Source organism: Pseudomonas izuensis (assembly GCF_009861505.1).
Classification (GTDB): Bacteria; Pseudomonadota; Gammaproteobacteria; order Pseudomonadales; family Pseudomonadaceae; genus Aquipseudomonas; species Aquipseudomonas izuensis.
On the sequence record NZ_WTFT01000009.1, the window covers coordinates 1 to 56,067 of the forward strand.

A 56,067-nucleotide genomic window follows, 5' to 3' on the forward strand; every position below is an offset into this window, starting at 1 on the left:
GTGCTGGCGGTCATAACGCAGTCGCAAACAACGCCCGGCGCCGTTATCCAGGCGCTGGATGCGGCCGGAAAAATCGCGTTGCACCGTCAGCCGATTACCGTAGGCGTCGCTGATGGCGCTCAGACGCCCGCCCATAAAGTGTTGGAAACGCGGCGCCTCACCGGCCAGCGCCACAATCAGTTCGTCCGGTTGCTCCCCGAGGTAAATCGCCGCCCGCGCCAGGCTGTTGTGGATCGCCGGGCGCGCCTGGTTGGGCCGGGGAAACGGCGTGCGGCGGTTTTCCGGATCGACCCAGGTGACCGTGTCGCCGTCGAGCTCCAGGCGCTGGCTCAGTGAATGGCTCCAGCCGAAACCGAGGCCACTGTCGAGCTCCACGGCGCTGCTGCGATACAGGCGGGTGAAGGCGAACGGCAGCAGACCGTCGAGGGTGCCGTCGGTGAGGCTCAGCAGTTCTTCGCCGGTAACCAGCGACAGCGGACAGCCGTGGGTGGCGGTGTGGGCGGCGGGTTCGGCGCTGTCGCCGTTGGGGTTTTTCGCCGGTTTCGGAACGTCGTCGTGGTGTTCGTCTTTTTTCAGCACGGTGTTGCTGCGCGCATTCCAGCGCAGTTGCATCCGGCCTTTCTTCAACCCGGCTGCAACACCCCGGGCAGCGACTTTTTTGTAGCGGTCAACGTAAACAACGAAGGTATTGAGGATCGTGAACATCGCCTCAACCAGTCGTGCTACCGCACTGATCAACTGTGCGCCGCGACTGGCCAAACGCATCTTCAAGTAGGCAATTCCACCCCCGGCCGTGGCGAAGGTCAGGACGACCGCGATCAGGATGTCGATCAACAATTCCACCACCAACATGGACACGGCTTTGGCGGTCTCACCGGCAATCATGCTGGGTGGCAGCATGTCCAACCAGAGGCTGGCCGTGCGCAACAGTAGAGAAAGCGCCGCCTCGTCACTGGCCAACAGCTGGATCTTTGCCATCTCCTGCGGCGCTTTTTCCGCCAGCGCCCTCAGCTGATCGACGCCGCTGCCGAGCCGCCCCGCAAACTCACCGGGATCCCGGAGAATGTCCGACAGCAAGTGGATGCCGTCCCACACCCCCTCAATGGCCGCCCAACTGCCGGCCAACATCCCGTTGCCCACGGCTCCTGAAGTCGATTGCGACCACTGTGGCTTGAAGACGTCCCACTCACTGCGAAGCCAACGTTCCAGAGCCTGAGATAACTTGTTGTAGGAACTGAAAAGCTCATCCACCTGCTGCGGCGTAACCTCACCCTGCACCCGCACGCGATAGAACCTGCCCGCCTCTCCCCTGAATTGCCCCTTGCCGTTTTCATCCAGCATGACGGGCGTCGACTCGCCGCCCTTCACCGCAATCACATCGACCTGAATGTTCCCCAGCGGTACGTCATACACCGACTCGAACTTGCTCTCGATCTGCAGGATTCCACTTTGCGGGCACTGCGCGACCGTCGAAATAAAGTCGTCGTCACCGCTGCTGACAACCGTGCTGGCATCGCCCAGCTTGATTACCCGGTCCATGCCCATCAGCGAGGGCATGTCAGTGGCGTGGCTGACCCGGTCGGCGGCCTGGCTGAACCAGCGCGTGAGCTGTTGGCGGTAAAGGGTCAGTGTGTTCGGGAAATGCTCGAGTTCCTGCTCGAACCGGGCGATGTGATCCATCACCCCTCCGAAAAGCAGGAAGCCGCGTGAAAAACCGGGTCAAACATGAGCAATCTCTCGCACAGGAAATAGGGCGCGAGGGACTTTGCGGGGGATCAGCGGGGAAAGAAGTCAGGAAAGGAGGTGTTTCGTGTAGGGCGATTCGCTAAAACAAAACGTGGCTTAGGAATCTTCCCCTGCGCCACGTTCGTCTGTCAGATAAGTCGGTGTTATTTTGAGGAATCGCGGGAAGCCAATTCCTGGAGCTTGATCTGCGCCAGCGGATGCCCAGCCTTGGCGGCAATCCCCCAGAACCGCGCCGCTTCGGCGGGGTCCGATGCTTTGCTCGGGGTCCCGGCGAGGCTGATCACACCCACCTGATAGGCCGCCTTGCCATCACCGGCCAATGCCGCCAGGCGCAGCAGGCGAACACCCTCTTCGCGCGCGCCCAGACCGACGCCGCGAAAGGTCAGGATATGGCCATAAAAACTCTGGGCGCCGACATCGCCCAGGTTCGCCATGCGGGCGAACTGACCTTCGAGCCAGCGCCAGCCACGGGGGTTACGCACAAACCACGACCAGTGAAACAGCCTGCGCGCCAGCCAGTAATTGACCCGCGCCTTGAGTCGTAAAAACACTCAGGCCTCCGCCGACTCGGGGTACTCGTACTCGAACACCCGCACCACTTCCGAGGCATGCCAGGACGCGGCGGCAACGCCATCGGACGGCCCGGAGAAACGTCCGAGGCGCTCGACGCACTCAAAGAAACCGGTGCGTGGCAGGCGGCTGGCCCCCTGACTGATCACCAATGAACTGCGCAAGGGTTGCTCGGCCTTGGCGTCCAGCGCCGCCAGATGCTCAAGGGCGGCGGTCAGGGTTTGCATGGCGGGCGTGGGGAGCTGCAAACGCTCCAGCAACGCCCGATAGGTCAGGAGATGACGCTGACGGCGCGCCTGATCCAGCTCGCCCAGCAATCCGTCCCAATGTTGACGACTGATGCGTACGCTCACGATTCATCCCTCCACCCAGGCACCGTCAATTCCCAGGCCAGACTGCGGCGAATCGCAGCGTCGGGCTGACGCTCGCCACTTTCGATCATGGCCAGATAAGACGGGCTGATACCTACCGTGCGGGCGAGCGCCTCAATGGCGATGCCCTTCCCTTCGCGCAAACTGCGTAGCTGATCAAGACCTGGAAGAATCGGGTCCTGGGTTGTCGCAAGCGGCGCTGGGGCCGGGCGCGACGGAGCTTCATTGATGCCTGCTGCTTTAAGTAGAGCCTGATACTGAGCCCACGGCAGAACCGCGTATTCGGGTTCGCCTTCGCATGTAATTATCTGAATATCCATGACTACCCCGTAGGACAACAACACTTAGCGAGTCGGCACTTTTCCCTAGAAGTGTAATCCTAACAGCGGCCAAGGTCGCGGGGGGTATCTATCTGTGGATGAGACTTGATCGACTCAGTGTTTTTTCGAGCCCTGGAGTTGAAGTTGCTCCTTGGTATCGGGCAAGCGCTCGACCACAGCGAGCTTCTCCGGCACCTGACGTTTGCGCCAGGCACGGAAGGCGTTGAGCTCATCGTCGAGCACCTTCATCAACCACGCCAGCACCGCAATGTCATCGAGCATGCCGAACACCGGGATGAAGTCCGGGATCGCATCCACCGGGCTGAGGAAGTACATCAGCCCAGCCACGACCGATACCATCGCCTTGGGACTAACTGCGCGATACTCACCGCGCCAGTACGCCAGGCATAGTGCCTGCAACAGGCGAAGATCGTCCTTGAGCTTGCCCAGCCGATGGCCTTGGCTGGCACCTTTACTGGCCACTGCGAACAGCAAGGTCGGCAAGCGCCCACGTGCGAGCAGGCGTCCGGCCAGCGGCAGGAAACGAGCGAAGTTCCAGGGTGTTTTCATGATGACTCCCACGGAAATGTTATCCACACAAATTGTGGATAACCTTGTGAACAGAGCTACTTTTCACGGCTGAAAGCCCCATTACACAAGGGCTGAGCTTAGATCGGGCGTTTTTTGCCCATCAAAAAAAACCCATTATTTCATTGACTTGGCGATCTGACGCGGTTAGCGCCGGTCCTACACTGGCTATGACTCCAGCCTACATCATCGGTTCGCTTTGTTTACCCGTGCCGGACTCCAGATGCAACAACGCCCCGCATGAACGGGGCGTTGTTTTCAAGTCAGGCGCTGATTACTTGGCAGCGTCTTCTTTGGTTGGATCCTTGATTGCCAGCAGTTCCAGGTCGAACACCAGTACCGAGTTGGCCGGGATCGCCGGGCTTGGGCTTTGCGCGCCGTAAGCCAGGTCGCTAGGAATGTACAGTTTGTACTTCTCGCCAACGTGCATCAGTTGCAAGCCTTCGACCCAACCCGGGATCACGCCGCTGACCGGCAGATCGATCGGGCTGCCACGCTCGACGGAACTGTCGAACACGGTGCCATTGGTCAGCTTGCCGGTGTAGTGAACGGTCACTACGTCAGTCGGCTTTGGCTGAGGGCCATCAGCTTTCTTTTCCACTTCGTACTGCAGACCCGAAGCGGTCGTCACGACGCCAGCTTTCTTGGCGTTTTCTTCGAGGAATTTCTTGCCGGCGGCCGCCGACTCTTCACTCATCTTGGCCATGCGCTCTTCGGCACGCTTTTGCAGTGCGGCGAAGGCTTCAACCAGTTCTTCGTCCTTGAGTTTCTGTTCTTTCTTGCCAACGGCATCTTCGATGCCCTGGGCTACGGCTTTGGAGTCCAGGTCATCCATGCCTTCCTGAGCCAGGCTCTTGCCCATGTTCAGGCCAATCCCGTAGGAAGCTTTTTGCGCCGGGGTTTTCAGCTCTACGCTGGTCTGCGAGTCACAACCCGCGAGTACCAGGCTAACCAGGGCCACCGCCGCCGCCAACCGATGCTGTTTCATGCTATTTCCTTGTTCATGCGCCTAAAGGGCAATCGAGTAAAGCCGCGAGCTTATCAGGCGGCCACGACCAATGGCTACCGGCATGAGAGCCAGAGATTTCCGATAAGTTCAGGTGTTTAAACGCTTTTCGGAGTGTAGATGATGAAACTTCTGTCATCTCGCTCCCACAGAAACTAATTCTGCATCCCACGACACCTGGCGTAATGGCCACTTGCCGCCTATCTGGCACTCAGGCATAACGGAAGCATAAATCGACAAGGACGTTCATCTTGCGCCTCTTATTCCGTTTGCTGTGTGTGATGGCTGTCCTGCTGGGTGCAGGCCTGGCCGTGGTGTTGTACTACGTTGCCAACCCGAAACTGCCGCTGTGGTCCCCGGCGCAGCAGGTGCATTACCTGGAGCAATGGAGCGTTGCCGACCGCGATAGCTATTACTTCACGCCCCAGGGCACTCAGGTCAAAGGCTTGCGCTACGACTGGTTCACTGCGCTCGAACTGCCCTTTTCGCAACAACGCTTCGCCGCTCCCGAATACCTCGCGCGCTTCGGTTTCTTGATCGACCCCGGGCAGAAACCCACACCGAACAACCCCGGCAACCTGCCGGTGGGCTTTGCCCGCCACCAGAATTCCGATGGTACGCAAACGTTTCTGGATATTACCTGCGCCGCCTGCCATACCGGAGAACTGCGCTTCAAGGGACAGGCCGTGCGCATCGACGGCGGTTCGGCGCAGCATGTTTTGCCTTCCAGTGTTCCTACACTGCGAGGCGGGAGTTTCGGACAAGCACTGGTGGCGAGCCTGGCCTCGACTTACTACAACCCGTGGAAATTCGAACGTTTCGCTCGCGAGGTGCTGGGCCCGGACTACGAGGCCCGACACCAGCAACTGCGCAAGGAATTCAAAGGCTCCCTGGATACCTTCCTGAAAGTAGCCTGGAATGACACCCATCGCGGGCTCTACCCGACCGAAGAAGGCCCTGGGCGTACCGATGCGTTCGGGCGCATTGCCAACGCCAGCTTCGGCGATGCGATTTCCCCCGCCAACTACCGCGTGGCCAACGCCCCGGTCGACTATCCGCCGTTATGGGACATGTGGACCTTCGATTGGGTGCAATGGAATGGCTCGGCGAAGCAACCCATGGCGCGCAATATCGGCGAAGCCCTGGGTGTAGGCGCCACGCTGAACTTTTTTGACAGTAACAGGCAGCCGCTGATGGGCGCTGACCGTTACCCCTCCAGTGTTCGAGTGCACGATTTGCACCTGATCGAGCAAACCCTGCAACGACTGGAACCCCCCGCCTGGCCGGAAGCCCTGCTAGGAGCAATCGACAAGCCCCTGGCTGCCAAAGGTCGTGCCCTGTTCAGCGAGAACTGCGCCGGCTGCCACGTGCCACGGGTAACTCAAGGCGAAGGGCGATACGTACAACACCTGAAGATGCTGCCGGTGGAGTTCATCGGTACCGACCCAGGCGCCGCCAACAACATTGCCGACCACCGTTTCGACCTGACGGCGCTGCAATGGAATCAACAGGAACTGGAACAACTCGACGTCGAGCCCAAGCCCACCGAGCCGCTTGATCTGAGCCAGATGTCAGTGGCCAAGGGCCTGGCCTATGTCACGGCATTTGTCGGGAACCGGGCTTATCGCGACGCCGGTATCACCCCGGCCGAACGACCGCAGATGGACGGTTTCGGCCTGCCTATCGGAGTACGTGAATTACGCGCCTACAAGGCTCGACCATTGGCAGGTGTGTGGGCGACGGCACCGTTTCTGCATAACGGTTCGGTGCCAAGCATCTACCAGCTGCTCTCGCCGCAGGATGAACGCACAACCACGTTTTACAAAGGCACCTTCGAGTACGACCCAAAGCACCTGGGCTATCGCACCGAAGCCTTTACCAACGGCTTTCAGTTCGACACGCGCATCACCGGCAACCATAACAGCGGGCACGAATTTCGCTCCGGCAAGCTCGGCAATGGCGTGATTGGCCGCCTGCTACAGCCGCAGGAGCGCTGGGCACTGCTGGAGTATCTGAAAGTGCTGGGCGGCCCGCTGGAGTCGCAGCTGCCATGATCAAAAGGATTGCTGCATGTTGAAGACCCTCTGGTTGCGCCTGGGTGCCTTTCTGGGCAAGGCCTTGCTTTGGCTGTTGGGGCTTGGACTGCTCGGCTGGGTGCTGGCCGCGGCGTGGTTTGCCTGGCAACACCGCGGGCCGGTATCGGCGCAGGAAATGATCCCTGACGGCGAAGCGACAATGACTCAGGACATTATTCAGACCGCTGTGCGCATCGTCGACCAGCACCGCGAAAGCACACGCTATCTGCGTGATGCCCATGCCAAGGCCCACGGCTGCGTGCAGGCGGAAGTCCAGGTACTGCCGGAATTGGAAAGTGACTTGCGCCAAGGCGTGTTCAGCGAACCCGGAAAAACCTGGCAAGCGACCCTGCGCCTGTCCAACGGCAACGCCTACCCACAATTCGACAGCATCCCTGATGCCCGGGGCATGGCCATCAAGCTGCTCGAAGTGCCGGGCAAACAACTGCTGAGCGATCGCCAGCAACGAGGCGAACAGGACTTCGTGATGTTCAGTCATCCGAACTTCTTCGTCAGCGATGTCGCTGAGTATCGTCAGAATGTCGCGGCTCAGGCGGATGGCAAAACAATGATGGCGTTCTTTCCGGGCTGGGATCCGCGCGCCTGGCAGGTTCGTCATCTGCTCATTGCTCTGGCGACGCTCTCCCCCGCACCGCCGAGCCCGACCCAAACGACTTATTTTTCGGTTTCGCCCTACAAATTCGGTGAGGCCAATGCCAAGTTTCGCGTAATGCCCGACGCTGAAAGCTGCCCGGGCTACACCTTGCCGACACAAAATCAGAAGCTGCCGAACTTCCTGCGCAGCGCGCTGAACCAGCAGTTATCCACAGATCGAGTGCCGGCATGCTTCGTCTTGCAGATCCAGCGCCAGGACGCAAACAAATACATGCCGATCGAAGACACCAGCATTGAATGGCGTGAGAGCGATGCGCCGTTTCAAACCGTGGCGCGGATCACAGTGCCAGCACAGGATTTCGACACGCCGGCGCTGAACCTGCAATGCGACAATCTTTCGTTCAATCCATGGTTTGGCCTTGAGGCCCATCGCCCGATTGGTGGCATCAACCGACTGCGCAAAGCCGTCTACGAGGCCGTCAGCGACTACCGACACGCCCGCAATGCCGGGCTGTAGGAGCGAGCTTGCTCGCGATGGTCGTCAACGATAACGAGGGAAGTCTGACACCCCGTGGTGTTTTCGGGTTTTTCGCGAGCAAGCTCGCTCCTACAAAGGCAGAAAACCCAAACGCCAGACGACAAAAAGCCCGCATTAAGCGGGCTTTCTGTGTGGTGACCTGGCGTTCAGTGTTCCAGGTTACCGAATATGGCGCAGCGGACGGGACTCGAACCCGCGACCCCCGGCGTGACAGGCCGGTATTCTAACCGACTGAACTACCGCTGCGCGTAGCGTTGAAAGTGGTGGGTGATGACGGGATCGAACCGCCGACATTCTGCTTGTAAGGCAGACGCTCTCCCAGCTGAGCTAATCACCCTTTACCTTCGTTGCGGGGCGCATTATGCCACAGGTTTTTATAAAGTGTTGATTTAATTGATAAATTTTTCAAAAAAATCTAAAAACCAGTGAAACGACGCGCCCAGCAGATACAACCGACAAACTTCAGGCAGAAAAAAGCCCGCGTTAGCGGGCTTTTCCGTGGTGACCTGGCGTTCAGTGTTCCAGGTTACCGAATATGGCGCAGCGGACGGGACTCGAACCCGCGACCCCCGGCGTGACAGGCCGGTATTCTAACCGACTGAACTACCGCTGCGCGTAACACTTGAAACGAATGGTGGGTGATGACGGGATCGAACCGCCGACATTCTGCTTGTAAGGCAGACGCTCTCCCAGCTGAGCTAATCACCCTTCGCTTCGGTGTGGCGCGCATTCTACGGAGCGACCCCACCTCTGGCAAGCACTTTTTTAATTAATTTTTTCATGCCTTCCAAAGGCTTAGAGAAGGGTTGGCCTATGGCACACGGAGGACAATAATGCCCGCCTTTGTATATAAGGAGAGACTCACCCCATGTGGTTCAAAAACCTGCTTATCTATCGCCTGACCCAAGATCTGCCTGTTGATGCCGAGGCGTTGGAAACTGCACTGGCCACCAAACTGGCGCGCCCATGTGCAAGCCAGGAGTTGACCACCTACGGTTTCGTCGCACCGTTCGGCAAGGGCGAAGATGCGCCGCTGGTGCATGTCAGCGGTGACTTCCTGCTGATCAGCGCACGCAAGGAAGAACGCATCCTGCCGGGTAGCGTCGTGCGTGACGCGGTGAAGGAAAAGGTCGAAGAGATCGAAGCCGAGCAAATGCGCAAGGTCTATAAAAAGGAACGCGACCAGATCAAGGATGAAATCATCCAGGCTTTCCTGCCGCGCGCCTTTATCCGTCGCTCGTCGACCTTCGCCGCCATCGCGCCGAAACAGGGCCTGATCCTGGTCAACTCGGCCAGCCCTAAACGCGCCGAAGACCTGTTGTCCACCTTGCGTGAAGTGATCGGTACGCTGCCGGTGCGTCCACTGACCGTGAAGATGTCCCCGACCGCGACCATGACCGAGTGGGTCACCACCCAGAAAGCCGCGGACGATTTCTTCGTGCTGGACGAGTGCGAACTGCGCGACACCCACGAAGACGGTGGCATCGTGCGTTGCAAGCGGCAGGACCTGACCAGCGAAGAAATCCAGCTGCACTTGAGCACCGGCAAAGTGGTCACCCAACTGTCGCTGGCCTGGCAGGACAAGCTGTCCTTCGTCCTCGACGACAAGATGGTGGTCAAGCGCCTGAAGTTCGAAGACCTGCTGCAGGATCAGGCGGAACAGGACGGTGGTGATGAAGCCCTGGGCCAACTGGATGCCAGCTTCACCCTGATGATGCTGACGTTCGGCGACTTCCTGCCGGCATTGGTTGAAGCCTTGGGTGGGGAAGAGACTCCGCAGGGGATCTAAAGCCTTGTGATCTCTAATGTAGGAGCGAGCCTGCTCGCGATGGAGTGTCAGTCGCCCCTCTTTGCCTGACACTCCATCGCGAGCAGGCTCGCTCCTACAGAGGGTTTGTGGCGTTACATAAATTAAGGATCAGGCCATGCGCGCATTGGCTGCATTGAGTCGTTTTGTCGGCAACACCTTCGCCTACTGGGTACTGATATTCGCTGTGGTGGCGTTCCTGCAACCGGCATGGTTCATCGGCCTCAAGGGCGCCATCGTGCCGCTGCTCGGGGTGGTGATGTTTGGCATGGGCCTGACCCTCAAGCTCGAAGACTTCGCCGAAGTCGCCCGCCATCCATGGCGCGTGGCTCTGGGTGTAGTTGCACATTTCGTGATCATGCCCGGCGTGGCGTGGTTGCTCTGCCAGGCCTTCCATTTGCCACCGGAGATCGCCGTCGGGGTGATTCTGGTCGGCTGCTGCCCAAGCGGCACCTCATCGAACGTGATGACCTGGTTGGCACGCGGGGATCTGGCATTGTCGGTGGCCATCGCTGCCGTTACCACCCTCCTCGCCCCACTGCTGACGCCGGCGCTGATCTGGCTCCTGGCTTCGGCGTGGCTGCCGGTCTCGTTCATGGAATTGTTCTGGTCGATCCTGCAAGTGGTGTTGCTGCCGATCGTGCTGGGTGTCGTCGCCCAACGTCTGCTCGGTGATCGGGTTCGCCACGCCGTCGATGTATTGCCGTTGGTGTCAGTGGTGAGCATCGTGATCATTGTCACCGCCGTGGTTGCCGCCAGCCAGGCGAAGATTGCCGAGTCCGGCCTGCTGATCATGGCTGTGGTCATGTTGCACAACAGCTTCGGCTACCTGCTGGGTTACTTCACCGGGCGCTTGTTCAAGCTGCCACTGGCCCAACGAAAATCCCTGGCCCTGGAAGTCGGCATGCAAAACTCCGGGTTGGGTGCCGCGTTGGCCAGCGCGCACTTTTCGCCGCTGGCAGCGGTGCCCAGTGCGTTGTTCAGCGTCTGGCACAACATTTCCGGCGCCCTGCTCTCGACCTGGTTCCGTCGCATGAGCGAGAAACAGGACCGGGAAATCGCCGCTCAGCAAGCCATCGACTGATCCGAAACTTGATCCCCGGATTAATGCTGGGCACTATATTGCGCAACGCGGGGACGACCCCGCGGCTCGATCGAGTCATTAATCTGGGGACGACCCCGTCAATCGATGGAGGTCACTGATGTCCTGGATCATTCTGTTTTTCGCCGGCCTGTTCGAAGTCGGCTGGGCCGTCGGCCTGAAGTACACCGACGGTTTCAGCCGTCCGCTCCCCACCGCCCTCACCGTCGCGGCCATGGCTGTCAGCCTTGGCTTGCTGGGCCTTGCCATGAAGGAATTGCCGCTGGGCACGGCCTATGCCATCTGGACCGGTGTGGGTGCGGTGGGTACGGTGATTGCCGGCATCATTCTGTTTGGTGAGTCGATGGCATTGGTGCGGTTGGCCAGTGTGGCGTTGATCATTACCGGGTTGGTCGGGCTCAAGGTTAGCGCTTAGGCATCTACCGCCATCGCGGGCAAGCCTTGCTCCCACAGGTTTTGTGTTGTGCTCACAATATGTGTCACACCATCAATCCCTGTGGGAGCAAGGCTTGCCCGCGATGAGTCCTGCACAAACACCGATTACCTGACTGTCCCACGCAAATCCCCCACCAACGCCTGCAACCTGGCAGGCTCCGCCACCTCGACCGCCACCGCCGGTCCCGCCACCAACGTCACCCGCGACCACAACCGGCGAAACAGCCCCTTGCCCGGATCGCGACTGAAGAAACTCCCCCACAACCCCTGCAAGGCCAAGGGAATCACCGGCACCGGTGTTTCTTCGAGAATCCGCGTCAGCCCGCCTTTGAACTCATTGATTTCGCCATCGGCAGTCAATTTCCCCTCGGGAAAAATGCACACCAACTCGCCATCCTTCAGATACCGGGCAATGCGCGTGAAGGCTTTTTCGTAGATCTGGATATCTTCCTGACGTCCCGCAATCGGAATGGTCCCGGCCGTGCGAAAGATGAAGTTCAACACCGGCAGGTTGTAGATTTTGTAGTACATCACAAAGCGAATCGGCCGACGCACCGCACCGCCAATCAGCAAGGCATCGACGAACGACACGTGGTTGCACACCAGCAGCGCCGCGCCTTCACCGGGGATCAGGTCGAGGTTGCGATGCTCCACGCGGTACATGGAATGGCTGAGCAGCCAGATCATGAAACGCATGGTGAACTCGGGGACGATCTTGAAGATGTAGGCGTTGACGCCGATGTTCAGCAACGACACCACCAGGAACAGCTGCGGGATCGACAGCTTGACCATGCTCAGCAAAATGATCGAGACAATCGCCGACACCACCATGAACAACGCATTGAGAATATTGTTGGCGGCAATGACCCGTGCCCGCTCGTTCTCGGCGGTGCGAGACTGGATCAGCGCGTACAGCGGCACGATGTAGAAACCACCGAACACCCCCAGGCCAAGGATGTCGAGCAACACCAGCCAGGTGTGGCCGAACCCGAGAATCTCGATCCAGCCATGCCCTGCAACACTGTCCGGAATCCCCCCGGAATGCCACCACAGCAGCAATCCGAACACGGTCAGGCCGAACGAGCCGAACGGCACCAGGCCGATCTCGACTTTGCGCCCGGAGAGCTTCTCGCAGAGCATCGAACCCACGGCGATACCGACCGAGAACACCGTCAGAATCAGCGTCACCACGGTTTCATCACCGTGCATCCACTCCTTGGCATACGCCGGGATCTGTGTCAGATAAATCGCCCCGACGAACCAGAACCATGAGTTGCCGACAATCGAGCGCGACACCGCAGGAGTTTGTCCCAGGCCGAGTTTCAGCGTGGCCCAGGACTGGCTGAAAATGTTCCAGTTCAGGCGCATTTGCGGCGAAGCCGCCGCCGCCCGCGGAATACCACGGCTGGCCAGGTAGCCGAGCACGGCGATGCCGATGATCGCGGTGGAAACGACCGGTGCGTAATGACTGGACGACATCATGATCCCGGCACCGATGGTCCCGGCCAGGATCGCCAGGAAGGTGCCCATTTCCACCAGACCGTTGCCACCGACCAACTCATCTTCACGCAAGGCCTGGGGCAGGATCGAGTATTTCACCGGCCCGAACAGCGCCGAGTGGGTGCCCATGGCAAAGAGTGCCACCAACATCAGCGACAAGTGATCGAACATGAAACCGATCGCGCCGACCGCCATGATGGCGATTTCCCCAAGCTTGATCAGACGGATCAACGCGTCCTTGGCGAATTTTTCCCCGAACTGCCCGGCCAGTGCCGAGAACAGAAAGAACGGCAGGATGAACAGCAGCGCACACAGGTTGACCCAGATCGAACGGTCACCTTCGAGGGTGAGCTTGTACAAAATGGCGAGGATCAACGATTGCTTGAAGATGTTGTCGTTGAACGCCCCGAGGGATTGGGTCACGAAGAACGGCAGGAAGCGCCGGGTGCGCAGCAAGGTGAACTGTGAGGGGTGACTCATCTTCCATGTGTCCCTGATTTAGAGAAAGGCCTGAATACAATGCTTGGAATATCGCACGTCGATCCAGGCCACACATTACCGAAAATTTGCCGGTTATTTCTTTAATCCCGCAATACAAGGCGAGACAAACAACTCGCCCCGCCACGCGCCTTGCACGGTGCGTTTGCCGACAATCAGCCACATCACCGCCAGCAACGTCACCAGCACACAGCCAAAGACACTGAAAAACGTCAGGTGCAGCGTGCTGGCCAGTTTCAACGTCGCCAGAGAATAGACGCCCAACGGGAAGGTAAAGCCCCACCAGCCGAGATTGAAAGGAATACCGGCGCGCAGATAACGCAGGGTGATCAATACCGCCATCAGCATCCACCACAGACCAAAGCCCCACAGCGTGATGCCGGCGACCAGGCCCAGGCCGGCCGCGATTTCACCCATACCAGGCAAACCATTGGCGGCGAAAATCGCCGGAGCGTCGGCCCCCAGCAGCAACATGCCCAGCGCACCCGTGCCAATAGGTCCAAGCGCCAGCCAGCTGGAGGCAGCCATGTTTTCGTGAGGCAGTTTATGCAGCGCCATGCGCAGCAACAGAATGGTCAGAATGCTGAACGCCACAGGCAGGGAAAATGCCCAGAGCACGTAACTGGTCACCAGCACCACCAGTTGCGAATGGGCATCGGCCAGATGCGGCGCCAGCAGGCCACCGCTGGCAGCCGCCACTTCCGCCGCCACCACCGGCAACAGCCACACGGCGGTCATCTGGTCGATGCTGTGTTCCTGACGGGTGAACATCATGTAGGGAATCAGCACCCCACACGCCAGCGACATCGCCACATCCAGCCACCACAAGGCTTCCGCGAGCTGAACCACGCCATCACCCCAACGCGGCAGGCCGAACACCAGGAAGCCATTGATGATGGTCGCCAGGCCCATGGGAATGGTGCCGAAAAACATCGAAACCGTGGAGTGGCCGAAAATACGCCGCGCCTCATCGAAAAACAGCACCCAACGCGCCGCGTACAGCGCCGTGAATAACAGGAACAGCAGGATATTGAACTGCCAAAGGGCTTCGGCAATGGCGTGCAGAACGGGATTAACGACGGGCAATTGCGCCAGCGCCAAGGCCAGCACTCCGGTGCCCATGGTGGCGGCGAACCAGTTCGGGGTGAACTGGCGAATGACTTCGCGCGGGTGCTGTAAATGGCGAAAAGGCTTGATACCGGGTTTGGCAGTGTGGGTGCATGTCATGACGAACTCCTGTCCTCTGGTGAGGTAGAGCCCATCATAGATCTGAATAGAATATCGATATAACGGGTAATATCTCTAAGTGTTATCTATTTTACAAATAAGCGACTAAGCCATCCCGGCGAACAACTCAGCCAACCAATCGATAAACACACGCACTCTATTGCTCAAGTGGCGGTTCGGCGGGTACAGCACGTGAAACGGATAACGCGCTGGCTGCCAATGCTGAAGAATCGGCACCAGCTCACCGCGCTCGATGTGCGGTTGTACGGTGTACGTAAAGGTATGAATCACTCCGAGACCTGCCAGCCCCGCCGCCAAATGCGCGTTGCTTTCATTGACACTGATGAGGCCACGCGCCTGAATTTCGATTTTCTCGCCGTTGCGCTCGAAACGCGCCGGCATCACCCGCCCCGTGCGGGCCGAGTGATAGCTGATGATTCGGTGATGTTTTTCCAGGTCCCGGGGATCAGTCGGTGTACCGAAACGCGCCAGGTAAGCCGGCGTTGCGCAGGTGGTCCAGCTCGACAGACCCAACGGACGCGCCACCAGAGACAACTCGGTCAACGGGCCGCCGCGAATCACGCAATCGACATTTTCGCTGATCAAATCCACTGACCGGTCGCTGACACCCAGATCAATCTGGATGTCCGGGAAACGCTCATGGAAATCCGGAAGGGCCGGAATGATCAGGATGCTGGCTACCGAGCCTCCGACATCGACCCGGATCCGCCCTCGCGGACGCCCTTGGGCACTGGCGAAACTGTTGTCCAGGTCATCCAGCTCAACCATCAATTGCAAGGCGCGCTCGTAGTAGGCCATGCCGTCCGCTGTCACCGTCAAGCGGCGGGTGGTGCGTTGCAGCAAGCGCACACCGAGGTGTTCTTCCAGTTCGGCCACCAGTTTGCTGACCGAGGTCTTGGGCAGGTTCAGGGAATCGGCGGCCCGGGTAAAGGATCCAGCCTGTACGACACGGGCGAAGACGCGCATGGCCAGCAATTGATTCATGGTCAACCCTCAGTCGAAGAGCCCTGAGTATTGTCCACAACCATGTACAAACAAACCCGATTCTGGTGATTTTTCTGCCGAATCGTCAGGCATAGAGTGGCTTCAACGGTGCACATCAGCGCCGAACTCTTCCCACACGACTCTCGGAGATTCACCGCATGAGCAGCACTCTCAAAGGCAAAGTCGCACTGATCACCGGCGGCACTACTGGCATTGGCCTGGCCTCGGCTCAAGCCTTCGTTGACCAGGGCGCCACAGTATTCATCACCGGTCGCCGTCAGGCGGAACTGGATGCGGCCGTTCGCAGCATCGGCCAGAACGTCACTGGCATTCAGGGTGATGTGTCGAACCTTGATGACCTGGACCGGATTTTCGAAGTGATCAAAGCCAGGGCTGGTCATCTGGACATCGTTTTTGCCAACGCCGGTGGCGGAGACATGTTGGCGCTGGGGGCGATCACCGAAGAACATTTCGACCGGATTTTCGGCGTCAACGTCAAAGGCCTGCTGTTCACCGTGCAGAAGTCCCTGCCCCTGCTCAAGGACGGTGGCTCGGTGATCCTCACCGCATCGACCACTGCGACCAAAGGCACGGAAAACTTCAGTGTGTACAGCGCCAGCAAGGCCGCAGTACGCAACTTTGCACGGTCATGGTTGCTGGATCTGAAGGCGCGCAGGATTCGGGTCAACGTGATCAGTCCAGGGCCGATTCACACCCCTGGCCTGACCGAGCTCGCGCCGGAGGATCAACGACAAGGCCTGCTCGATTATCTGAGCAGCCAAGTGCCAATGGGCCGCCTCGGGTCGCCATCGGAAGTGGGTAAAGCCGCGGTATTCCTGGCCTCGGACGACAGCAGTTTCATCAACGGTATTGAATTGTTTGTAGACGGAGGGTTTGCGCAGATCTAACTCCGGACAACAAAACGGCGCCTCTCGAGGCGCCGTTATTTATGACCGACCGGCAGCGCTACAAACACTGACAGTGCGCTGGCGCAGCAGTGAGAACAGCGCACTCAGCGACAGGATGATCAAAACCCCGCAATACCCATCTATGGTCGCCACCAACCCGAAAGTGCGCGCAAGATTGCCGGCCAGCAACGACGGCAGGCAGAACGCCAGATAACTGAGTGTGTAATACGCCGACATCAGACCCGCCCGCTCATGGGGCAAGGCCAACGGCACCAGACTGCGCACGGCACCCAGAAAGCCACTGCCAAAGCCACAACCGGCAACGAGTGTGCCGAGGAAAAACAGCGGCAAGTTGGCGCTGTGTACGCCCAGCAGAATCAGGATCACACCTGTCGCAAGCAAAGTGGCACCCAGCCGCAACGCCAGGGAGGCCGGTCGATTGCGCAGGGTGAAGATCATCAGGGCGCCCGTCAGCGTCAATGCCGCCACGGTTGATCCGCCGACCAGGTTGGACGTCGAACCGGTGGCAGCGCGCACCAATGATGGAGCCAGAGAAGCGAAGAATCCACCGAGCGCCCACGTCGCGGTGTTGAGCGGCAAGACCCGCCACAAGGTAGAGCGCGCCTGCACCGGCACGTGCAGGGTTGGCCGCAATGATGCCCATGCGCCTGGCTGGCGCGAGACACTCTCCGGCAAACGCCACACGTACACGGCCTGCATCGCAAACAGAGCCAACAGTAACCAATAGGTCAGGTGTAATGGCGCTGGTGCAAATTCGGCCAACAAACCGCAGCCCATCCCGCCCAGGGCCATGCCGAGCAACGGTGCCACGCTGTTGATCAACGGGCCCTGTTGACGATCGGTATCGAGCAACGTGGCGCTCAATACGGCGGTGGCCATGCCGGTCGCGAAGCCTTGCAGCACCCGGGCACTGATCAGCCAGGCGACACTGTCGGCGTAGATAAACAGCAGCATCGCCAGAATGTTGAGCAACACAGCGGTGAATATCACCGGTTTACGCCCCAGGTAATCCGATAGCGAACCGACCGTCAGCAGCGCCACCAACAAACTGAGGGCATACACGCCGAAAATCAGGGTCAGCACCGCAGGCGAGAAATGCAGTTGCTCCTGGTACAAGTGATACAGGGGCGTCGGCGCCGTGGAGGCCGCCAGGAAGCTGAGTAAAGTGACTGCCAGAAACCACAGGCTGGTACGGTTGGAATGAGTTGAGGACATGGGCACGCTCCGCAAAAGCTAACTTTATGCTTTTGCGGAGTGTGCTACCGGATCGCGCTTAAAGCAAATTCTTTGTGTTAAGGTCCGGTGCATGGCTTTTCAAGACCGGGCACAGCCCCGGCACGAGACAGGAAACACAGATGACCGCTCCCGTTTTACGCCCCGGCGGCCGAAGCGCCCGGGTCCAGGAATCAATTCATAAGGCGGTGCGCGAGCTCCTCGAAGAGCAGGATCGCTCCACCGTGACGGTGCCGCAGATTGCCGCGCGGGCGGGGGTCACACCCTCGACCATTTATCGGCGCTGGGGTGATTTGTCGGCACTGCTGGCGGACGTTGCGCTCGCCCGCCTGCAACCGGAAACCGAGTCGGCCAGGACCGGCAGCTTGCAAGGCGATGTGCGGGCCTGGGCCGAACAGTATCTGGATGAAATGAGCTCTGCCCCCGGCCGCAACATGCTGCGCGACGTGCAGTCGTGCCTCAAGCCGAGCTATTGCGCGACGATCATTGGCGGGCAATTGCAGGTCATTCTCGACCGCTACCCGGATGAGCCCAAGCCCAGCATCGATCGGCTGATCAACCTGGTGGCCGCGCCTATCGTGTTTCGCATACTGTTTTCCGAGGCGCCGCTGGAAGTTGAGGAATTGCATCGGTTGATCGGGATTGCGCTGGGTCAGTGAGGGCCTCATCGCGAGCAAGCTTGCTCCCACAGGGATTTGTGCTACTGCATAGATCCAATGTGGGAGCGAGCCTGCTCGCGAAGAGGCCCGCACTGGCACCGAAAATCTGACTGACACCCCACCTGCGACACCCCGCCACGCCACGACCTTGGTCGACACTGACTAACCCCTGCCATCGTGCGAGACTGTCTGTCCGGGCGGGAGGTCCGGGTGTCCTTGGTTGTGTGGAGTTCCCATGTCGCTGTCCAGCGGGCTGATTGCCGCCGTCGCCCTGGCCTATATGGCCATCATGTTCGCCATCGCCTTTTACGGCGACCGTCGCAGCACGCCGTTGCCGCCGCGGATGCGTGCGTGGGTGTACAGCCTGTCGCTGGCCGTCTATTGCACCAGCTGGACATTCTTTGGCGCCGTGGGTCAGGCGGCGGAGCAGCTTTGGTCATTCCTGCCGATCTACCTCGGGCCGATCCTGCTGCTGCTTGGCGCGCCGTGGGTGCTGCAAAAAATGGTGATGATCAGCAAGCAGGAGAACATCACCTCCATCGCCGACTTCATTGCCGCGCGCTACGGCAAATCCCAATCGCTGGCGGTGGTGGTGGCGCTGATTTGCCTGGTCGGCGTGTTGCCCTACATCGCCTTGCAGCTCAAAGGCATCGTCCTCGGGGTGAACCTGCTGATCGGCGCGGGCGCCGACGCCATGGGGGTTCGCGCGCAGGACACCGCGCTCGTGGTGTCACTGGTGCTGGCGTTGTTCACCATCGTCTTCGGTACCCGCAACCTCGACGCCACGGAACACCACCGCGGCATGGTACTGGCGATTGCCTTCGAATCGCTGGTCAAGCTGTTCGCGTTTCTGGCGGTCGGCGCGTATGTGACGTTCGGGCTGTATGACGGCTTTGACGACCTGTTCAATCAGGCCATGCTCGCCCCGCGTCTCGAGGAGTACTGGAAAGAAACCGTTAACTGGCCTTCGATGGTGGTACAGACCGGGGTGGCGATGATGGCGATCATCTGCCTGCCACGACAGTTCCAGATGACGGTGGTGGAAAACATCGACCCTCAGGATTTGCGCCTGGCCAAATGGGTGTTCCCGACGTACCTCGCCCTCGCGGCATTGTTCGTCGTACCGATCGCCCTGGCCGGCCAGATGCTGCTGCCGAGTTCGGTGCTGCCGGACTCCTTTGTCATCAGCCTGCCGTTGGCTCAGGCACACCCGGCCCTGGCCTTGCTGGCCTTCATCGGCGGCGCTTCGGCGGCCACCGGCATGGTGATCGTGGAGTGTGTTGCGCTGTCGACCATGGTTTCCAACGACATGCTGTTGCCATGGCTGTTGCGCCGCAACAACGCCGAACGGCCGTTCGAAGTGTTCCGCCAGTGGATGCTGTCGGTGCGCCGCGTGAGTATCGTGGTGATTTTACTGCTGGCTTATGTCAGCTACCGATTGCTGGGCTCGACCGCGAGCCTGGCGACCATCGGCCAGATTGCTTTTGCCGCCGTGACGCAACTGGCGCCGGCCATGCTCGGTGCGCTGTACTGGAAGCAGGCCAACCGTCGCGGCGTATTCGCCGGCCTCGCCACCGGCACCTTCCTGTGGTTCTACACCCTGATACTGCCCATCGCCGCCCACAGCCTCGGCTTGCCCTTGAGCAATTTCCCGGGCCTGGCCTGGCTGCACAGCAACCCGCTGAACCTGCCCATCACGCCACTGACCCAAGGCGTGGTCCTGTCCCTCGCCGGCAACTTCACCCTGTTCGCCTGGGTTTCGGTCCTGTCGCGCACGCGAGTGTCGGAACACTGGCAGGCCGGTCGTTTCATCGGCCAGGAAATCAGTGCCCGCCCCAGCGCGCGCTCGATGCTGGCGGTGCAGATCGACGATCTGCTGCAACTGGCCGCCCGCTTCGTCGGTGAAGAGCGCGCCCGCCAGAGCTTTATCCGTTTTGCCTACCGCCAGGGCAAAGGCTTTAATCCGAGCCAAAACGCCGACGGTGAATGGATCGCCCATACCGAGCGATTGCTGGCCGGTGTCCTGGGGGCTTCGTCGACGCGCGCGGTGGTAAAAGCCGCCATCGAAGGTCGGGAAATGCAACTGGAGGACGTCGTGCGCATCGCCGATGAAGCCTCGGAAGTCCTGCAGTTCAACCGCGCGCTGCTGCAAGGGGCCATCGAGAACATCACCCAAGGCATCAGCGTGGTCGACCAGTCGCTGAAGCTGGTGGCCTGGAACCGTCGCTACCTGGAACTGTTCAATTACCCGGATGGCTTGATCAGCGTCGGCCGGCCGATTGCCGACATCATTCGCCACAACGCCGAGCGTGGCCTGTGCGGCCCCGGCGAAGCCGAAGTGCACGTCGCCCGCCGCCTGCATTGGATGCGCCAGGGTCGCGCTCATACTTCCGAGCGGTTGTTCCCCAATGGACGGGTGATCGAACTGATCGGCAACCCGATGCCGGGCGGCGGTTTCGTCATGAGTTTCACCGACATCACCCCGTTCCGAGAAGCCGAATACGCGCTGACCGAAGCCAACGAAGGCCTGGAGCAGCGGGTGGCCGAACGCACCCACGAGCTGTCGCAGCTCAACGTGGCCCTGACCGAAGCCAAGGGCACCGCAGAAGCGGCCAACCAGTCGAAAACCCGCTTTCTGGCCGCTGTCAGCCACGACTTGATGCAACCCTTAAACGCGGCGCGACTGTTCTCCGCGGCCCTGACCCATCAGGAAGAGGGCTTGTCCGCCGAGGCGCAAAAACTGGTGCAGCACCTGGACAGCTCACTGCGTTCAGCCGAAGACCTGATCAGCGATCTACTGGACATTTCCCGCCTGGAAAACGGCAAGATCAATCCCGACGCCAGGCCATTTGCGCTCAATGAGATGTTCGATGCCCTCGGCGCCGAATTCAAGGCACTGGCACGGGATCAAGGGCTGGAGTTCCGCGTGCGGGGCAGCACGCTGCGCATCGAAAGCGACATCAAACTGCTGCGCCGAATCCTGCAGAACTTCCTGACCAATGCCTTCCGCTATGCCAAAGGCCCGGTGCTGCTGGGGGTTCGCCGTCGCCAGGGCGAGCTGTGCCTGGAGGTCTGGGACCGTGGGCCGGGCATTCCGGAAGATAAGCAGCAGGTGATTTTCGAAGAATTCAAACGCCTCGACAGCCATCAGACACGCGCCGAGAAAGGCCTGGGGCTCGGGCTGGCGATTGCCGACGGGTTGTGCCGCGTGCTGGGGCATACCTTGCGCGTACGTTCATGGCCAGGGCGCGGCAGCGTATTCAGCGTCAGCGTACCGCTGGCCCGGGCGCAAGCCACGTTGCCGGCCAAGGCCGCCGAGCTCAATGGCAAATTGCTCAGCGGTGCGCAGGTGCTGTGCATCGACAACGAAGACAGCATCCTGATCGGTATGAACAGTTTGCTCACTCGCTGGGGTTGCCAGGTCTGGACCGCGCGCAATCGCGACGAGTGCGCGGCGCTGCTCGGCGACGGGGTGCGGCCGCAACTGGCCCTAGTGGATTACCACCTGGACAATGGCGAAACGGGCACTGAATTGATGGCCTGGTTGCGCACTCGCCTGGGCGAACCGGTGCCCGGCGTGGTGATCAGCGCCGATGGCCGACCGGAGACCATGGCCCAGGTGCATGCGGCGGGGTTGGACTACCTGGCTAAACCTGTGAAACCGGCGGCGTTGCGGGCTTTGTTGAGTCGGCATTTGCCGTTGTAATGGTTTGAGTTTTGCGCTGGCAGGTATGACGCCATCGCGAGCAAGCTTTGCTCCCACAGGATTGATGCATGCCCGCGAGCTCGGGGCACAACCTGTGGGAGCAAAGCTTGCTCGCGATGCTTTTCTGGTTATTCCGGTAATTCGACCAGCCCGTCGACATCCGTCATCGCCCGCTCCAGCAAATCCGCCGGCAAGCTTTTACTTGCTCTCGCCCCGAGCAATTTCAGCTGTTCACTGCGGCTGACCAGGTTGCCGCGGCCTTCTGTCAGCTTGTTGCGCGCTGCGCTGTAGGCTTTGTCCAGTTGCTGCAAGCGATTACCGACTTCATCCAGATCCTGAATGAACAACACGAATTTATCGTACAGCCACCCCGCCCGCTCGGCGATTTCCCGGGCGTTCTGGCTTTGCCGCTCCTGCTTCCACAGGCTGTCGATAACGCGCAGCGTCGCCAGCAAGGTGGTCGGACTGACGATCACGATATTGCGGTCGAACGCTTCCTGGAACAGTGTCGGCTCGGCCTGCAACGCGGCGGAAAATGCCGCTTCGATCGGCACGAACAGCAGCACGAAATCCAGACTGTGCAAGCCATCGAGCCGCTTGTAGTCCTTGCCGGCCAAACCTTTGACGTGATTGCGCAGGGACAATACGTGCTGCTTGATGGCGATCTGGCTGATGCCCTCGTCTTCGGCCGCCACGTATTGCTGATACGCCGTGAGGCTGACTTTGGAGTCGACCACCACCTGCTTGTCGCCGGGCAGATAGATGATCACGTCCGGCTGGAAACGCTCGCCGTCCGGACCTTTGAGATTGACCTGGGTCTGATACTCGCGCCCCTTCTCCAGGCCCGCATGCTCAAGCACTCGTTCCAGAATCAGTTCACCCCAGTTACCCTGGGTCTTCTGCCCCTTCAAGGCACGGGTCAGGTTGGTGGCTTCGTCGCTCAGGCGCAAATTGAGTTGCTGCAAACGCTCCAGTTCCTTCGCCAGCGAAAAGCGCTCCCGGGCTTCAGCCTGATAACTTTCCTCGACGCGTTTTTCAAACGACTGGATGCGCTCCTTCAATGGATCGAGTAACTGCCCCAGTCGCTGCTGGCTGGTTTCGGCGAAACGCTGCTCTCGCTCATCGAAAATTTTCCCCGCCAGTTCGGCGAACTGCGCACGCAGCTCATCTCTTGATCCTTGCAGGTCATTGAGGCGCTGCTGATGACTGTCCTGCTGCTCGCGCAGCTCGGCATTGAGCGAGGCGGCATGGGCATCCAGGCGGCGCAATTCGGCATCTTTGCCAGCGCGCTCGATATTCCAGGCGTGGGCGGCGTCGCGCGCATCGTCGCGTTCGATTTGCAGCAGCTCGACTTCGCGACGTACCGCCGCCAGGTCAGCTTGCCGGGCGGCATTGAACTGGCCGAGATCGGCTACTTCATCGCGACAGGCTTCGAGTTGCGCATTCAGGCCATCCTGCGCCAGTTGCGCCGTGGCCAGGCGCTCTTGCAGCAGCGCTGTCTCTGCCTGTGCCCTGCTTACCCTGCTTTGAAGTTGCCAGGCCACCACCAGTAACGGCAGAGCAGCGCCCCCCAGACCGAGCAATGCGCTGGTCAAGTCCATAGCCATAGCCATTCCTGCCATTGAAATATTGCTTGAAGGTTAACCAAGGCGTCAGGTCTTGGACAGCTCAGTCTTCGATCCGGCCCAGTTCCTGTTGTGCGCGCAGATCCCCTGCCCGCGCGGCTTGGCGCAAGAGGTCCTGGCCGATGCGACGGTCCCTGGCATTGCCGCACTCGCGGCACATCAACTGGCCGAGGCGGCTTTGCGCAGCCACGACACCCTCACGGGCCGGTTGCTTGAGCAAACGCCCGGCGATGTGTTTGACGTTGGTGTTTTCACCCAGGTGCGGACTGTCCAGCAGCCATTCGGCCACCCGCATCGAAAAGCGCTTGGGCGGAGCAACAGGGGATGTTTTGGACGTGGAGGACGCGGACGGTGTACGAAACTTCATAAAGCACTGTGGGCAGATCGGAGGGCGCGCCACTCTACTCTTTTTTTCTTACAGGTAAAGGTGAAAAAATCGCGGCACGCCCGTGCTAGAGCAAGCGCTCGGGACAATCCACAGAAGCTGTGGATAACTCAGTGGACAACCGCCCCTGAACCCGCGCAAAGCCCTATGGAATGGGGCCTGCAGACAAACTGTCGATTTTTTCACCAGTAAAAAAAAGCGATGTTTTTCATTGACTTAAATTTTGGTTACAGGCACCCACTGCGTTTGAAGGCTAGATGACAGCGGGGTGACAGGCTGCGCTACCAATGTGCACAAGTACCTTCGCGGTGGTTATATCGCTGACCTTTTTCGGCGCACTTTTTCTCTTTTCCTGGGGATAAACCCCGCAAAACCCGTGATCCAGACTGCTCTCCACTGGTCGGATCGACCGGACCACCCGTCGGATTCCGGGCGTTTACAGGGCACCTTTCTGGTTCATGACCTGGGGCAAATCACTTCACGCCGCCGAAAATGGCATGGATGGCGGATCTTTTTTGGCTAACACACTTCCCTTCGACAGTTCAATCCGTTAGTATCCGCGGCGTTAGTACCAAGCTGAAAGTCAATTCTGGTCGAACAAATCCCCCGGTCAGCCTTCCCACAGGAAGCCTTCCACCGAACAAGCGGGATCGACCACCTCGATGGTTTCCAGGTAAATCCTGCATCAACACAGCCTTTGAATCGAAAGCAAAGGGTGTTGTCAGGCTCGCTTACTCTGACCGAACCAACCTGCAAATTGATCAGGATCTTCACCCCGGGCCCAGAACCTTTGCCCTCGATGTGTTGCCTGCCCTCCTAAGTACCTACCTGCCAGCCCAAGCGCGCCAATTATCAGCGCTTCAAACTGGCTGCTTTGTTCCAGTCGGGTTCTTCGTTCGACCAACGGTGGTCGTCGTTACTGGAACGTTTTAATTTTGCACGGCTCTTATCCGTGTCGCTTGTAGGAACACCCATGACTATGTCTACTCAAATCCATGCACAGGATGCCATCCGCACCCTAACCAACGCTTTTGCACCAATGAACTGCCTGATCATGGCCGCTCGCAAAGGCTGTTTCAGCTTTACCCTGGTCAACGAACACGGCATCGCCCGTCACAGCGAACGCCTGTACCCCGATCAATACTCCAGCGCCGAACCGCTGCAGGCCGTGATCGAACGTACCCGTCAGGCACTGGTTGCCTGAGACGCCAGCAAGGCTGAAACATCAAAGGCCCCGCTCAAAAAGCGGGGCTTTTTATTGCCCGCCATTTCACGTCAGCCCACCCCCGCTTAAGCACCAACCGATATAACGGTTATAACTCGAAGCCGGAAATATTTTAAAAACAGGCCTTTACGTTACCAATATGACACTACACTTCAACTCAAGCGGTCTCATCCGCTTCCGGCGAGCCTGAGTCGATTCACCGCTGCCAACGCTCCTTTCAGGTATCGCCGCCCATTTTATGTTTCGAGGGTTTTATGGGTATCGCTGCCAGCGAACTGTGCCGCTATGTGATCCGCCCGACATTGATTTACCTTGGACGCCATAGCGCCACCGCCGAATCCCTGCTGCTGGGCATCGCCGCCAGCCAGTCAGCCCTTGGTACCGCACTGCACGACCGCCGTGGACACGGCCTCTATCGAATCGCCGAACCCCGCCACCAGGCACTCTGGGACCACTACTTGGCACTCGACCCCGAGCGCGCCAGCCTTGTCCGTGGCCTGGCCAGCCAGCATGCCTTTCTCAGTGGCCCGCACCTGGAGTTGACCGTCAACCTGCGTTACGCCACCGCCATCGCCTGGCTGCTGGTCGAAGAACAGAACACCCCGCTCCCCGAAGCAGACGACCTGTTGGGAATGGCCCGAATCTGGCGCCAGACCTTCCAACCCCAAGGTCGCCTGAGAGACTTCACCTACGCCTGGCAAACCTGTGTTTCACCGCTGAATCAGGTTGCCTGCTGATCTCACCTGGATCCAAAGATCGCACAACAGGTCGCGAATCTGGTCGGATTGTCCTACAAAACCGCTCTAAATCAAGCGATACAGCCTATGGCGCTGGAACGAAAATGTTGGTAATTTTCGCCCCGGTGATCATCAGGAGTTCTAATAATGAAAAAAGTAATGCTCAAAACCACCATTAGCCTCGCCGTTGCCTTGGCATCCACCCAGATCTTCGCAAGTGGTTTTGCCCTCAACGAACAAAGCATCAGCGGGATGGGGACTGGTTACGCCGGGCGTTCTTCTGCTGCCGATGATGCAAGTACAGTTTTTGGCAACCCTGCCGGCATGTCTCGCCTCAAAGGCCAGCAAATCACTGGCGGTATCGCAGCGATCGACGCCTCCACCGATATCAGCGATGCCAGCGGCAGTTCAACCGGAACCAACAAAGGCGATATGGTTCCGTTCACTACCGTACCGATGGGTTTCTATACCAATAAACTCAACGATGAATGGTCGGTCGGTTTTGGTGTCTACGCTCCGTTCGGGCTGATCACCAACTACGAAACCGGCTTTCAGGGCCGCGCTTTCGGCAGCAAGAGCGAAGTCAAGGTCGTCACTCTGCAGCCAACCGTCAGCTACGCGTTCAACGATAAAGTATCGATCGGTTTTGGCCCTACCATCAACCGGATTTCCGGCGAGCTGCAATCGGACATTTCTCTCAACCCAAGGACTGGCGACAACAATATCCAGATCAAGGGTGACGATACGGCCTTGGGCTGGAACGCCGGCGTCCTGGTGCAAGCCACCGACACCACTCGCGTGGGCCTGACCTATCACTCGAAAGTGAACTACAAGCTCGACGGCCACACCGAAGTGACTGCCGGCGGTGGCGTGCCACCTCAGCTGCTCAAATCCAACCGTTACGATGCCTCGCTGAAGATCGAAACACCTGAGTCCTATGACCTTTCCGTGACTCAGGATATGAACGAGGCCTGGAAACTCTATGCCGGTGCTACCTGGACTCGCTGGAGCCGCCTGAAAGACATCACCGTCAACAACGAAGGCGTAACCGCAGCCAGCGGTGGTGCCCTCGCCCCACAAATTGTTGGCACCATCACGGAAGAACAGAACTGGCATGACACCTGGGCCTACGCCGTGGGTACCTCCTACCAGTTGAACAAGCAGTGGGTGCTGCGTACCGGTCTCACCTTTGACCAGTCGCCGACCAACAACACTGATCGTTCGCCACGCATTCCTACCGGCGACCGGACGATTTTCAGTATCGGTGCGGGCTTCAACCCAACCGACGACTGGACCATTGATGTGGCTTACTCCTACCTCCAGGAAGAAGATGTCACTGTCCAACGCACTAACCGCTTGGGTCAGTCCTACAACGCCAAGTACGAAAACAGTGCGAACGGTTTCGGTGTTGGTGCGACCTATCGCTTCTGATGATTCCCGGCGAGCTTGAACCGCTCGCCACCGGAATCAAAAAAGCCCCGCGCTCTGTACAGAGGCGGGGCTTTTTTGTTGCCTGTTGTAGGAGCGAGCCTGCTCGCGATGGACGTTAACGATAACGCGTGCTGACTGACAGAACGCGGTGCTCTGAGTTTTTCGCGAGCGGACTCGCTCCTACAGGGATCTAACCGGTTTCAAATTATGGGGTGGACGCTAACGGTGGCGAAGCCAGGGCTTTCTCCACCGCCGCGATGAAGTCAGGATCATCAGGCTTGGTCAGACTGGAGAAACTGGCGATCACCTTGCCCTGGCGATCGACTACGTACTTGTAGAAATTCCACTTCGGCGTACTGCTCTGTTTGGCAAGCACCTTGAACAGGTGCGTGGCATCGTCGCCGCGGACTTTCTGCGGTTCGGTCATGGTGAAGGTCACGCCGTAATTCACATAGCAGACCTTGGCGGTCTCTGCGCCGTCCTTGGACTCCTGCTTGAAATCATTGGACGGCACGCCGATTATCTCCAGCCCCTGCCCCTTGAAACGTTGATTCAACGCCTCAAGGCTTTTGAATTGCGGCGCGAAGCCACAGAAACTCGCGGTATTGACCACCACCAACGGCTTGCCGGCAAAGCGCTGGCACAAATCGATGGATTCATTGGCGCGCAACTTGGGTAATGAACCTTGCAGCAACTCGGGGCACTGTGCCGCTTGAGCCAATCCGGTAAACGCTACCAGTAACGCAGGAACTGCAAACCAGCGCATCAGCATATCGGTGCTTCCTTGTGAGGAATCGTCAGGAATTGAAGTTACTCGTCCTCACATCCTGCTAGCAAGCTAACAAACCGCCATACCCAACTGCATCAACGCCAACCCACCCTGATGCCAACCCCACCAGGCCAGGGCCAGCAGCAACGCACAGACAGCAATCAGGGTGATTCGCGGCCAGAGACGGTTCATATCGCACTCATTTGGGATTGCAGCCGCGCCACCGGCTGCTCACGCACCGGCCAGTTGAGGGCGGCGGCCATCAGGCTCAGGAGAATCGCTACCTGCCAGATCAAGTCATAGCTCCCGGTTCGATCGTACACCACCCCGCCCAACCAGCCACCGAGGAACGAGCCGAGCTGGTGAAACAGGAACACAATCCCGCCGAGCATGGACAGATTCCGTACGCCGAACAAGGTCGCGACCGTGCCGTTGGTCAAGGGCACCGTCGACAGCCAGAGGAAGCCCATGGCCATCCCGAACAGATAGGCGGTTGTTGTGGTCACCGGTGCCCACAGGAACAGCGCAATCACTACCGCCCGCAGCACATACAGCCCCGTGAGCAACCGTGGCTTGGACATGCGCCCGCCCAGCCAGCCTGCGGTGTAGGTGCCGAAGATATTGAACAGGCCGATCAGCGCCAACACCGTGGTGCCGACCGTCGCCGGCAGATGCTGATCCACCAGGTACGCCGGCAAGTGCACGCCGATGAATACCACCTGAAAACCGCAGACAAAAAAACCGAACGCCAACAGCCAGAACCCTGAATGCGAGCAGGCTTCGTGCAGGGCCTCGGACAACGTTTGCTCATGGCCGAGCACCGGCAAGGGTTTGTCCTTGAGCATGCTCACCAGCGGCACGATCAGTGCCACCAGCAGTCCCAGCGCCAACAGGGCCGTGGACCAACCGAGCCAGCCGATCAACCCCAGCGTGCCGGGCAGCATGGCGAACTGGCCGAACGAACCGGCGGCGCTGGCAATGCCCATGCCCATGCTGCGCTTCTCCGGTGGAACCGCTCGCCCGACCACGCCGAGGATCACCGAAAACGAAGTACCGGACAGGCCGATACCGATCAACAGACCGGCACTCAACGACAAGGTCACCGCCGAGTCGGACATGCCCATGAACACCAGGCCCAAGGCGTAAAATACGCCACCGATGAGCACCACTTTCGCCGCACCAAAGCGGTCGGCCAGCGCGCCGGTGAAGGGCTGCGCCAGGCCCCAGATCAGGTTTTGCAGGGCGATGGCGAAGGCAAAGACCTCACGCCCCCAGCCGAACTCGGCACTCATCGGTGCCAGGAACAGGCCGAAGCCATGTCGCACTCCCAGAGACAACGCAAGAATCAGCGCACTCCCCAACAGCACCCAACCGCACGTACGCCACATCGATGTCATTCTTGTTCTCCGGGCGCGGGTATATACCCGCTTAAGATCGAACAAACCGGCATTACGCCAGTTCGTCCAGCAACTTCAACAACATTTCACGCTTTTCGGCCCCCAGCCGATCAACCAACCGCTGTTGCGCCGCCTCCCAGGCCGGCAAGGCTGCCTGCAACCGCTCAGCCCCGGCTTCGGTGAGCAGGACGATACGATTACGCATGTCCTCGCCTTCCACCAGCGTCACCAGGCCCTCACCTTCCAGCACCCGCAAATTGCGCCCCAGGGTGCTGCGATCCAGCCCCATGGCTTCCGCCAGGATGGAAATGCTCGGTTGATCCAGGCGCTGCAGATTGCACAGCAAAGAATACTGCGCGACGTTGATCCCGAAGCCGTCGAGAGCGCCGTCGTAATGCCTGCTGACGCCACGGGCGGCGCGACGCAGGTTGATGCATAAACATTGGGAGTCGAGCATGGTGCGTGTATATACCCGTGGTGAGAAGACTGCAAATTAATGTTACACCGATCCTGTAGGAGCAAAGCTTGCTCGCGATGGCCGTTACGCGGATTCAGACAGGAAACCGCGTCATCGTTCATCGCGAGCAAGCATTGCTCCTACAAAGCGAGACCCACCAGCACCACCATCTCCAGCAACTCCAGCAACGCCCCCGCCGTATCGCCCGTCGTGCCGCCCAATCGCCGCAGCATCACTTGCCTAAGCCAGAGGAACACCAGGACCGCCAGCACCACGGCAACAAGACCGCTGACACCCGCGATCAACACACAGGCCAACGCGCTGACCGCCAACACCTGCTTACCCGCCAACCGCGGAAGATGATCGGCCAGCGCCTGCCCCAATCCACCGGGACGCACATAGGGCGTCGTCAGGAATAATCCGAGCAATGCGCTACGCCCCAGCAACGGAACGATGATCAGCATCACCGCGTTTTGCTGCTCGATCAACGCCAGCAACGCGGTGAATTTAAGCAGCAACACCAACACCAGCGTGACCACCGCGATCGGTCCGCTGCGCGGGTCTTTCATGATAGTCAGCGTGCGCTCGCGATCACCGAATCCGCCGAGCCAGGCATCGGCGCTGTCGGCCAGACCGTCCAGGTGCAGCGCTCCGCTGAGCAATACCCAAACCGTCAGCAACAGTGCGGCATGCAGCAACAGTGGCGCCCCCAGCAACAGCCAGTTCACCCCCCACAAAATACCGCCGAACAATAAACCCACCAGCGGATAAAACAGCAGCGACCGCCCCAGTTCCTGCGGTGCCGGCATGCCCGGCAAACGAATCGGCAGGCTGCTGAGGAATTGCAGGGCGATCCAGAACGGCAACATGGTCAGCGCACTTCCTTTAACAAGCCGTCGGACTGTACCGATAGCGAGAACAACGCACCGTGACCCACTTCGACATTCAGCAACTGCTCACGGGGCAAGCCTCGCGCCTGGGCCAGCAACAAACGCATGACCCCGCCATGACTGATCAGCAGCACCCGCTCCCCGGCGTACGCCGCCTGCAAACGCGCCACTGCCGCCAGCACTCGCGCTGAAAACTCGGCCACTGGCTCACCCTGTGGCGGAGTGAATGAATAAGGGTCAGCCCAAAACAATCCCAGGCCTTCGGCATCGGTTTCCATCAGCGCCACAGCGCTCTGCCCTTCCCACGCGCCGAAGTGCAGCTCTCGCAGGTCTGGATCGAACTCCACCGGCAAGCCCGAGTGCGCGGCGAGTTCTTCAGCGAAGCGCGCACAACGCTGCAACGGTGAGCTGACCAGACGGTCCCAAGGCCCCTGCTCCATCACCGCTGCGCGCATCTGCTGCCAACCCTTTTCGGTCAGCGCGTCATCGAGGCTGCCGCGCAAGCCACCGCCAAGTTCGGTTTCGCCATGGCGCAGCAGATCCAGACGCAACATCATGCCGGACGATCCGCGACCGCGGCTTCAGCGAACGTCGCCATCTGCCCATGCAGATCACACGCCAGCCGCAACAATGGCACCGCCAGCGCAGCCCCGCTGCCTTCACCCAGTCGCAAGCCGAGATCGAGCAGTGGCTCGGCACTCAAGGATTCCAACACATGTCGATGCCCCGGCTCGGCGCCACGATGACCGAACAACAACCACGGGCGGCATTGTGGATTCAGGCGCACGGCAACCAACGCCGCGACGCTGCAAATGAAGCCGTCCACCAGCACCGCAACGCCTTCCTGGGCACAGGCCAGATAGGCCCCGACCAATGCCGCGATTTCGAAGCCACCCAGGTTCAGCAGGGTTTGCAACGCATCGCCACGCCGGGCACCGTGCAAGGCCAATGCACGCTCGATCACCAAAGCCTTGTGGCTGACGCCCGCCGCATTCAACCCGGTGCCAGGCCCGGTCAGGTGCCCCACCGGGCAATCCAGCACGGCACAGGCCAGCGCACTGGCGGCGGTGGTATTGCCGATACCCATCTCGCCACCGATAAACAACTGCGCACCGGTTTTTTTGGCCCGCAGCACGCTGTCACGACCAGCCTGCATCGCGAGTTCGCCTTGAGCCACGGTCATCGCCGGGCCCTGCACAAAATTTGCGGTGCCCGGGCCGATGTTCAGGTGACGCACCCCCGGCAGGCTCAGCGATGGCGTAATCGTCCCGAGATCCACCACCTCAAGGGCAGCCCCCAACTGCCGCGCCAGCACGCTGATTGCCGCGCCGCCGCTGACGAAGTTGTGCAGCATTTGCCCGGTGACTTCCTGGGGAAACGCCGACACCCCTTCGGCCACCACGCCGTGGTCGCCAGCAAAAATCGTGATCGAAACCTGCTCCAGACTCGGTTTGACCCGCCCCTGCAATCCCGCCAGTTGTACTGCTACCGACTCCAGCTGACCGAGGGAACCCGCCGGCTTGGTCAATTGTTGTTGGCGGGCCTGGGCCTGCTCGACCGCCTGGGCATCGATCGGTTTGCACGGGTTCAGCCACCAGGATGGGGTCATAACGCAGTTCCTTTCAGAGTGAGGGGCAGGCCGGCGACGGTCAGGACGACTCGCTGACAACGCTCGGCCAGAGCTTGATGCAGCCAACCGGCTTCATCGACATAGCGGCGAGTCAATTCGCCCAGCGGCACGACACCCATTCCGGTCTCGTTGCTGACAAAAATGATTTCACCCGGCAACGACGCCAGGCACTCCAGCAGCGCATCGCGTTCAACGTTCAAGCGTTCGGCATCGCCCTGCATCAGCAGGTTGGTCAGCCACAGCGTCAGGCAATCCACCAACAGGCAATGATCGGCGCGAGCGTTTTCACGCAGGACGCGGGCCAGCTCCAAAGGCTCTTCGATCAAGGCCCATTCGGCAGGGCGACGGGCGCGGTGATGGGCGACCCGGTCGCTCATTTCGCCGTCCAGGGGTTGGCTGGTGGCGATGTAGGTCACCTGGAGTTGACTGTCTGTTGCCAGTTTTTCAGCCAGGCGACTCTTGCCGGAGCGGGCGCCGCCGAGGATCAGTTGGAGCATGGTTCATTCCTTAAAATCTTCGGTGAGGTTACTGGCCTCATCGCGGGCAAGCCCGCTCCCACAAGGATCGAGACTATTCATAGCTTTTTTGCCCACCCACGGAACCTGTGGGAGCGGGCTTGCCCGCGATGAGGCCGGAACAGTCACCCTAGATTCCGCACAGTTCACGCAACAGCCCGGTATCCAGATGCTTCTCCACCAGATCCGCCAACCGCTCGATATCCCGCTCGCGCAACCCGTGGTAATCCACATCCTGCACGGCCTGCAATCCCGCCCATCGCAGCAGCGCACTGCACGCCGCCGGCGACTCGAACAGGCCATGCAGGTAGGTGCCGAAAATCTGCCCATCGACACTTTGCGCGCCATCGCAACGCCCGTCATCGAGCTGCACCGCGGCGTTTTCCAGTGCCGGGCCAGTGGTCACGCCGGCGTGGATTTCATAACCGCTGACCTCAGCGTTTTCCAGTGCCAGATGCCCGCGCACATTGCGCAGTTGCTTCTCTTCTTCGAGGCGGGTTTCGAAGGCCAGCAAACCCAAACCGGCGCTGGAGCCCGGTGCGCCTTCCAGGCCCAGCGGGTCATGCACTTGCCCGCCGAGCATCTGCAGGCCACCGCAGATGCCCAGCAATTTCCCGCCATAACGCAGATGACGGGAGATGGCGGTTTCCCAACCGTTGGCCCGCAAATACGCGAGGTCGCTGCGCACGCTTTTTGAGCCTGGAAGAATGATCAGGTCGGCCGGCGGGATCGCCTGGCCGGGGCCGATGAATTGCAGATCCACTTGCGGATGCAGGCGCAGCGGATCGAAATCGGTGTGGTTGCTGATGCGCGGCAACACCGGCACCAGCACTTTCAGCACCCGCTCGGCCTTGTCGGTCTGGCGCTGATCGATACCGTCCTCGGCTTCCAGGTGCAGGTCCATCACATACGGCAATACGCCGATCACCGGTTTGCCGGTGCGCTGTTCCAACCAGTCCAGGCCCGGTTGCAACAGCGCGATGTCACCGCGAAAGCGGTTAATGATGAAGCCCTTGACCCGTGCCTGTTCACTGGGCGACAGCAACTCCAGCGTACCCACCAGATGGGCGAATACCCCGCCACGGTTGATGTCGGCGATCAGCACCACCGGGCAATCCACCGCTTCGGCAAAGCCCATGTTGGCAATGTCGCCAGCACGCAGATTGATCTCGGCCGGTGAACCGGCGCCCTCGACCATCACCAGCGGATAGGCCGCGCTCAACCGTGCATGGGAAGCCAGCACCGCTTGCATGGCGATGGCCTTGTAGTCGTGATAAGCCACGGCGTTCATGGTCGTGACTGCACGACCGTGGATGATCACCTGGGCACCGGTGTCGCTGTTGGGTTTGAGCAGCACCGGGTTCATGTCGGTATGCGGTTCGAGATAAGCGGCTTGGGCCTGTACCGCTTGCGCACGGCCGATCTCTCCACCGTCAGCCGTCACCGCACTGTTGAGCGCCATGTTCTGTGGCTTGAATGGCACCACGCCCACGCCCTGACGCGTGACCCAGCGGCACAGCGCCGTCACCAGCGTGCTTTTGCCGGCGTCGGAGGTGGTGCCTTGCACCATCAACGTGGTCATTGGCGTTCCCTGGCAAAGTCTTCGAATGCGGCAGCCAGGCGTGCCCAATCGGCTTCATCGGCCGGCAGGCCGAAGCGCAGGCTGCTGGTTTGCGTGAACAATCGCAGCAGAATGCCGCGCCGGGCCATGAACTCGTGCAGCTCCTCGGCGCGCTCGGTGATCAGCCATTGGAACAAGGCGCAACCGCCCTGGGGCTTGAACCCGTACTGCTCCAGCAACGACGCCAGCCGTTCGCTGGCTTCCTCGGCCCGCACGCGTTGCTGCCTATGTCCTTCGGTATCGCGCAGGCAAGCCTGACCGAGCACCCGTGTCGGGCCGCTCACCGCCCACGGCCCAACCTGTTCGGCGAGTAGCTTGAGCAACTTGCGCTCGGCGAGGACAAAACCCAGCCGCACCCCGGCCAGGCCGAAAAACTTGCCGAACGAACGCAAGACGATCAATCCGACCTGATGGGCAAACGGCGCCACACTCAGGTGCGGCGTGTTATCCATGAACGCTTCGTCCACCACCAGCCAGCCACCGCGCTGGGCCAGGCGCCCATGCCAGTCGAGCAATCGCGCGGGCGTCAGGCTCAAGCCGGTGGGATTGTTCGGGTTGACCACCACCAGCACATCGAGACTGTCGACGAAAAAATCGACTTCCTGCTCCAGCACTTCGCGAACGATGTAGCCATTGCGACGCCAGGCTTCGGCATGTTCGGCGTAACAAGGCGACAGCACGCCAACCTTGCCGGCCCGCCGCAACCGCGGCAGCAACTGAATGGCCATTTGCGAACCGGCCACCGGCAGCGCCTGCAGTGTGCCGTAGTAATCGCAGGCGGCCTGCTCCAGGCCGTCATCGGTTTCCGGCAAGCGCGCCCAGGCCCGCAGCGGAATATCCGGAACGGGAAACGGCCAGGGTGCCAGGCCGCTGGACAGGTCTAGCCAATCGGCTTCCTCGATGCCGTATTCGAGCGCCGCCTTGCGCAACCGCCCACCGTGCTCAAGCATAAAATTCAGCCCCCACGCAGAGAATCAGCAGCCATAACCATACCCCGCGCTGGACCAATTGCCAGCCGCGGTCGATGGAGTCCGCATCCGCCGGCACGCCTTCGCCCAGTTGCGGACGCTCGTGCAGTTCGCCGTGATAAATCGCCGGCCCACCCAACTCGACGCCCAACGCACCGGCACCCGCCGCCATCACCGGACCGGCATTCGGACTGTCCCAGGTCGGGCCCTGGGTGCGCCAGCATTTCAAGGCCAGCCGGGTCTTGCCCAACAGCGCATAGGTCAATGCCACCAGCCGCGCCGGAATGTAATTGAGCACATCGTCGATCTTCGCCGCAGCCCAGCCGAAACGTTCGAAGCGTTCGTTGCGATAACCCCACATCGCATCCAGGGTGTTGCTCAAACGGTAGAGCACCACCCCCGGCGCACCGGCCACGGCAAACCAGAACAAGGCGGCGAACACCGCGTCACTGCCGTTTTCCAGCACCGACTCGGTGGCGGCGCGGGCGACTTCGGTTTTATCCAGCTCGCTGGTCTTGCGGCTGACCAGGTAACTCACACGCTCGCGCGCTTCTTCGAGATTATCGCTGCGCAAGGCCTTGGCCACAGGCTCGACATGCTCGCCGAGACTGCGCATGCCGAGGGCGCAATACAGCGCGAGAATCTCGACGATCCAGCCGACGTAGGGCGCCCAGGAAATGGCCGTGACCAGCAAGGTCAAGGGTAAAACCGCGATCACCCATGCGGTGACGCCATGGCTGCGCCAGCCGCGACCACCACCGTTGAATCGCTGCTCGATGCGCTCGGCAAAACGGCCGAACGCCACCAGCGGATGCCAGCGCTTGGGTTCGCCCAGCAGCGCATCCAGCGCCACGGCGGCGACACTCAACAACGCCACACTCATTGACTCACTCCCCAATAATTCTCGTACAAGAGTTCACTCAGCGGACGCGCCTGCGCCCAGCCTTCAAGCACCAGCATGGGCGCCGGGTAGAATTCCTTGACCGGCCCCAGGCACAAAATGGCCAACGGCTTGGCACCGGACGGCAACCCCAACAAGTCCGCCAGGGCTTGCGGCTCGAACAGGGATACCCAGCCCATGCCCAGCCCTTCGGCGCGGGATGCCAGCCACAGGTTCTGAATTGCGCAGGACAACGACGCCATGTCCATTTCCGGCAGGGTGCGCCGACCGAAGATATGCCGCTCGCGATCATCCATCAGCGCGGCGACCAGCACCTCGGCGCAATCGTTGATGCCTTCGACCTTGAGTTGCATGAATTCATCGGTGCGCTCACCCAGGGCCTCGGCGGTGCGGATACGTTCTTCTTCCACCAGCGCCTGGATCTTGCCGCGCAAGGCCCGGTCGCTGATGCGAATGAAACGCCAGGGCTGCATCAAGCCGACACTCGGTGCCTGGTGCGCGGCTTCGAGCAGGCGCCGCAACAGTTCGGGCTCGACAGTGCCGCCGCTGAAATGGCGCATGTCGCGGCGTTCGGCGATTGCGCGATATACCGCTTCGCGTTCGGCCTGACTGAATGCGTTGTCGGTCATGGCCTCTTCGCTGGCAAGCCAGCTCCTACAGGGGTTAGTTGATCCATTGTAGGAGCTGGCTTGCCAGCGAAAGCGGTCTGTCGGTCAGGCGCAAACAGCGAGGCAATCGCCGATGGATTGGACGGAAAATAAAAGTGCACATAAGAGGCCGTCATCCGCCCCTCGCGATAAACCGCTTCCGCCCCGCGCCCGCCATTGGGACTCAAGCCCCGGGCAATCGGCGTCAGTTCGGTGGTGGTCAGCGAGTGGTGATAGGTGTGACCGCGAAGCGAACCTTCCGGCAATTCGACCGCTTGCAAGGCCAGCGCGGCGAGGCGCTTTTGCATCACCGCATCGCCGCTCAGCAAGCCGACCAGTTCTGCGCGAGCACCTTCGACATCCGTCAGCGAATCAAGCAAATACAGCATGCCGCCACATTCGGCCAGCAACGGCTTGCCGGCGGCGTGGTGCGCGCGGATTGCATCGAGCATCGACGTGTTCTGTGACAGCGCCACATGATGCAATTCCGGATAGCCACCCGGCAGGTACAGACTGTCCGCCTCTGGCAACACACGGTCGCGGATCGGCGAGAAGAACGACAACTCGGCGCCCATCGCCCGCAACAAATCGAGGCTGGCACCGTAGGTGAAGGCAAATGCTTCGTCCCGGGCCACGGCGATGCGCACGCCGGACAGCAATGGTTCGGCTGCGATCACATCCGGCGCGGCGAATGCCACCGCCGGTGGCAGCGCGACTTCGCAACTGCTGGCCAGGGCATCGGCCGCCGCATCGAGGCGCATATCCAGGTCGTTCAACTCGCTGGCCTGCACCAGGCCGAGGTGCCGACTTGGCAATTCGATCCCGGTTTCCCGGGACAAGGCGCCGTACCAGCGCAGGCCTTCAGTCAGGCTGCCTTCGAGCAATTGTGCGTGACGCAAGGTGCCGACACGGTTGGCCAGGACCCCGGCAAACGGCAAATCCGGTTGATAGCGCGCCAGCCCCAGCGCCAGTGCGCCAAAGGTCTGGGCCATGGCGGTGCCGTCGATCACGCCCAGCACCGGCACACCGAAGTGCCGCGCCAGGTCGGCGCTGGACGGTGTGCCGTCGAACAGCCCCATCACCCCTTCAATCAGGATCAGGTCGGCAACGCCTGCGGCTTCCCACAACAATCGGCGACTTTCCTGCTCGCCGACCATCCACATATCCAGTTGATACACCGGCGCACCGCTGGCACGTTCGAGGATCATCGGATCGAGAAAGTCGGGACCGCATTTGAACACGCGAACCTTGCGCCCCTGATTGCGATGCAAACGGGCCAGCGCGGCAGTGACGGTAGTCTTGCCCTGACCGGAGGCCGGTGCGGCAATCAGTACCGCCGGGCAATGACGAGGTTGATTCACAGCTCGACGCCTTTTTGCGCTTTGATCCCGGCCTGGAAGGCGTGCTTGACCATGCCCATCTCGGTGACGGTGTCAGCCAGTTCGATCATCTCCGGCTTCGCGCCGCGACCGGTGACCACCACATGCTGCATCGGCGGACGCGCCTGCAAATCGCTGAGCACCTGATCGAGATCGAGGTAACCGTGCTTGAGCGCGATGTTCAATTCATCCAGCACCACCAGGCCGATGGCAGGATCACGCAGCAGTTCCTGCGACACCGCCCAGGCCGCTTGCGCGGCGGCGATATCACGCTGACGGTCCTGGGTTTCCCAGGTAAAGCCTTCGCCCATCACGTGAAAACGCACCTGCTCGGGGAAGCGTCGGAAGAACAACTCCTCGCCGGTACTGTTGCGGCCCTTGATGAACTGCACGACGCCGCACTGCATGCCATGGCCCAGCGACCGGGCGAGCATGCCGAACGCCGAGCTGCTCTTGCCCTTGCCGTTGCCGGACAACACCAGCAGCAAGCCGCACTCGTTCGGGGAATTGGCGATGCGTTCGTCGATCACGGCTTTCTTGCGCAACATGCGCGCCAGATGACGTTCGTCACGATCAGGGGTATCAGTCATGGGGGAGCTCTCCGTTGAGGCTGGATAACGGCGGGCAGGCACAAGAATAGATGGCAAGAAGCCTGGCATCGCCCACCGTGATGCCGCTTGGATGGATCAGGCCGGTCTCCGGGCTCATGAGCGGCGTTTGCCGACTGTGCGCCTTCCCATGTCAATTGACACAGTGGCTCAAGGCACAGTGTTCACTCATTTACCGTTGCGGGGGCAGCGCCGGAATTGCAGGCCATCATGCTTTGAATCGGCCACTCACCGGCTTCCCTGTTTCACTCTGTCGGCGCAAGCCACAGAGCACCTGAAACAAGCCGCGAAGGTTAGAGGGTTGGGGGTGGAGCGTCAATTGAAGACAGGCCGCGCAAGTGATTATCTGCCGCCGATCAATTTACTGACGTCAATCTTGTGCCGCACGCCCAGCAATGATATCAAAGCGCCACAAACCTCAAAACACAATAACAAGGGTGAGCCACATGCAAGGCATGATCATCAGCAATCCGAAGCTGGAATTCCTGCGCCCGGTACTGGAGCGCTGGTTCGAGTGTATCGACCGCTACAACGCCGTGCGTGGCGATAACGAAACGCCTTACTGGCTCGACGAAAAAGCCAACCTCGGCCTGTTCTCCTCGGCGGCGTGGATGGCGGAAATGGTCACCTTGCAACAATCGCCCACCCGCAAACAGATCGAAGAAGGCGAGCGCAATGGCCGCGCCGACCTGTTTATCGCCACGCCCGAAACACGCGCCTGGCTGCAGGCCACACAACGCTGGCCACGGGTCAACAGCCTGAACCTGACCCAGGCCCTGCAAGACATCACCAGCAACGCCAGACAAATCAGCTACGCCAGCGACCTCAAACTCGGCTGCCTGTTCGTCGCACCGCAAAAAGCCCAGCATGGCGCCACCCCAGAAGAACTGCAGGACATGGTCGACGACTTGCAAAAGGAGCACACCTGCGCCGTGGCCTGGTATTTCCCTTATGCCTATCGCAAGTTGCGCAACGAAGCGGGCCATTATCACCCGGGTATCGCCGTACTGCTCAAGGAGGCCCGCGGCTGACCGGTTGAACCATCACGCGCTTGCGCTTCTCTACTGATCAGGTCAATGGATTCATAGGGAAGATCAGCATGCGCAAGCTTCAGCTCGCTCTCATCATCGCCCTCGCCGGAGGGCTTGCCGCTTGCGGTGAGACCTCCACGCTGCAAGTCTCCGACGGTACCGGCCCGTCGCCCAAACTCCCGGAACCCAACAAGACGCTGATGCCGACGGTGAACATCGCCCCGGCAATCGGCTGGCCGGACGGCGCCAGCCCCGTCGCCGCCGCCGGCACGCAAGTGACCCCATTTGCCGAGGGCCTCGATCATCCGCGCTGGTTGTATGTACTGCCCAATGGCGACGTGCTGGTGGCCGAAACCAACGCCCCGCCCAAACCGGATGACGGCAAAGGCATTCGTGGCTGGGTCATGAAAAAAGTCATGGCCCGCGCCGGTGCGACCGTACCCAGCCCGAACCGCATCACCCTGCTGCGGGACAGCGACCACGACGGCGTCGCCGAGACTCGCACGGTATTCCTGGAAAACCTCAACTCCCCCTTCGGCATGACCCTGGTCGGCAATGATCTGTACGTCGCCGACACCGACCGCCTGCTGCGCTTCCATTATGAAAACGGCGACACGTCGATCAAGTCACAACCGGTCAAAGTAGTGGATCTGCCGGGGGGCACTCTGAATCACCACTGGACCAAAAACGTCATCGCCAGCAAGGACGGCAGCAAGCTGTACGTCACCGTCGGCTCGAACAGTAACGTCGGTGAAAACGGCATGGATCAGGAAGAAGGACGCGCGGCGATCTGGGAGGTGGATCGCGCGACCGGCAACCACCGGATCTTTGCTTCGGGAATCCGCAATCCGAACGGACTGGCTTGGGAGCCTTCGAGCGGCGCATTGTGGACGGCCGTCAATGAGCGGGATGAAATCGGTAGCGACCTGGTGCCGGACTACATCACCTCCGTGAAGGACGGCGGATTCTATGGCTGGCCTTACAGCTATTACGGCCAGCACGTCGACATCCGCGTCGAACCGCAAAACCCCGGACTGGTGGCCAAGGCAATTGCGCCGGACTATGCGGTCGGCCCGCATACCGCGTCGCTGGGGCTGACGTTTGCCCAAGGCAACACGCTGCCGGCGCAATTCAAGGAAGGTGCCTTTGTCGGCCAGCATGGCTCATGGAACCGCAAGCCACACAGCGGCTATAAAGTGATTTTCGTCCCCTTCCACGCCGGCAAACCGAGCGGACAGCCGGTGGATGTACTTACTGGATTCCTCAATGACGAAGAAAATGCCATGGGCCGGCCAGTGGGTGTGGTGATTGATCAGCAGGGAGATTTGCTGGTGGCCGATGACGTGGGGAACAAAGTATGGCGGGTGTCGGCAACTAAATAGCACCACATACCACTGTAGGAGCGAGCCTGCTCGCGAATGCGTCAGTACAGGCAACTTTGATGCTGAATGTGCTGACCTCTTCGCGAGCAGGCTCGCTCCCACAGGGACTCTGTGTTTAGCGTTTGCGGCAAAGGGTGAGCCCATCCCCCAGCGGCAACAGCGACAGATCCACCCGCGAGTCATCCTTCAAGGCACGATTGAGCGCCTGAATGGCTCGGGTATCTGCACTTTCTGGATTGTCCTCCAGCACCCGACCGCTCCACAGCGTGTTATCGAACACCGCCAGACCACCGGTGCGCAACAGGCGCAGCGCATGCTCCAGGTAGGCTGGATAGTTGGCCTTGTCGGCATCAATGAAAATCAGATCGAACTGGCCTGGCTGATCCAGTTTGCCCAGGGTTTCCAGCGCCGGCGCCAGACGCAGCTCAATTCGCCCGGCCAACCCGGCTTCCTGCCAGTAACGGCGCGCCGTTGCGTTGTAATCGCCCGGAATATCACAGCAAATCAACGAACCTCCCTCCGGCAATGCCGACGCCATGCACAGGGCGCTGTAACCGGTGAAGGTGCCGACTTCCAGCAAACGCCTGGCGCCGGTGAGCTTCACCAGCAACGCAAGAAACTGCCCCTGCTCTGGCGCCACTTGCCAGCGCGCCATGGGCAGCGCCTGGGTTTCGTCGCGCAAACGCTTGAGCAGCGGCGTTTCGCGCAGGGACACGTCAAGCAGGTAGTGATAGAGCGAATCGTCGAGATTGAGCGTGCGAGCGGTCATGACCACAAACTCTGGCTGTTACGGATTGCGCGCCAGGTGCTCCGGTTGCAGGACGCGCTTGGCACTCAGGTAGGCTTTCTGCCAATAAGCCTTGGACAAGCTGTCGAGCTTGACCGTGCCACCCGTGGCAGGCGCATGGACGAAACGGCCTTCGCCGACATAGATGCCGGCATGGCTGACCTGCGAGCCGCCGTTGGTGGCGAAGAACACCAGGTCACCTGTTTGCAGGCCTTCCTTGCCGACATCGGCCGCTTGCATGGAGATCATTTCGCGGGTGGTGCGCGGCAAGGAAATGCCGGTGACATCACGGTACACATAACCGATCAGCCCGCTGCAATCGAAACCGGAGTCTGGTGTATTGCCACCCCAGCGATAAGGCGTGCCCACCAGGCCCAATGCACGAAACAGCACATCTTCCGCTTCAGGCGAAAAGGCTTGGGAAGGACCGAAAACGATGGGAGCGCGAACCACCGGCGCTGGCGGCGGTGTGCGGCTGGCGCAGGCACTGAGCAGCGCTGCGAAAAGCATGATTGCGAGGCGGGCCGACGTCGACATAAGCAGAGCATCCTGATCTGGCTGCGGCTTTTTTCTGCAGAGGACGCAGAAAAGAAAACCGCCTGCGCATTACGCAGGCGGTTTGCCATCATTCATGGATCAGATTCTAGCGCTTATGCGGCAAACTTCAAGTAAGACTTTAAGTTCGCCTTACGAACTGTCCGCTTACTTGCGCGCCGTGACAATCGGGCTGGCATTCGGAGCCATCGCGAGTGCGCGCTTGGCTTCGATGAAGGTCTTGCTCCAGTAGCTGTCGCCCAGGCTATCGATCCGCACGCCACCGCTTTTGCGGCTGCTGGAATGGATGAACTGGTTATCACCCAAGTAGATCCCGGCGTGACTGACACGACCGCGACGGCCGTTGGTGGCGAAAAACAGCAGGTCGCCCGGCTCGAGCTTGCTGCGCGAGACCAGCGGCGCGTCGATGTTGATCATTTCACGGCTGGAGCGCGGCAGGTTCATGCCCGCTTCTTCGCGGAACAGATAACCGATGAAACCGCTGCAATCGAAACCGGCTTCAGAGGTACCGCCGAAACGGTAACGGGTACCGATCAGGGACATGCCGCGCTCGAGAATGCTGTCGGCCAGAACCGGAAGCTGATAGGACTTGCCGTCGGCGAAAGCGGCCAGTTCTTTTTCGGTGGCCACTTCTTCCTGGAAAAGAGAGTCTTGATAACGAACGGAAGACTGGGCAGTAACAGAGTTTTTAACCTGCTGTTGTTGCTCTTGCTGGGCCACTGGCGTGTGGGCAGCGCAACCGAACAACAGGGTAACGAGTGCGAGGGGCACGAGGGGTGCAAAGCGCTTTAGCATGGGCACGACCGTGGCTGTTAGTTGTAAAGAAGCCGAGACTATGCCCGCTATCAACCTCATTTGCAAATTCAATCGAACTTTTTGTGACTTCTCGGTTTCTCGTTTACATCTAAGCGCTTAAGCCCATTTTGATCATTTACGCGGCCTGCCATTGCCAGGAAAGCGCGTTTTCTGGCGCCTGAAATATGCCGAAAAGCGCTGAAAGCCGCAGATTTAAAGGGGTTAGCTACCAGCCCAGGGTTTCTTTAAGGAAGGGAATGGTCAGCTTGCGCTGAGCCTGAAGGGAGGCCTGGTCGAGGCGTTCAAGCAGCTCGAACAACGCGCTCATGCTGCGGGTCCCGCGGGTCAGGATAAAATGCCCGACTTCATCGGTCAGGTGCAGGCCACGACGGGATGCGCGCAGCTGAAGGGCGCGCAGTTTGTCTTCGTCGGAGAGCGGGCGCATCTGGAAGATCAACGCCAGGGTCAGGCGGGACTTGAGGTCCGCCAGCTTCACCGGCAGTTCCCGAGGGGACGTCGACGCGGCAATCAGCAGGCGCCGACCGCTATCACGCAGACGATTGAACAGATGGAACAGCGCCTCTTCCCAATCCGCCTTGCCGGCGACCGCTTGCAGATCATCCAGGCAGACCAGTTCGTACTGCTCGAGGTTGTCGAGAATTTCGATGCCACGATCCATCAACTCGGCCAGCGGCAGATACACCGCTGGCTCACCCATCTGTTCGAAACGCAGGCAGGCCGCCTGTAACAGATGCGTGCGACCTACCCCGTGCTTGCCCCAGAGATAAATCAGGCTTTCGGTCCAGCCGGCGTCGGCTTCGCACAGCCGCTCGACATAGCCGAGTGCAGCGGCATTGGCGCCTGGGTAGTAGTTGATAAAGGTGGCGTCGTCACGCAGACGCACACCTAGGGGCAGCTGAATCGGTTTCATGCTGACTGAACAGTTCCAAAGGAACCGTTAGTGGCCTCTGTGTAAAGTTTGCGCAGTTTATACCCGTGAAGCCGACCGCACAATGCGACAGACCACAAGCAAAATCAAAGGTTTGCGTTGGCGCCCCGGTTTCATGACAGTTTCTTTGGCGGTGCAGGCATCGACCCGGCCTCGATCCGGGTTGCCCGCGAAGCGTCTTAAAGCTCTGGCTCGTCCACACCACTATAGATTTCTGAATCCTTATACAAATCATGCACATGGCGCACCAGCACCATGATCACCGCCGCCACCGGCAGCGCCAGCAGAACGCCGGTAAAACCGAACAGTTCTCCACCGGCCAGAATTGCAAAGATCACCGCCACCGGGTGTAGACCTATCCGATCCCCCACCAGCAACGGCGTCAGCACCATACCCTCCAGCGCCTGCCCCACCATGAACACCGCGACGATACCGATCATCGGATACAGATCGCCGCCGAACTGAAACAGACCGGCAATCAATGCCGCACCTATACCGATCACAAACCCCATGTACGGCACAATCGCCGCCAGACCGGCAATCAGACCAATCAACAGCCCCAATTCCAGCCCCACCAGCATCAGGCCCGCGGCGTAGATCACGCCCAATGCCACCATCACCAACAATTGCCCGCGAACGAAGGCCCCGAGCACTTCATGGCACTCACCGGCCAGGGACACTGCGCGCTCCTCCCGATCCCGGGGCAGCAGGCTACGGATCTTGGCCATCATCAGATCCCAATCCCGCAGCAAGTAGAACGTCACCACCGGTATCAGCACCAGATTCGCCAGCCAGCCAATCAGCGCCAGACCGGAAGCCGTCGCTTGGCTCAATACCACCCCGACAACGTCGCTGGTCTGCCCCATGTGCTCACTGATCGCGGCCTTGAGCTTGTCGAACTTCCAGAAACCCTCCGACAAACCGAACTTGGATTGCGCCCACGGCAGCGCCGTGTGCTGCAACCAGTCGAGCATCTGCGGTGCCAGCTCATACAAACGAAACAGCTGCTTGGCGAGCATCGGCACCAACACCAGCAGCAGCGTGGTGAAGATCAATATGAACAGCGCGAACACGGCAACCACGCCCAGGGTTCGCGACAGCCCGGCCTTCTCCAGTCGATCCACCAGCGGATCAAACAGATAGGCCAGCAGCAACGCCACCAGGAACGGCGTCAGGATCGGGTGCAGCAGCCAGATAAACGCGCAGAGCAGAACCACTCCACCCAACCAGAACCAACGCCGCGTATCGGCCATGAACCACTCCATTGCTTCTATATAAAGAAAGAAAAACTACCAGCGGAAATGCAATTGCGGTGTCGGTGCAGCGACGGGCGCTGCGGCAGGGGCCGAACCGCCTGCCGCCGGTGCAACAGGCGCCACGGGGACGGGGGCCGGTGCCGCCGCAACTTCCTGCAATTTCGCCAGCGACAACTGCGCCCGCAACTGATCGGTGCTGCCATTGACCCGATACAGAATCCGGTCGCCATCGACACTTTGCGGGCGCCCGCCGAAAGGCTCCAGCAAACGCCCAAGGGTCGCATAGCGCTCAAGATTCATGCCCTGCACTTCCAGCAACTGCTGAGTCGACGCACCTGCCTTGGCGACAAATCGTGGCGCCAGCCGCTCGTTGACCGCCAGCATCACCGCGTCTGCCAGAGCCGCTTGATCGGCACCCTGGACACTGCCTGCCTCTTTCTGGTCGCCCAGCCACAAACGCCACTTGGCTTGCCACTGCCCACCCTCTTCTCGGGCATGCACCGCCAGCAAGGCGTCGGCATTGTAGCGTTCCGATGCGTTGTGCAGCGGCGCGGGATCAGCACTTTCCAGATTGGGTGCAGTGGCGACAATCTGTTCATTCAGATCCGCCAGGGGCAGCCGCAACGGCAAGCCGCGGTGTTGTGCTGCACGACGCAGCGGCGCCGCACTGGCCTGACCGTCGCCCACCAGGCTCGAACCCTCGGTGGAATCGTTCAACCACCATCCCAGAATCGACGGCCGACTGGCGCCCCACATGGCCAGCCCGGCGCGGCGCAACGCCTGTTCGGTGGAAGTCGGATCGAAATCGACTTTCAATACCTCCGGCGGCCCGGCGTCAAAGCCGTACTGACTGATGATTTGCTGCGGGTCCTTGCGGATCGCCGCCAGTCCAGGACTTTGCACCGCCTTGGGGTCGCCGGTTAGACGCAAGATGAGTGTATCGAGGGCGCGCTGAGTCGCCTGGTCACGCTCTTCCGGTGACTGGCCACTGACCGGTTCGCGTACTTGATAAAGGCCTTTGACGGTTTCGGCATGGCTGACCAGGCTGACCAGAGACAAACAACCCACAAACAAGAATTTACAAAAACGCATGGAAGATTCCTGACGACAAGAGCGGCTGGAACAGGCCGAATGAACATGATCGAGCAAGGCTGTGACCATCGCCCGGCGCAAAACATTCACACGGCCCGGGTAAGTTTTCGCACTGTCATAACGATAGACGGTTAATGACGATACCCTGCTCAAGCGTGAAGGATGCAACCAACACACAACAATGAAGGTTTTTTTAAGCCGATATGCCCCTGCCGTCGGCGTGAGGATGGCCGCTGCCCTTCAAGCCTGATAAAATCGCGCGCCTTCGCAGACCGGCAACAGCCGGGCACTTTCGAAATTCGCGTGAGGCAATCGCCCTCGTCGATTTCGGCGCGCCCCCGCTGAACTCGGTCGTTACCCAGAAATCCCCCCTAAAGGCCTGGATCATGAGCAAGCAACCCTCCCTGAGCTACAAGGACGCCGGTGTAGACATCGACGCCGGTGAAGCATTGGTCGAACGCATCAAGAGCGTCGCCAAGCGCACTGCGCGCCCGGAAGTCATGGGCGGCCTGGGCGGTTTCGGCGCCCTCTGCGAAATCCCGGCCGGCTACAAGCAGCCTGTGCTGGTTTCCGGTACTGACGGCGTCGGCACCAAGCTGCGCCTGGCACTGAACCTGAACAAACACGACAGCATCGGCATCGACCTGGTTGCCATGTGCGTCAACGACCTGGTGGTGTGTGGCGCCGAGCCGCTGTTCTTCCTCGACTACTACGCCACCGGCAAACTGAACGTCGACACCGCCGCCCAGGTGGTAACCGGCATCGGCGCTGGCTGCGAACTGTCGGGTTGCTCCCTGGTTGGCGGCGAAACCGCTGAAATGCCTGGCATGTACGAAGGCGAAGACTACGACCTGGCCGGTTTCTGCGTCGGTGTCGTGGAAAAATCCGAAATCATCGACGGCTCCAAGGTTGCCGCCGGCGATGCCCTGCTCGCCCTGCCGTCTTCCGGCCCGCACTCCAACGGTTACTCGCTGATCCGCAAGATCATCGAAGTGTCCGGCGCCGACATCGAAAACACCCAGCTCGACGGCAAACCGCTGACCGATCTGCTAATGGCCCCGACCCGTATCTACGTGAAGCCGCTGCTCAAGCTGATCAAGGAAACCGGCGCCGTCAAGGCCATGGCCCACATCACCGGTGGCGGCCTGCTGGACAACATTCCGCGCGTCCTGCCAAAAGGCGCACAAGCCGTGGTTGACGTAGCCAGCTGGAACCGCCCGGCCGTATTCGACTGGCTGCAAGAGAAAGGCAACGTCGACGAGAACGAAATGCACCGCGTGCTGAACTGCGGCGTGGGCATGGTCATCTGCGTGGCTCAAGAGCACGTTGAAGCCGCCCTGAACGTTCTGCGCGAAGCGGGCGAGCAGCCTTGGGTCATCGGTCAGATCTCCACCGCTGCCGAAGGCGCGGCCCAGGTTGAACTGAAGAACCTCAAGGCTCATTGATGTCCCAGACCTGTGATGTGGTGGTGCTGTTGTCCGGCACCGGCAGTAACTTGCAGGCCCTGATCGACAGCACGCGGACCGGCGACAGCCCGGTCCGCATCGCTGCGGTGATTTCCAACCGCGCCGACGCCTACGGCCTGCAACGCGCCAGGGACGCGGGTATCGACACCCGCACCCTGGATCACAAGGCTTTCGAAGGCCGCGAAGCCTTCGATGCCGCGCTGATCGAACTGATCGACGCCTTCAACCCCAAACTCGTGGTCCTGGCCGGCTTCATGCGCATTCTCAGCGCGGGCTTCGTGCGCCACTACCAGGGTCGCCTGCTCAATATCCATCCGTCTTTGTTGCCCAAATACAAAGGGTTACACACTCATCAGCGCGCTCTGGAAGCCGGCGACGCTGAACACGGCTGCTCAGTGCACTTTGTCACCGAGGAACTCGATGGCGGACCACTGGTCGTACAGGCAGTAATACCGGTAGAGTTGCACGACTCGCCGCAGAGTCTGGCGCAGCGGGTCCATGTTCAGGAACACCTGATCTACCCGATGGCCGTCCGCTGGTTTGCCGAAGGCCGTTTATCACTCGACGATCAAGGTGCTTTACTGGATGGGCAGTTACTCGCGGCCAGCGGCCACTTGATTCGAATCTAGGAGATTTTATGCGTCGTGCCCTGCTCTTCGCTTGCGCTCTGCTCGCCCTGCCCTTTGCACAGGCGGCAGACCTTCATCCTTTCTCCGCCAGCTACACTGCCGACTGGAAGCAGCTGCCCATGAGCGGCACCGCCGAGCGCAGCCTGACCCAGGAAGCCAACGGCGTCTGGAAGCTCAGCTTCAAGGCTTCGATGATGATCGCCAGCCTGTCCGAAGAAAGCACCCTGACAGTCGACAAGGACACCCTGCTGCCACAGTCCTACCACTTCGAACGGGGTGGCCTGGGCAAAGCCAAGAAGGCTGACCTGGACTTCGATTGGACCACCAAGAAGATCACCGGCACAGACCGTGGCGACGCGGTCAATATCCCGCTGAACCGTGGCATGGTCGACAAGTCCACCTATCAGCTGGCACTGCAGCATGACGTGGCCGCCGGCAAGAAAAGCATGAGCTATCAAGTCGTGGATGCTGGCGAAGTCGATACCTATGATTTCCGTGTGCTGGGTTCGGAAAAGGTCGACACCAAGGCTGGCCAGATCGATGCGATCAAGGTCGAGCGCGTGCGTGACCCGACACAAAGCAAGCGCATCACCGTGCTCTGGTTCGCCAAGGACTGGGACTACCTGCTGGTCCGCCTGCAACAGGTCGAAACCGACGGCAAGGAGTACAACATCATGCTCCTGGACGGCAAGGTCAACGGCAAGACCGTCAAAGGCAGCTGATCCACACCGACAAAAAGAAGCCCCGCAAAATGCGGGGCTTCTTTTTGTCCGGGATTCGGCTATCGATCCCTAGACCGAAAACCGCGCCACCAGGGTATTCAGATCCACCGCTAACCGTGACAGCTCCTGGCTCGCCGCACTGGTCTGATTCGCCCCGGCCGAGCTTTGCAGTGCCAGGTCGCGGATATTCGAAAGGTTGCGGTCCACTTCCCGCGCCACCGCCGCCTGCTCCTCCGAGGCACTGGCGATCACGGTGTTGCGCTCATTGATCAGGGTGAATGCCGATGCGATATCTTCCAGTGCAATGCCCGCGGCCTTTGCCACTTCAAGGGTCGAGCGTGCCCGGGCATTGCTGTGCTGCATCGAGCTGACCGCCGAATCGGTGCCTTGCTGGATGCCAGTGATCATCTGCTCGATTTCCCGGGTCGATTGCTGAGTACGGTGCGCCAGGGCCCGCACCTCGTCGGCCACCACCGCGAACCCGCGTCCGGCATCCCCGGCCCGGGCCGCTTCAATGGCTGCGTTCAGGGCCAGCAAGTTGGTTTGCTCGGCAATCGAGCGAATCACGTCCAGGACTTTGCCGATGCTGTACACCTTCTGCGCCAGGTCTTCGACCTGCGAAGCGTTGGCGGTGACATCATCGGCCAGCATCTCGATAGACATCACGGTCTGGTGCACCTGCTCACGGCCATGCTGAGCAATGCGATCGGACTCGCGGGACGCTTCGGAGGTGGCCACGGCATTGTTTGCCACCTCCTCCACCGCCGCGGTCATCTGATTGACTGCCGTGGCGGCCTGATCGATCTCCAGGCTCTGCTGGTGCAGGCCACGGGTGGCATCCTCGGTGACGCAGCTGAGCTCCTCCGAAGCAGAGGCCAATTGGCTGGATGACTCGGAAATACGCTGGATCGTTTCGCGCAGGTTCAGCTGCATACTCTTGAGCGAGTGCAACAGTCGCGCCGGCTCGTCGTCGCCAGTGATGCTGATGTCACCGGTCAGATCGCCGCCAGCGACCACTTCGGCGACCTTCACTGATTGCGAAAGCGGCACCACGATACTGCGGGTCAACAATAAGGCCAGGCCAACGGTGGTAATCGCCGCCAGGGCAATCATCACCCCGACCCAGATCCGCGACTGGTTGAACACCTGGCGCCCGGCTTCGCTCGCCAGATTGGCGTTGTGTTTGTTCAAGCCGACCAGCTCCTTGAGCGTGATGGTGATTTCATCGGCCAGCGGATTCATTTCACCGTTGAGAATGGCCGCTGCGTCCTCCACCCGTCCCTGGGCAGATCCCGCCATTACCTGACTCTGGAACTGCAGATACTTCTGCTCGGCGGTCTTGAAGCGATCGAACAAAATTCGCTCTTCGGGCAACACGATCAGCTTGTCATAGCGTTGCTGAGCATCGTTGAGAACGGCCTTCAAATCGTTGATCTTACCGACGTTCTGAGCCAACGCCTGTGGATCGCGATTGATCAGCAAGCGCATGGTCAAGGCCCGCAGCCGCAACATGTCCTGACTCATATCACCGACCGCCATGACGCTGGGCAGCCAGTTGTCATCGACCTCATCGGCCTGCGCCCGCATATTCGACATTTGCAGCAGCGCGAACACCCCCAGGCCAAAAACCATCAATGCCAACAGGCCAAAACCCAGACTCGCACGCGGCGCAATATTGAGACTTCTTAAACTCATTACTCTGGTTCCTTCCAAAAGCGCTGCTTCAGGCAGCTGGTCTTTTAGACGATATCGGACTGTTGAAAATTTGCGTAAGACGAAAAAGTGATATCAAATCGCCTGTACTGCATCGGTCAAAAGCGGTATCGATTCAGCCCAATACCGGCACCAGCCCGGATATCCGGAACATGTTTGCGCAGGAATGCTCTATACCTTCACGGTCCTTTTTGATCGAATGATCATTCCCGTCACCCGCGAGGTATCCCATGACTGTTACCGTCAACACCGTGTCTGCCGAAGGTTTTCGTCACAGCGTGCAAATCGATGACCACGAACTTTTTGCCGACGTGCCCACCACTGCTGGCGGTGAAGGCTCGGCGCCGGAACCCCACGATTACTTCGATGCCGCACTGGGTGCCTGCAAAGCCTTGACCCTGAAGCTGTATGCCAGGAAAAAGGACATCCCGCTGACCGGTGTCGGCGTCGAGGTCAAACGCGATAACAGCGAAGAGCAAAAAGGCAAATACGCCCTGCACGTCAAATTGACCCTCAAAGGTGTACTCACCGACGCCCAGCGCGAAGAACTGCACCGCGTGGCCGATCGCTGCCCGATTCACAAACTGATGACCACCAGCGAAGTCAGCATCGAAACCCATCTGTCCGAAGGCGCGTTCAGCCAATAGCGGCAAGGGTTGCGCAAGCGGGTTATGCTCGGATGCATCACCCGCTCAGCCTGGAACGCACCATGAACACTCCGCTCGTGATCCGCCCCCGCGCCGAAGATGTCGAAGGCCAGCCCATCCTGCGCCCGTTGCCATCCGCCAAATGCCGTAATGTCGGGCCCTTCGTGTTTTTCGACCACATGCTGGAGACCCGCTACGCCGCGGGAGATGGCATGAACATTCGCCAACATCCGCACATTGGCCTGTCCACCCTCACCTACCTCTTTGAAGGCCAACTCCAGCACAAGGACAGCCTCGGTTCGGATCAGGTGGTCAACGCCGGGGATGTCAGCTGGATGACCGCCGGCAGTGCCATCGCCCACGTCGAACGCACGCCCGAAGCCCTGAAAGAACGCGGTTTCACGATGCACGGCCTGCAGATCTGGCTGGCCTCGCCCAAGGACCGCGAACACGGTCCTGGCCATTACAGCCACCATCCCGCCTCTACGCTCCCGACCAGTGAAAACCTTGGCGTGAAAATCCGCATGATTGCCGGTTCAGGCTTTTGCCTGGAATCGCCGGTGCCCGTGCTTTCTCCCACGCTGTATGCCGAATTGCACCTGCAAACAGCGGCGACATTGCTGATTCCCACCGAGCATGAAGAACGTGCGCTGTATGTGTTGAGCGGTGAAGTGCAACTGGATGGCGAACCGATAGAACCACACGCATTGGTGGTGCTGCCGGCCGGGGAAGAAATGACGTTGTTCGCCGAGAGCGATTGTCATGCCGTGTTGTTCGGCGGAGCACCGCTGGACGGTCCGCGGCGGATCAATTGGAATTTTGTGGCGAGCGACCCGGCGTTGATCGACGAAGCACGGCGACGCTGGGCGGCCGGGGACTGGCCAACGGTACCGGGGGAAGTCGAGCGGATTGAATTGCCAAAACACCGAAGCGAGCCCACTCCGTTGTAATGATCCTCGGTGTGAGTCACACCGCCATCGCGAGCAGGCTCGCTCCCACAGGGAAATGCATTCCATTGTGGGAGCGAGCCTGCTCGCGAAGAGGCCGGCACTCACACCGACCATGCCGGGGCAAAAAAGCAATCAGCCCTTGAACACTTCATCCAGCAGGTTATGCATCGAAGTGAACGCCCGCGCGGCAACCTTTGCGTCGTACATCATCATCCCCGGCACCTTGGCATGCGGGTCGGTGAACGAGTGGAAAGCCCCGCCGTAGCTCAGCAACTGCCAATCCACACCCGCGGCATTCATTTCATCTTCAAAAGCCGGCAATTGCTCTTTTGGCACCAGTGGGTCGGATGCTCCGTGCAATACCAGCACCTTGCCCTTGATGTTCTTCGCATCGGCCGGATTCGGGGTATCGAGGGTGCCATGGAACGAGACGGCGGCTTTTACCGGAGCACCGGTACGGGCGAGTTCCAGCGCGCAGCAACCACCAAAGCAGAAACCGAAGGTCGCCAGTTTCGACGTATCGACCGCCGCCTCCCCCTGCTTTTGCAATTGCTCGAACGCCGCCTGCATGCGCTTGCGCAGCAATGCACGGTCGTTCTTCAGCGGCATCATCGCCGCGCCTGCCTCATCGTTGTTCGTTGGACGAACCGATTGGCCGTAGAGGTCCGCGATCAGCACCACATAGCCCTTGGCCGCCACTGATTTGGCGATGTCCTCGGCACCGGCGCCGACGCCCATCCAGTTGGGTGCCATCAGCAGGCCCGGGCGCGCGCCCTTATGGTCAGCATCGAACGCCAGGCGGCTTTCGTAAGCCTGACCGTCAATCTGGTAGGCCACGGAACGTACAGTGATTTGGCTCATTTCTGACTCCTGATTTTCAACACCAGAATGAAAAAACCCGCCGAAGCGGGTTTTTCTACAACGCAGTTAAACCGACAGTTCAACCAACAGCTTGTTCAGACGACGTACATACGCCGCCGGGTCCTTCAAGCTGTCGCCGGCCGCCAGGGCTGCCTGATCGAAGAGGATGTGCGACAGGTCGCCGAAGCGCTCGTCGCTCTGCTCGTTGTCGAGCTTCTCTATCAGCGGGTGAGCCGGGTTGAATTCGAAAATCGGTTTCGAATCCGGCACCTTCTGGCCGCTGGCTTCCAGGATCTGACGCATTTGCAGGCCCAGGTCCTGCTCGCCGATGGCCAGGATCGCCGGGGAATCGGTCAGGCGATGGGAAACCCGAACTTCGGCAACGGATTCGCCCAGCGCAGTCTTGAGGCGCTCGACCAGACCTTCCTTGGACTTGGCGACTTCTTCCGCAGCTTTCTTGTCCTCTTCAGAGTCCAGGTTGCCCAGGTCCAGGTCACCACGCGCCACATCGACAAAGCTCTTGCCGTCGAATTCGCTGAGGTAGCTCATCAGCCACTCGTCGATACGATCGGTCAGCAGCAGCACTTCGATACCTTTCTTGCGGAAGACTTCCAGGTGCGGGCTGTTTTTGACCTGGGCGTAGGTTTCGCCGGTCAGGTAGTAAATCTTGTCCTGACCTTCCTTGGCGCGAGCCAGGTAGTCGGCCAGACCAACAACCTGCTCACCCTCGTCACCGTTGGTGGAGGCGAAACGCAACAGGCCGGCAATCTTTTCCTTGTTGGCGAAGTCTTCTGCCGGGCCTTCTTTCATGACCTGACCGAAGTTCTTCCAGAAGCCCTTGTATTGCTCAGGCTCGTTCTTCGCCAGTTTTTCCAGCATGTCCAGCACGCGCTTGGTCAGCGCCGACTTCATGGAGTCGATGATCGGGTCTTTCTGCAGGATTTCCCGCGACACGTTCAGCGACAGATCATTGGAGTCGACCACGCCCTTGATGAAGCGCAGGTACAGCGGCAGGAACGATTCGGCCTGGTCCATGACGAACACACGCTGCACGTACAGCTTCAGGCCTTTCGGCGCTTCACGCTGGTACAGGTCGAAAGGTGCACGGGCCGGCACATACAACAGCGAACTGTATTCCAGCTTGCCTTCAACCTTGTTGTGGCTCCAGCTCAGCGGGTTTTCGAAGTCGTGGGCGATGTGCTTGTAGAACTCCTGGTATTCCTCGTCCTTCACTTCAGTGCGAGGGCGAGTCCACAGGGCGCTGGCACGGTTGACGGTTTCCCATTCAACAGCCGGTTGCTCTTCGCCTTCGGCAGCGGCCACTTCTTTCGGCAACTCGATCGGCAAGGCGATGTGGTCGGAGTACTTCTTGATGATGTTGCGCAGGCGCCAGCCATCGGCGAACTCGTCTTCACCGGACTTCAGGTGCAGGACGATACGGGTGCCGCGCTCGGCCTTGTCGATGGTAGCGACTTCGAACTCGCCCTCACCCTTGGAAGACCAATGCACGCCTTCGCTGGCCGGGCTACCGGCACGACGGCTGAACACGTCGACTTTGTCAGCGACGATGAACGCGGAATAGAAGCCCACGCCGAACTGACCGATCAGGTGCGAGTCTTTCTTTTGATCGCCCGACAGGTTTTTCATGAAGTCGGCGGTGCCCGACTTGGCGATGGTCCCCAGGTGGGTGATCACATCTTCGCGGCTCATGCCGATGCCGTTGTCTTCGAGCGTGACGGTCTTGGCGTCCTTGTCGAAGCTCACACGGATCTTCAGTTCGGCGCCACCTTCCAGCAAGTTTGGCTTGGACAGGGCTTCGAAACGTAATTTGTCTACAGCGTCAGAGGCGTTCGAGATCAGTTCGCGAAGGAAGATTTCCTTGTTGGAATACAGCGAATGGATCATGAGGTGCAGCAGCTGCTTTACCTCGGTCTGGAAGCCCAGGGTTTCCTTTTGAGTTTCCACACTCATGGTCATCAAACTCCAATCAGATGGCATAAGCCGCGACCAAGAGGGTCGGCGGCGGGTTGTCATCAGAGTTGGGGGCTGCGTTCAGGATTTCAAGGGCTCCTCGAGTTTGAAATGCGCCCGGGCCGTGGCAATCGGCTCGCCTTCGG

54 protein-coding genes, 4 tRNA genes, 1 pseudogene and 1 riboswitch (1 of these 60 only partly in view) are annotated in these 56,067 nt (G+C 60.1%); of the genes and pseudogenes, 18 read left to right on the forward strand and 41 right to left on the reverse strand.

Annotated elements, in window-relative coordinates; translation table 11 throughout:
- From GPL81_RS08690 to bamJ, 6 genes are all read right to left on the reverse strand, one after another.
- Positions 1–1,680, reverse strand: a 1,680-nt coding sequence (locus tag GPL81_RS08690) for a DUF6531 domain-containing protein (protein ID WP_246218910.1), incomplete at its 3' end; no start/stop codon positions are given.
- 209 nt (positions 1,681–1,889) lie between these two features.
- Complete coding sequence (locus tag GPL81_RS08695; RefSeq protein ID WP_160106412.1) at positions 1,890–2,297, reverse strand: SEL1-like repeat protein; 408 nt, start codon at positions 2,295–2,297, stop codon at positions 1,890–1,892.
- Positions 2,298–2,669, reverse strand: coding sequence for a hypothetical protein (locus GPL81_RS08700; protein ID WP_003223109.1), 372 nt, complete (start codon positions 2,667–2,669; stop codon positions 2,298–2,300). It abuts the gene before it with no gap.
- Positions 2,666–3,007 (reverse strand): helix-turn-helix domain-containing protein, encoded by a 342-nt coding sequence (locus GPL81_RS08705; protein ID WP_160106413.1) that lies wholly within the window; start codon positions 3,005–3,007, stop codon positions 2,666–2,668. The genes GPL81_RS08700 and GPL81_RS08705 overlap by 4 nt, the downstream gene beginning before the upstream one ends.
- Positions 3,008–3,121: 114 nt before the next feature.
- Positions 3,122–3,577 carry a YkvA family protein gene (locus GPL81_RS08710; RefSeq protein WP_160106414.1) on the reverse strand — a complete coding sequence of 152 codons (456 nt, stop codon included), beginning with the start codon at positions 3,575–3,577 and terminating at the stop codon, positions 3,122–3,124.
- A 292-nt stretch (positions 3,578–3,869) separates the two neighbouring features.
- Entirely contained in the window at positions 3,870–4,583 is a 714-nt protein-coding gene (bamJ, locus tag GPL81_RS08715) for a BamJ family beta-barrel-assembly machinery protein (RefSeq protein WP_096509683.1), read from the reverse strand.
- Between the two features lie 269 nt (positions 4,584–4,852).
- On the opposite strand from bamJ, the gene GPL81_RS08720 reads away from it, so the two are divergent.
- Positions 4,853–6,655, forward strand: coding sequence for a di-heme-cytochrome C peroxidase (locus GPL81_RS08720; RefSeq protein ID WP_160106415.1), 1,803 nt, complete (start codon positions 4,853–4,855; stop codon positions 6,653–6,655).
- A 16-nt stretch (positions 6,656–6,671) separates the two neighbouring features.
- The gene (locus GPL81_RS08725) at positions 6,672–7,808 is read left to right on the forward strand and encodes a catalase family protein (RefSeq protein ID WP_160106416.1); all 1,137 of its coding nucleotides are present in this window, start codon (positions 6,672–6,674) and stop codon (positions 7,806–7,808) included.
- Between the two features lie 190 nt (positions 7,809–7,998).
- Here the strand turns inward: GPL81_RS08725 and GPL81_RS08730 are convergent.
- The 4 genes from GPL81_RS08730 to GPL81_RS08745 form a co-directional block, all read right to left on the reverse strand.
- Positions 7,999–8,075 (reverse strand) — tRNA-Asp (locus GPL81_RS08730).
- A gap of 15 nt (positions 8,076–8,090) precedes the next feature.
- A tRNA-Val gene (locus tag GPL81_RS08735) sits at positions 8,091–8,166 on the reverse strand.
- A 199-nt stretch (positions 8,167–8,365) separates the two neighbouring features.
- Positions 8,366–8,442 (reverse strand) — tRNA-Asp (locus GPL81_RS08740).
- Between the two features lie 19 nt (positions 8,443–8,461).
- A tRNA-Val gene (locus GPL81_RS08745) sits at positions 8,462–8,537 on the reverse strand.
- A 160-nt stretch (positions 8,538–8,697) separates the two neighbouring features.
- On the opposite strand from GPL81_RS08745, the gene rdgC reads away from it, so the two are divergent.
- The 3 genes from rdgC to sugE all read left to right on the forward strand — a co-directional run bounded on the left by rdgC (position 8,698) and on the right by sugE (position 11,153).
- Entirely contained in the window at positions 8,698–9,618 is a 921-nt protein-coding gene (gene rdgC / locus GPL81_RS08750) for a recombination-associated protein RdgC (protein WP_008060875.1), read from the forward strand.
- A gap of 136 nt (positions 9,619–9,754) precedes the next feature.
- Positions 9,755–10,720 (forward strand): bile acid:sodium symporter family protein, encoded by a 966-nt coding sequence (locus tag GPL81_RS08755; RefSeq protein ID WP_096509681.1) that lies wholly within the window; start codon positions 9,755–9,757, stop codon positions 10,718–10,720.
- A gap of 118 nt (positions 10,721–10,838) precedes the next feature.
- Positions 10,839–11,153, forward strand: coding sequence for a quaternary ammonium compound efflux SMR transporter SugE (gene sugE, locus GPL81_RS08760; RefSeq protein WP_008060873.1), 315 nt, complete (start codon positions 10,839–10,841; stop codon positions 11,151–11,153).
- 125 nt (positions 11,154–11,278) lie between these two features.
- Here the strand turns inward: sugE and GPL81_RS08765 are convergent, their stop codons facing one another.
- The 3 genes from GPL81_RS08765 to GPL81_RS08775 form a co-directional block, all read right to left on the reverse strand.
- Positions 11,279–13,153, reverse strand: coding sequence for an MFS transporter (locus GPL81_RS08765; RefSeq protein ID WP_160106417.1), 1,875 nt, complete (start codon positions 13,151–13,153; stop codon positions 11,279–11,281).
- A gap of 93 nt (positions 13,154–13,246) precedes the next feature.
- Positions 13,247–14,398: a TDT family transporter gene (locus GPL81_RS08770; RefSeq protein ID WP_160106418.1), complete on the reverse strand. Its 1,152-nt coding sequence runs from the start codon at positions 14,396–14,398 to the stop codon at positions 13,247–13,249.
- A 105-nt stretch (positions 14,399–14,503) separates the two neighbouring features.
- Positions 14,504–15,403: a LysR family transcriptional regulator gene (locus GPL81_RS08775; protein ID WP_160106419.1), complete on the reverse strand. Its 900-nt coding sequence runs from the start codon at positions 15,401–15,403 to the stop codon at positions 14,504–14,506.
- A gap of 158 nt (positions 15,404–15,561) precedes the next feature.
- Here GPL81_RS08775 and GPL81_RS08780 point away from each other — a divergent pair, with 158 nt between their 5' ends.
- Entirely contained in the window at positions 15,562–16,311 is a 750-nt protein-coding gene (locus tag GPL81_RS08780) for an SDR family NAD(P)-dependent oxidoreductase (protein WP_160106420.1), read from the forward strand.
- 39 nt (positions 16,312–16,350) lie between these two features.
- Here GPL81_RS08780 and GPL81_RS08785 read toward each other — a convergent pair whose 3' ends face one another.
- Positions 16,351–17,547, reverse strand: a complete 1,197-nt coding sequence (locus tag GPL81_RS08785) for an MFS transporter (protein ID WP_160106421.1) — start codon at positions 17,545–17,547, stop codon at positions 16,351–16,353.
- 140 nt (positions 17,548–17,687) lie between these two features.
- Here GPL81_RS08785 and GPL81_RS08790 point away from each other — a divergent pair, with 140 nt between their 5' ends.
- Both GPL81_RS08790 and GPL81_RS08795 read left to right on the forward strand, forming a co-directional pair.
- Entirely contained in the window at positions 17,688–18,224 is a 537-nt protein-coding gene (locus GPL81_RS08790) for a TetR/AcrR family transcriptional regulator (RefSeq protein WP_160106422.1), read from the forward strand.
- Between the two features lie 235 nt (positions 18,225–18,459).
- A complete protein-coding gene (locus tag GPL81_RS08795; protein ID WP_160106423.1) occupies positions 18,460–21,930 on the forward strand; it encodes a hybrid sensor histidine kinase/response regulator in 3,471 nt (1,156 codons plus the stop codon).
- 128 nt (positions 21,931–22,058) lie between these two features.
- Here GPL81_RS08795 and GPL81_RS08800 read toward each other — a convergent pair whose 3' ends face one another.
- Both GPL81_RS08800 and GPL81_RS08805 read right to left on the reverse strand, forming a co-directional pair.
- On the reverse strand, positions 22,059–23,423 hold the full coding sequence (locus tag GPL81_RS08800; protein WP_178122579.1) for a DNA recombination protein RmuC: 1,365 nt from the start codon (positions 23,421–23,423) through the stop codon (positions 22,059–22,061).
- 175 nt (positions 23,424–23,598) lie between these two features.
- Positions 23,599–23,922: an SEL1-like repeat protein gene (locus tag GPL81_RS08805; RefSeq protein WP_160106425.1), complete on the reverse strand. Its 324-nt coding sequence runs from the start codon at positions 23,920–23,922 to the stop codon at positions 23,599–23,601.
- Between the two features lie 997 nt (positions 23,923–24,919).
- On the opposite strand from GPL81_RS08805, the gene GPL81_RS08810 reads away from it, so the two are divergent.
- The 3 genes from GPL81_RS08810 (at position 24,920) to GPL81_RS08820 (ending at position 27,333) form a co-directional block, all read left to right on the forward strand.
- Positions 24,920–25,144 (forward strand): hypothetical protein, encoded by a 225-nt coding sequence (locus GPL81_RS08810; RefSeq protein WP_003204606.1) that lies wholly within the window; start codon positions 24,920–24,922, stop codon positions 25,142–25,144.
- Between the two features lie 275 nt (positions 25,145–25,419).
- The gene (locus GPL81_RS08815; RefSeq protein WP_096509671.1) at positions 25,420–25,902 is read left to right on the forward strand and encodes a hypothetical protein; all 483 of its coding nucleotides are present in this window, start codon (positions 25,420–25,422) and stop codon (positions 25,900–25,902) included.
- 147 nt (positions 25,903–26,049) lie between these two features.
- On the forward strand, positions 26,050–27,333 hold the full coding sequence (locus GPL81_RS08820) for an OmpP1/FadL family transporter (protein WP_160106426.1): 1,284 nt from the start codon (positions 26,050–26,052) through the stop codon (positions 27,331–27,333).
- 205 nt (positions 27,334–27,538) lie between these two features.
- Here the strand turns inward: GPL81_RS08820 and GPL81_RS08825 are convergent, their stop codons facing one another.
- The 14 genes from GPL81_RS08825 to cobO form a co-directional block, all read right to left on the reverse strand.
- Complete coding sequence (locus GPL81_RS08825; protein WP_160106427.1) at positions 27,539–28,105, reverse strand: glutathione peroxidase; 567 nt, start codon at positions 28,103–28,105, stop codon at positions 27,539–27,541.
- A 66-nt stretch (positions 28,106–28,171) separates the two neighbouring features.
- Positions 28,172–28,294 carry a hypothetical protein gene (locus GPL81_RS31705; protein WP_281355010.1) on the reverse strand — a complete coding sequence of 41 codons (123 nt, stop codon included), beginning with the start codon at positions 28,292–28,294 and terminating at the stop codon, positions 28,172–28,174.
- On the reverse strand, positions 28,291–29,499 hold the full coding sequence (locus GPL81_RS08830; RefSeq protein ID WP_160106428.1) for an MFS transporter: 1,209 nt from the start codon (positions 29,497–29,499) through the stop codon (positions 28,291–28,293). Before GPL81_RS08830 ends, GPL81_RS31705 begins: the two co-directional genes overlap by 4 nt.
- A gap of 52 nt (positions 29,500–29,551) precedes the next feature.
- Positions 29,552–29,956, reverse strand: coding sequence for a MarR family winged helix-turn-helix transcriptional regulator (locus GPL81_RS08835; RefSeq protein ID WP_096509667.1), 405 nt, complete (start codon positions 29,954–29,956; stop codon positions 29,552–29,554).
- 140 nt (positions 29,957–30,096) lie between these two features.
- On the reverse strand, positions 30,097–30,825 hold the full coding sequence (locus tag GPL81_RS08840) for an adenosylcobinamide-GDP ribazoletransferase (protein ID WP_160106429.1): 729 nt from the start codon (positions 30,823–30,825) through the stop codon (positions 30,097–30,099).
- Positions 30,826–30,827: 2 nt separating this feature from the next.
- The gene (cobC, locus tag GPL81_RS08845; RefSeq protein WP_160106430.1) at positions 30,828–31,403 is read right to left on the reverse strand and encodes an alpha-ribazole phosphatase family protein; all 576 of its coding nucleotides are present in this window, start codon (positions 31,401–31,403) and stop codon (positions 30,828–30,830) included.
- Complete coding sequence (gene cobT, locus GPL81_RS08850) at positions 31,400–32,455, reverse strand: nicotinate-nucleotide--dimethylbenzimidazole phosphoribosyltransferase (RefSeq protein WP_160106431.1); 1,056 nt, start codon at positions 32,453–32,455, stop codon at positions 31,400–31,402. The genes cobC and cobT overlap by 4 nt, the downstream gene beginning before the upstream one ends.
- Positions 32,452–32,973: a bifunctional adenosylcobinamide kinase/adenosylcobinamide-phosphate guanylyltransferase gene (gene cobU, locus GPL81_RS08855; protein WP_096509663.1), complete on the reverse strand. Its 522-nt coding sequence runs from the start codon at positions 32,971–32,973 to the stop codon at positions 32,452–32,454. Before cobU ends, cobT begins: the two co-directional genes overlap by 4 nt.
- Before the next feature lie 148 nt (positions 32,974–33,121).
- A complete protein-coding gene (locus GPL81_RS08860) occupies positions 33,122–34,573 on the reverse strand; it encodes a cobyric acid synthase (protein ID WP_160106432.1) in 1,452 nt (483 codons plus the stop codon).
- Positions 34,570–35,562 carry a threonine-phosphate decarboxylase CobD gene (gene cobD / locus GPL81_RS08865; RefSeq protein ID WP_160106433.1) on the reverse strand — a complete coding sequence of 331 codons (993 nt, stop codon included), beginning with the start codon at positions 35,560–35,562 and terminating at the stop codon, positions 34,570–34,572. Before cobD ends, GPL81_RS08860 begins: the two co-directional genes overlap by 4 nt.
- On the reverse strand, positions 35,555–36,463 hold the full coding sequence (gene cbiB, locus GPL81_RS08870; RefSeq protein WP_160106434.1) for an adenosylcobinamide-phosphate synthase CbiB: 909 nt from the start codon (positions 36,461–36,463) through the stop codon (positions 35,555–35,557). The genes cobD and cbiB overlap by 8 nt, the downstream gene beginning before the upstream one ends.
- Positions 36,460–37,110, reverse strand: coding sequence for a 5,6-dimethylbenzimidazole synthase (bluB, locus tag GPL81_RS08875; RefSeq protein ID WP_160106435.1), 651 nt, complete (start codon positions 37,108–37,110; stop codon positions 36,460–36,462). Before bluB ends, cbiB begins: the two co-directional genes overlap by 4 nt.
- Complete coding sequence (locus GPL81_RS08880) at positions 37,107–38,489, reverse strand: cobyrinic acid a,c-diamide synthase CobB (protein ID WP_160106436.1); 1,383 nt, start codon at positions 38,487–38,489, stop codon at positions 37,107–37,109. Before GPL81_RS08880 ends, bluB begins: the two co-directional genes overlap by 4 nt.
- Positions 38,486–39,097 (reverse strand): cob(I)yrinic acid a,c-diamide adenosyltransferase, encoded by a 612-nt coding sequence (gene cobO, locus GPL81_RS08885; protein ID WP_160106437.1) that lies wholly within the window; start codon positions 39,095–39,097, stop codon positions 38,486–38,488. Before cobO ends, GPL81_RS08880 begins: the two co-directional genes overlap by 4 nt.
- An 82-nt stretch (positions 39,098–39,179) precedes the next feature.
- Positions 39,180–39,408: riboswitch (cobalamin riboswitch) on the reverse strand.
- Positions 39,409–39,561: 153 nt separating this feature from the next.
- On the opposite strand from cobO, the gene GPL81_RS08890 reads away from it, so the two are divergent.
- On the forward strand, positions 39,562–40,146 hold the full coding sequence (locus GPL81_RS08890) for a hypothetical protein (RefSeq protein ID WP_160106438.1): 585 nt from the start codon (positions 39,562–39,564) through the stop codon (positions 40,144–40,146).
- Between the two features lie 68 nt (positions 40,147–40,214).
- Positions 40,215–41,528: a PQQ-dependent sugar dehydrogenase gene (locus GPL81_RS08895; protein ID WP_160106439.1), complete on the forward strand. Its 1,314-nt coding sequence runs from the start codon at positions 40,215–40,217 to the stop codon at positions 41,526–41,528.
- A gap of 115 nt (positions 41,529–41,643) precedes the next feature.
- Here the strand turns inward: GPL81_RS08895 and GPL81_RS08900 are convergent, their stop codons facing one another.
- The 6 genes from GPL81_RS08900 to GPL81_RS08925 form a co-directional block, all read right to left on the reverse strand.
- Entirely contained in the window at positions 41,644–42,297 is a 654-nt protein-coding gene (locus GPL81_RS08900) for an O-methyltransferase (RefSeq protein WP_160106440.1), read from the reverse strand.
- An 18-nt stretch (positions 42,298–42,315) separates the two neighbouring features.
- Complete coding sequence (locus GPL81_RS08905) at positions 42,316–42,852, reverse strand: C40 family peptidase (protein ID WP_096509653.1); 537 nt, start codon at positions 42,850–42,852, stop codon at positions 42,316–42,318.
- A gap of 165 nt (positions 42,853–43,017) precedes the next feature.
- Positions 43,018–43,665, reverse strand: a complete 648-nt coding sequence (locus tag GPL81_RS08910) for a C40 family peptidase (RefSeq protein WP_160106441.1) — start codon at positions 43,663–43,665, stop codon at positions 43,018–43,020.
- Between the two features lie 226 nt (positions 43,666–43,891).
- Positions 43,892–44,596, reverse strand: coding sequence for a DnaA regulatory inactivator Hda (gene hda / locus GPL81_RS08915; protein ID WP_007936072.1), 705 nt, complete (start codon positions 44,594–44,596; stop codon positions 43,892–43,894).
- Between the two features lie 197 nt (positions 44,597–44,793).
- Positions 44,794–45,867, reverse strand: coding sequence for an AI-2E family transporter (locus GPL81_RS08920; RefSeq protein ID WP_096509651.1), 1,074 nt, complete (start codon positions 45,865–45,867; stop codon positions 44,794–44,796).
- A 36-nt stretch (positions 45,868–45,903) separates the two neighbouring features.
- Positions 45,904–46,962, reverse strand: coding sequence for a DUF2066 domain-containing protein (locus GPL81_RS08925; RefSeq protein WP_160106442.1), 1,059 nt, complete (start codon positions 46,960–46,962; stop codon positions 45,904–45,906).
- Positions 46,963–47,348: 386 nt separating this feature from the next.
- Here GPL81_RS08925 and purM point away from each other — a divergent pair, with 386 nt between their 5' ends.
- Genes purM through GPL81_RS08940 form a run of 3 tightly spaced genes read left to right on the forward strand, consistent with a single transcriptional unit; the run spans position 47,349 to position 49,779 of the window.
- Positions 47,349–48,407 (forward strand): phosphoribosylformylglycinamidine cyclo-ligase, encoded by a 1,059-nt coding sequence (purM, locus tag GPL81_RS08930; RefSeq protein ID WP_008049708.1) that lies wholly within the window; start codon positions 47,349–47,351, stop codon positions 48,405–48,407.
- Positions 48,407–49,057 (forward strand): phosphoribosylglycinamide formyltransferase, encoded by a 651-nt coding sequence (gene purN, locus GPL81_RS08935; protein ID WP_160106443.1) that lies wholly within the window; start codon positions 48,407–48,409, stop codon positions 49,055–49,057. The genes purM and purN overlap by 1 nt, the downstream gene beginning before the upstream one ends.
- An 8-nt stretch (positions 49,058–49,065) precedes the next feature.
- The gene (locus GPL81_RS08940; RefSeq protein WP_160106444.1) at positions 49,066–49,779 is read left to right on the forward strand and encodes a DUF3108 domain-containing protein; all 714 of its coding nucleotides are present in this window, start codon (positions 49,066–49,068) and stop codon (positions 49,777–49,779) included.
- Positions 49,780–49,848: 69 nt separating this feature from the next.
- On the opposite strand, the gene GPL81_RS31955 is transcribed toward GPL81_RS08940, so the two are convergent.
- Positions 49,849–50,712 (reverse strand): methyl-accepting chemotaxis protein, encoded by an 864-nt coding sequence (locus GPL81_RS31955; protein ID WP_425502550.1) that lies wholly within the window; start codon positions 50,710–50,712, stop codon positions 49,849–49,851.
- Positions 50,704–51,474 (reverse strand): annotated as a pseudogene (locus GPL81_RS31960) (MCP four helix bundle domain-containing protein); the annotation flags it as partial. The pseudogene GPL81_RS31960 and the gene GPL81_RS31955, both read right to left, overlap by 9 nt.
- A gap of 248 nt (positions 51,475–51,722) precedes the next feature.
- Between GPL81_RS31960 and GPL81_RS08950 the strand changes: the two are divergent.
- Both GPL81_RS08950 and GPL81_RS08955 read left to right on the forward strand, forming a co-directional pair.
- Positions 51,723–52,139, forward strand: a complete 417-nt coding sequence (locus GPL81_RS08950) for an OsmC family protein (RefSeq protein ID WP_160106446.1) — start codon at positions 51,723–51,725, stop codon at positions 52,137–52,139.
- 62 nt (positions 52,140–52,201) lie between these two features.
- Positions 52,202–53,089, forward strand: a complete 888-nt coding sequence (locus tag GPL81_RS08955; protein WP_160106447.1) for a pirin family protein — start codon at positions 52,202–52,204, stop codon at positions 53,087–53,089.
- 132 nt (positions 53,090–53,221) lie between these two features.
- Here GPL81_RS08955 and GPL81_RS08960 read toward each other — a convergent pair whose 3' ends face one another.
- From GPL81_RS08960 to GPL81_RS08970, 3 genes are all read right to left on the reverse strand, one after another.
- Complete coding sequence (locus GPL81_RS08960) at positions 53,222–53,950, reverse strand: dienelactone hydrolase family protein (RefSeq protein WP_160106448.1); 729 nt, start codon at positions 53,948–53,950, stop codon at positions 53,222–53,224.
- Positions 53,951–54,016: 66 nt separating this feature from the next.
- Positions 54,017–55,921, reverse strand: a complete 1,905-nt coding sequence (gene htpG / locus GPL81_RS08965) for a molecular chaperone HtpG (RefSeq protein ID WP_160106449.1) — start codon at positions 55,919–55,921, stop codon at positions 54,017–54,019.
- 81 nt (positions 55,922–56,002) lie between these two features.
- Positions 56,003–56,067 carry the 3' end of a PaaI family thioesterase gene (locus GPL81_RS08970; RefSeq protein WP_160106450.1) on the reverse strand. The gene runs 388 nt beyond the window's last position, so 65 of the gene's 453 nt are visible here — the last part of the coding sequence; its start codon lies off the right edge, out of view; its stop codon occupies positions 56,003–56,005.

Excerpts from the sequence above, each read along its gene's own strand:
- GPL81_RS08705 (WP_160106413.1), bottom strand. The coding sequence starts at position 3,007 with ATGGATATTCAGATAATTACATGCGAAGGCGAACCCGAATACGCGGTT.
- GPL81_RS08710 (WP_160106414.1), bottom strand. The coding sequence starts at position 3,577 with ATGAAAACACCCTGGAACTTCGCTCGTTTCCTGCCGCTGGCCGGACGC.
- bamJ (WP_096509683.1), bottom strand. The coding sequence starts at position 4,583 with ATGAAACAGCATCGGTTGGCGGCGGCGGTGGCCCTGGTTAGCCTGGTA.
- GPL81_RS08725 (WP_160106416.1), top strand. The coding sequence starts at position 6,672 with ATGTTGAAGACCCTCTGGTTGCGCCTGGGTGCCTTTCTGGGCAAGGCC.
- rdgC (WP_008060875.1), top strand. The coding sequence starts at position 8,698 with ATGTGGTTCAAAAACCTGCTTATCTATCGCCTGACCCAAGATCTGCCT.
- GPL81_RS08755 (WP_096509681.1), top strand. The coding sequence starts at position 9,755 with ATGCGCGCATTGGCTGCATTGAGTCGTTTTGTCGGCAACACCTTCGCC.
- sugE (WP_008060873.1), top strand. The coding sequence starts at position 10,839 with ATGTCCTGGATCATTCTGTTTTTCGCCGGCCTGTTCGAAGTCGGCTGG.
- GPL81_RS08765 (WP_160106417.1), bottom strand. The coding sequence starts at position 13,153 with ATGAGTCACCCCTCACAGTTCACCTTGCTGCGCACCCGGCGCTTCCTG.
- GPL81_RS08770 (WP_160106418.1), bottom strand. The coding sequence starts at position 14,398 with ATGACATGCACCCACACTGCCAAACCCGGTATCAAGCCTTTTCGCCAT.
- GPL81_RS08775 (WP_160106419.1), bottom strand. The coding sequence starts at position 15,403 with ATGAATCAATTGCTGGCCATGCGCGTCTTCGCCCGTGTCGTACAGGCT.
- GPL81_RS08780 (WP_160106420.1), top strand. The coding sequence starts at position 15,562 with ATGAGCAGCACTCTCAAAGGCAAAGTCGCACTGATCACCGGCGGCACT.
- GPL81_RS08785 (WP_160106421.1), bottom strand. The coding sequence starts at position 17,547 with ATGTCCTCAACTCATTCCAACCGTACCAGCCTGTGGTTTCTGGCAGTC.
- GPL81_RS08790 (WP_160106422.1), top strand. The coding sequence starts at position 17,688 with ATGACCGCTCCCGTTTTACGCCCCGGCGGCCGAAGCGCCCGGGTCCAG.
- GPL81_RS08795 (WP_160106423.1), top strand. The coding sequence starts at position 18,460 with ATGTCGCTGTCCAGCGGGCTGATTGCCGCCGTCGCCCTGGCCTATATG.
- GPL81_RS08805 (WP_160106425.1), bottom strand. The coding sequence starts at position 23,922 with ATGAAGTTTCGTACACCGTCCGCGTCCTCCACGTCCAAAACATCCCCT.
- GPL81_RS08810 (WP_003204606.1), top strand. The coding sequence starts at position 24,920 with ATGTCTACTCAAATCCATGCACAGGATGCCATCCGCACCCTAACCAAC.
- GPL81_RS08815 (WP_096509671.1), top strand. The coding sequence starts at position 25,420 with ATGGGTATCGCTGCCAGCGAACTGTGCCGCTATGTGATCCGCCCGACA.
- GPL81_RS08820 (WP_160106426.1), top strand. The coding sequence starts at position 26,050 with ATGAAAAAAGTAATGCTCAAAACCACCATTAGCCTCGCCGTTGCCTTG.
- GPL81_RS08825 (WP_160106427.1), bottom strand. The coding sequence starts at position 28,105 with ATGCTGATGCGCTGGTTTGCAGTTCCTGCGTTACTGGTAGCGTTTACC.
- GPL81_RS31705 (WP_281355010.1), bottom strand. The coding sequence starts at position 28,294 with ATGAACCGTCTCTGGCCGCGAATCACCCTGATTGCTGTCTGTGCGTTG.
- GPL81_RS08830 (WP_160106428.1), bottom strand. The coding sequence starts at position 29,499 with ATGACATCGATGTGGCGTACGTGCGGTTGGGTGCTGTTGGGGAGTGCG.
- GPL81_RS08835 (WP_096509667.1), bottom strand. The coding sequence starts at position 29,956 with ATGCTCGACTCCCAATGTTTATGCATCAACCTGCGTCGCGCCGCCCGT.
- GPL81_RS08840 (WP_160106429.1), bottom strand. The coding sequence starts at position 30,825 with ATGTTGCCGTTCTGGATCGCCCTGCAATTCCTCAGCAGCCTGCCGATT.
- cobC (WP_160106430.1), bottom strand. The coding sequence starts at position 31,403 with ATGATGTTGCGTCTGGATCTGCTGCGCCATGGCGAAACCGAACTTGGC.
- cobT (WP_160106431.1), bottom strand. The coding sequence starts at position 32,455 with ATGACCCCATCCTGGTGGCTGAACCCGTGCAAACCGATCGATGCCCAG.
- cobU (WP_096509663.1), bottom strand. The coding sequence starts at position 32,973 with ATGCTCCAACTGATCCTCGGCGGCGCCCGCTCCGGCAAGAGTCGCCTG.
- GPL81_RS08860 (WP_160106432.1), bottom strand. The coding sequence starts at position 34,573 with ATGACCACGTTGATGGTGCAAGGCACCACCTCCGACGCCGGCAAAAGC.
- cobD (WP_160106433.1), bottom strand. The coding sequence starts at position 35,562 with ATGCTTGAGCACGGTGGGCGGTTGCGCAAGGCGGCGCTCGAATACGGC.
- cbiB (WP_160106434.1), bottom strand. The coding sequence starts at position 36,463 with ATGAGTGTGGCGTTGTTGAGTGTCGCCGCCGTGGCGCTGGATGCGCTG.
- bluB (WP_160106435.1), bottom strand. The coding sequence starts at position 37,110 with ATGACCGACAACGCATTCAGTCAGGCCGAACGCGAAGCGGTATATCGC.
- cobO (WP_160106437.1), bottom strand. The coding sequence starts at position 39,097 with ATGACTGATACCCCTGATCGTGACGAACGTCATCTGGCGCGCATGTTG.
- GPL81_RS08890 (WP_160106438.1), top strand. The coding sequence starts at position 39,562 with ATGCAAGGCATGATCATCAGCAATCCGAAGCTGGAATTCCTGCGCCCG.
- GPL81_RS08895 (WP_160106439.1), top strand. The coding sequence starts at position 40,215 with ATGCGCAAGCTTCAGCTCGCTCTCATCATCGCCCTCGCCGGAGGGCTT.
- GPL81_RS08900 (WP_160106440.1), bottom strand. The coding sequence starts at position 42,297 with ATGACCGCTCGCACGCTCAATCTCGACGATTCGCTCTATCACTACCTG.
- GPL81_RS08905 (WP_096509653.1), bottom strand. The coding sequence starts at position 42,852 with ATGTCGACGTCGGCCCGCCTCGCAATCATGCTTTTCGCAGCGCTGCTC.
- GPL81_RS08910 (WP_160106441.1), bottom strand. The coding sequence starts at position 43,665 with ATGCTAAAGCGCTTTGCACCCCTCGTGCCCCTCGCACTCGTTACCCTG.
- hda (WP_007936072.1), bottom strand. The coding sequence starts at position 44,596 with ATGAAACCGATTCAGCTGCCCCTAGGTGTGCGTCTGCGTGACGACGCC.
- GPL81_RS08920 (WP_096509651.1), bottom strand. The coding sequence starts at position 45,867 with ATGGCCGATACGCGGCGTTGGTTCTGGTTGGGTGGAGTGGTTCTGCTC.
- GPL81_RS08925 (WP_160106442.1), bottom strand. The coding sequence starts at position 46,962 with ATGCGTTTTTGTAAATTCTTGTTTGTGGGTTGTTTGTCTCTGGTCAGC.
- purM (WP_008049708.1), top strand. The coding sequence starts at position 47,349 with ATGAGCAAGCAACCCTCCCTGAGCTACAAGGACGCCGGTGTAGACATC.
- purN (WP_160106443.1), top strand. The coding sequence starts at position 48,407 with ATGTCCCAGACCTGTGATGTGGTGGTGCTGTTGTCCGGCACCGGCAGT.
- GPL81_RS08940 (WP_160106444.1), top strand. The coding sequence starts at position 49,066 with ATGCGTCGTGCCCTGCTCTTCGCTTGCGCTCTGCTCGCCCTGCCCTTT.
- GPL81_RS31955 (WP_425502550.1), bottom strand. The coding sequence starts at position 50,712 with ATGCAGCTGAACCTGCGCGAAACGATCCAGCGTATTTCCGAGTCATCC.
- GPL81_RS08950 (WP_160106446.1), top strand. The coding sequence starts at position 51,723 with ATGACTGTTACCGTCAACACCGTGTCTGCCGAAGGTTTTCGTCACAGC.
- GPL81_RS08955 (WP_160106447.1), top strand. The coding sequence starts at position 52,202 with ATGAACACTCCGCTCGTGATCCGCCCCCGCGCCGAAGATGTCGAAGGC.
- GPL81_RS08960 (WP_160106448.1), bottom strand. The coding sequence starts at position 53,950 with ATGAGCCAAATCACTGTACGTTCCGTGGCCTACCAGATTGACGGTCAG.
- htpG (WP_160106449.1), bottom strand. The coding sequence starts at position 55,921 with ATGAGTGTGGAAACTCAAAAGGAAACCCTGGGCTTCCAGACCGAGGTA.